General features: G+C 38.8%; 42 protein-coding genes, 21 tRNA genes, 3 rRNA genes and 3 riboswitches (2 of these 69 cut by a window edge). Of the genes, 20 read left to right on the top strand and 46 right to left on the bottom strand.

Features of this window, described 5'->3' with window-relative positions:
• Positions 1-207: the beginning of a TetR/AcrR family transcriptional regulator gene (locus tag FH508_RS01370; protein ID WP_228134346.1), read on the bottom strand. The gene continues 411 nt to the left of window position 1, outside the view; 207 of the gene's 618 nt are visible here — the first part of the coding sequence; the start codon lies at positions 205-207; its stop codon lies beyond the left edge, outside the window.
• Positions 208-330: 123 nt separating this feature from the next.
• Here FH508_RS01370 and FH508_RS01365 point away from each other — a divergent pair, with 123 nt between their 5' ends.
• Positions 331-2517, top strand: a complete 2187-nt coding sequence (locus FH508_RS01365) for an MMPL family transporter (RefSeq protein WP_173478811.1) — start codon at positions 331-333, stop codon at positions 2515-2517.
• 276 nt (positions 2518-2793) lie between these two features.
• Here the strand turns inward: FH508_RS01365 and FH508_RS01360 are convergent, their stop codons facing one another.
• A complete protein-coding gene (locus FH508_RS01360) occupies positions 2794-4308 on the bottom strand; it encodes an MDR family MFS transporter (RefSeq protein WP_173478812.1) in 1515 nt (504 codons plus the stop codon).
• A gap of 157 nt (positions 4309-4465) precedes the next feature.
• Between FH508_RS01360 and FH508_RS01355 the strand changes: the two genes are divergently transcribed.
• The 3 genes from FH508_RS01355 (at position 4466) to FH508_RS01345 (ending at position 6671) form a co-directional block, all read left to right on the top strand.
• Positions 4466-5371 carry a TetR/AcrR family transcriptional regulator gene (locus FH508_RS01355; RefSeq protein ID WP_173478813.1) on the top strand — a complete coding sequence of 302 codons (906 nt, stop codon included), beginning with the start codon at positions 4466-4468 and terminating at the stop codon, positions 5369-5371.
• Positions 5372-5667: 296 nt separating this feature from the next.
• Complete coding sequence (locus FH508_RS01350) at positions 5668-6228, top strand: SLOG family protein (protein WP_173478814.1); 561 nt, start codon at positions 5668-5670, stop codon at positions 6226-6228.
• A 128-nt stretch (positions 6229-6356) separates the two neighbouring features.
• Positions 6357-6671 (top strand): hypothetical protein, encoded by a 315-nt coding sequence (locus FH508_RS01345; RefSeq protein ID WP_173478815.1) that lies wholly within the window; start codon positions 6357-6359, stop codon positions 6669-6671.
• A 132-nt stretch (positions 6672-6803) separates the two neighbouring features.
• Here the strand turns inward: FH508_RS01345 and FH508_RS01340 are convergent, their stop codons facing one another.
• Positions 6804-8069 (bottom strand): MFS transporter, encoded by a 1266-nt coding sequence (locus FH508_RS01340; RefSeq protein ID WP_173478816.1) that lies wholly within the window; start codon positions 8067-8069, stop codon positions 6804-6806.
• Between the two features lie 726 nt (positions 8070-8795).
• Here FH508_RS01340 and FH508_RS01335 point away from each other — a divergent pair.
• Complete coding sequence (locus FH508_RS01335) at positions 8796-10265, top strand: methyl-accepting chemotaxis protein (protein WP_173478817.1); 1470 nt, start codon at positions 8796-8798, stop codon at positions 10263-10265.
• A gap of 291 nt (positions 10266-10556) precedes the next feature.
• On the opposite strand, the gene FH508_RS01330 is transcribed toward FH508_RS01335, so the two are convergent.
• Positions 10557-11951 (bottom strand): L-cystine transporter, encoded by a 1395-nt coding sequence (locus tag FH508_RS01330; protein ID WP_173478818.1) that lies wholly within the window; start codon positions 11949-11951, stop codon positions 10557-10559.
• 195 nt (positions 11952-12146) lie between these two features.
• Here FH508_RS01330 and FH508_RS01325 point away from each other — a divergent pair, with 195 nt between their 5' ends.
• A complete protein-coding gene (locus tag FH508_RS01325; protein ID WP_173478819.1) occupies positions 12147-12908 on the top strand; it encodes a glucose 1-dehydrogenase in 762 nt (253 codons plus the stop codon).
• A gap of 43 nt (positions 12909-12951) precedes the next feature.
• Here the strand turns inward: FH508_RS01325 and FH508_RS01320 are convergent, their stop codons facing one another.
• Together FH508_RS01320 and FH508_RS01315 are read right to left on the bottom strand one after the other, a co-directional pair.
• Positions 12952-13902: a GGDEF domain-containing protein gene (locus FH508_RS01320; RefSeq protein ID WP_139860536.1), complete on the bottom strand. Its 951-nt coding sequence runs from the start codon at positions 13900-13902 to the stop codon at positions 12952-12954.
• Entirely contained in the window at positions 13868-14761 is an 894-nt protein-coding gene (locus tag FH508_RS01315; RefSeq protein WP_139860534.1) for an EAL domain-containing protein, read from the bottom strand. Before FH508_RS01315 ends, FH508_RS01320 begins: the two co-directional genes overlap by 35 nt.
• Positions 14762-15204: 443 nt before the next feature.
• Here FH508_RS01315 and FH508_RS01310 point away from each other — a divergent pair, with 443 nt between their 5' ends.
• The 4 genes from FH508_RS01310 (at position 15205) to FH508_RS01295 (ending at position 19072) form a co-directional block, all read left to right on the top strand.
• The gene (locus FH508_RS01310) at positions 15205-15390 is read left to right on the top strand and encodes a hypothetical protein (RefSeq protein WP_139860532.1); all 186 of its coding nucleotides are present in this window, start codon (positions 15205-15207) and stop codon (positions 15388-15390) included.
• Entirely contained in the window at positions 15380-16798 is a 1419-nt protein-coding gene (locus FH508_RS01305; RefSeq protein WP_217270283.1) for an amidase, read from the top strand. Before FH508_RS01310 ends, FH508_RS01305 begins: the two co-directional genes overlap by 11 nt.
• Before the next feature lie 133 nt (positions 16799-16931).
• Positions 16932-18089 carry a PucR family transcriptional regulator gene (locus FH508_RS01300; RefSeq protein WP_173478821.1) on the top strand — a complete coding sequence of 386 codons (1158 nt, stop codon included), beginning with the start codon at positions 16932-16934 and terminating at the stop codon, positions 18087-18089.
• Between the two features lie 107 nt (positions 18090-18196).
• Positions 18197-19072 carry a DMT family transporter gene (locus FH508_RS01295; RefSeq protein ID WP_139859551.1) on the top strand — a complete coding sequence of 292 codons (876 nt, stop codon included), beginning with the start codon at positions 18197-18199 and terminating at the stop codon, positions 19070-19072.
• A 49-nt stretch (positions 19073-19121) separates the two neighbouring features.
• On the opposite strand, the gene FH508_RS01290 is transcribed toward FH508_RS01295, so the two are convergent.
• The 3 genes from FH508_RS01290 to FH508_RS01280 form a co-directional block, all read right to left on the bottom strand.
• Positions 19122-19694 carry a YitT family protein gene (locus FH508_RS01290; RefSeq protein ID WP_139859549.1) on the bottom strand — a complete coding sequence of 191 codons (573 nt, stop codon included), beginning with the start codon at positions 19692-19694 and terminating at the stop codon, positions 19122-19124.
• Between the two features lie 352 nt (positions 19695-20046).
• The gene (dat, locus tag FH508_RS01285) at positions 20047-20895 is read right to left on the bottom strand and encodes a D-amino-acid transaminase (RefSeq protein ID WP_139859547.1); all 849 of its coding nucleotides are present in this window, start codon (positions 20893-20895) and stop codon (positions 20047-20049) included.
• Between the two features lie 31 nt (positions 20896-20926).
• The gene (locus FH508_RS01280) at positions 20927-21826 is read right to left on the bottom strand and encodes a DMT family transporter (RefSeq protein ID WP_139859545.1); all 900 of its coding nucleotides are present in this window, start codon (positions 21824-21826) and stop codon (positions 20927-20929) included.
• Between the two features lie 125 nt (positions 21827-21951).
• Here FH508_RS01280 and FH508_RS01275 point away from each other — a divergent pair, with 125 nt between their 5' ends.
• From FH508_RS01275 to FH508_RS01255, 5 genes are all read left to right on the top strand, one after another.
• Positions 21952-23334: an aminotransferase-like domain-containing protein gene (locus FH508_RS01275; RefSeq protein WP_139859543.1), complete on the top strand. Its 1383-nt coding sequence runs from the start codon at positions 21952-21954 to the stop codon at positions 23332-23334.
• Between the two features lie 429 nt (positions 23335-23763).
• Positions 23764-24828: an iron-siderophore ABC transporter substrate-binding protein gene (locus tag FH508_RS01270; protein WP_173478822.1), complete on the top strand. Its 1065-nt coding sequence runs from the start codon at positions 23764-23766 to the stop codon at positions 24826-24828.
• Positions 24829-24865: 37 nt separating this feature from the next.
• Entirely contained in the window at positions 24866-25861 is a 996-nt protein-coding gene (locus FH508_RS01265) for a FecCD family ABC transporter permease (protein ID WP_370635733.1), read from the top strand.
• A complete protein-coding gene (locus FH508_RS01260; RefSeq protein ID WP_173478824.1) occupies positions 25858-26889 on the top strand; it encodes a FecCD family ABC transporter permease in 1032 nt (343 codons plus the stop codon). The genes FH508_RS01265 and FH508_RS01260 overlap by 4 nt, the downstream gene beginning before the upstream one ends.
• A gap of 1 nt (position 26890) precedes the next feature.
• Positions 26891-27709 carry an ABC transporter ATP-binding protein gene (locus FH508_RS01255; RefSeq protein WP_173478825.1) on the top strand — a complete coding sequence of 273 codons (819 nt, stop codon included), beginning with the start codon at positions 26891-26893 and terminating at the stop codon, positions 27707-27709.
• Positions 27710-27967: 258 nt separating this feature from the next.
• On the opposite strand, the gene FH508_RS01250 is transcribed toward FH508_RS01255, so the two are convergent.
• The 3 genes from FH508_RS01250 to FH508_RS01240 form a co-directional block, all read right to left on the bottom strand.
• A complete protein-coding gene (locus tag FH508_RS01250; RefSeq protein ID WP_173478826.1) occupies positions 27968-29260 on the bottom strand; it encodes a nucleobase:cation symporter-2 family protein in 1293 nt (430 codons plus the stop codon).
• A complete protein-coding gene (locus FH508_RS01245) occupies positions 29260-29844 on the bottom strand; it encodes a xanthine phosphoribosyltransferase (RefSeq protein ID WP_173478827.1) in 585 nt (194 codons plus the stop codon). Before FH508_RS01245 ends, FH508_RS01250 begins: the two co-directional genes overlap by 1 nt.
• Before the next feature lie 133 nt (positions 29845-29977).
• Positions 29978-30079, bottom strand: a riboswitch (purine riboswitch).
• A 217-nt stretch (positions 30080-30296) separates the two neighbouring features.
• Positions 30297-32120, bottom strand: coding sequence for an APC family permease (locus FH508_RS01240; protein WP_139859694.1), 1824 nt, complete (start codon positions 32118-32120; stop codon positions 30297-30299).
• Positions 32121-32299: 179 nt separating this feature from the next.
• Positions 32300-32446: riboswitch (cyclic di-AMP (ydaO/yuaA leader) on the bottom strand.
• Positions 32447-32769: 323 nt separating this feature from the next.
• Here FH508_RS01240 and FH508_RS01235 point away from each other — a divergent pair.
• On the top strand, positions 32770-34035 hold the full coding sequence (locus tag FH508_RS01235) for an Nramp family divalent metal transporter (protein WP_139859692.1): 1266 nt from the start codon (positions 32770-32772) through the stop codon (positions 34033-34035).
• A gap of 122 nt (positions 34036-34157) precedes the next feature.
• Here the strand turns inward: FH508_RS01235 and FH508_RS01230 are convergent, their stop codons facing one another.
• The 3 genes from FH508_RS01230 to FH508_RS01220 all read right to left on the bottom strand — a co-directional run bounded on the left by FH508_RS01230 (position 34158) and on the right by FH508_RS01220 (position 35620).
• Positions 34158-34472, bottom strand: a complete 315-nt coding sequence (locus FH508_RS01230; RefSeq protein ID WP_139859690.1) for a DMT family transporter — start codon at positions 34470-34472, stop codon at positions 34158-34160.
• A gap of 1 nt (position 34473) precedes the next feature.
• Complete coding sequence (locus tag FH508_RS01225) at positions 34474-34821, bottom strand: DMT family transporter (RefSeq protein ID WP_139859689.1); 348 nt, start codon at positions 34819-34821, stop codon at positions 34474-34476.
• Positions 34822-35032: 211 nt separating this feature from the next.
• Positions 35033-35620 (bottom strand): TetR/AcrR family transcriptional regulator, encoded by a 588-nt coding sequence (locus FH508_RS01220; RefSeq protein ID WP_173478828.1) that lies wholly within the window; start codon positions 35618-35620, stop codon positions 35033-35035.
• 325 nt (positions 35621-35945) lie between these two features.
• Between FH508_RS01220 and FH508_RS01215 the strand changes: the two genes are divergently transcribed.
• Both FH508_RS01215 and FH508_RS01210 read left to right on the top strand, forming a co-directional pair.
• Positions 35946-37064, top strand: coding sequence for a class II histone deacetylase (locus FH508_RS01215; RefSeq protein ID WP_337980079.1), 1119 nt, complete (start codon positions 35946-35948; stop codon positions 37062-37064).
• Between the two features lie 52 nt (positions 37065-37116).
• Entirely contained in the window at positions 37117-38496 is a 1380-nt protein-coding gene (locus FH508_RS01210) for a purine-cytosine permease family protein (RefSeq protein ID WP_173478829.1), read from the top strand.
• 80 nt (positions 38497-38576) lie between these two features.
• Here the strand turns inward: FH508_RS01210 and FH508_RS01205 are convergent, their stop codons facing one another.
• Together FH508_RS01205 and FH508_RS01200 are read right to left on the bottom strand one after the other, a co-directional pair.
• Positions 38577-38861, bottom strand: coding sequence for a hypothetical protein (locus FH508_RS01205; RefSeq protein ID WP_228134345.1), 285 nt, complete (start codon positions 38859-38861; stop codon positions 38577-38579).
• Positions 38862-38863: 2 nt separating this feature from the next.
• Positions 38864-40327 carry an amino acid permease gene (locus tag FH508_RS01200; RefSeq protein ID WP_173478830.1) on the bottom strand — a complete coding sequence of 488 codons (1464 nt, stop codon included), beginning with the start codon at positions 40325-40327 and terminating at the stop codon, positions 38864-38866.
• Positions 40328-40411: 84 nt separating this feature from the next.
• Positions 40412-40587, bottom strand: a riboswitch (Lysine riboswitch).
• 178 nt (positions 40588-40765) lie between these two features.
• On the opposite strand from FH508_RS01200, the gene FH508_RS01195 reads away from it, so the two are divergent.
• The gene (locus FH508_RS01195; RefSeq protein ID WP_173478831.1) at positions 40766-41971 is read left to right on the top strand and encodes a CynX/NimT family MFS transporter; all 1206 of its coding nucleotides are present in this window, start codon (positions 40766-40768) and stop codon (positions 41969-41971) included.
• A 41-nt stretch (positions 41972-42012) separates the two neighbouring features.
• Here the strand turns inward: FH508_RS01195 and FH508_RS01190 are convergent, their stop codons facing one another.
• The 29 genes from FH508_RS01190 to hutH all read right to left on the bottom strand — a co-directional run bounded on the left by FH508_RS01190 (position 42013) and on the right by hutH (position 57246).
• Positions 42013-43059, bottom strand: a complete 1047-nt coding sequence (locus FH508_RS01190; RefSeq protein ID WP_173478832.1) for a nitric oxide synthase oxygenase — start codon at positions 43057-43059, stop codon at positions 42013-42015.
• Positions 43060-43279: 220 nt separating this feature from the next.
• Positions 43280-43351: transfer RNA gene (locus FH508_RS01185), tRNA-Glu, on the bottom strand.
• 1 nt (position 43352) lies between these two features.
• Positions 43353-43429 (bottom strand) — tRNA-Asn (locus FH508_RS01180).
• 12 nt (positions 43430-43441) lie between these two features.
• Positions 43442-43515: transfer RNA gene (locus FH508_RS01175), tRNA-Ile, on the bottom strand.
• A 4-nt stretch (positions 43516-43519) separates the two neighbouring features.
• Positions 43520-43593: transfer RNA gene (locus tag FH508_RS01170), tRNA-Gly, on the bottom strand.
• A gap of 3 nt (positions 43594-43596) precedes the next feature.
• Positions 43597-43672, bottom strand: a tRNA-Phe gene (locus FH508_RS01165).
• 11 nt (positions 43673-43683) lie between these two features.
• Positions 43684-43776: transfer RNA gene (locus FH508_RS01160), tRNA-Ser, on the bottom strand.
• An 11-nt stretch (positions 43777-43787) separates the two neighbouring features.
• Positions 43788-43863 (bottom strand) — tRNA-Ala (locus tag FH508_RS01155).
• 13 nt (positions 43864-43876) lie between these two features.
• A tRNA-Pro gene (locus FH508_RS01150) sits at positions 43877-43953 on the bottom strand.
• Positions 43954-43976: 23 nt separating this feature from the next.
• Positions 43977-44053, bottom strand: a tRNA-Arg gene (locus FH508_RS01145).
• A gap of 14 nt (positions 44054-44067) precedes the next feature.
• Positions 44068-44156, bottom strand: a tRNA-Leu gene (locus FH508_RS01140).
• A gap of 5 nt (positions 44157-44161) precedes the next feature.
• A tRNA-Gly gene (locus FH508_RS01135) sits at positions 44162-44236 on the bottom strand.
• Positions 44237-44289: 53 nt separating this feature from the next.
• Positions 44290-44374: transfer RNA gene (locus FH508_RS01130), tRNA-Leu, on the bottom strand.
• 8 nt (positions 44375-44382) lie between these two features.
• Positions 44383-44455, bottom strand: a tRNA-Lys gene (locus tag FH508_RS01125).
• A gap of 21 nt (positions 44456-44476) precedes the next feature.
• Positions 44477-44551 (bottom strand) — tRNA-Gln (locus FH508_RS01120).
• A gap of 12 nt (positions 44552-44563) precedes the next feature.
• Positions 44564-44639: transfer RNA gene (locus FH508_RS01115), tRNA-His, on the bottom strand.
• 37 nt (positions 44640-44676) lie between these two features.
• Positions 44677-44750 (bottom strand) — tRNA-Trp (locus FH508_RS01110).
• A 12-nt stretch (positions 44751-44762) separates the two neighbouring features.
• Positions 44763-44846 (bottom strand) — tRNA-Tyr (locus FH508_RS01105).
• Positions 44847-44855: 9 nt separating this feature from the next.
• Positions 44856-44928: transfer RNA gene (locus FH508_RS01100), tRNA-Thr, on the bottom strand.
• A gap of 11 nt (positions 44929-44939) precedes the next feature.
• Positions 44940-45012 (bottom strand) — tRNA-Asp (locus FH508_RS01095).
• A 6-nt stretch (positions 45013-45018) separates the two neighbouring features.
• Positions 45019-45093: transfer RNA gene (locus FH508_RS01090), tRNA-Met, on the bottom strand.
• Between the two features lie 25 nt (positions 45094-45118).
• Positions 45119-45194 (bottom strand) — tRNA-Val (locus FH508_RS01085).
• A gap of 13 nt (positions 45195-45207) precedes the next feature.
• Positions 45208-45322, bottom strand: a 5S ribosomal RNA gene (gene rrf / locus FH508_RS01080).
• Between the two features lie 68 nt (positions 45323-45390).
• Positions 45391-48313, bottom strand: a 23S ribosomal RNA gene (locus FH508_RS01075).
• A 181-nt stretch (positions 48314-48494) separates the two neighbouring features.
• Positions 48495-50044, bottom strand: a 16S ribosomal RNA gene (locus FH508_RS01070).
• The 16S, 23S and 5S rRNA genes sit together here with 21 tRNA genes alongside, the layout of an rRNA operon.
• Positions 50045-50775: 731 nt before the next feature.
• Positions 50776-52632 (bottom strand): SLC13 family permease, encoded by a 1857-nt coding sequence (locus FH508_RS01065; RefSeq protein WP_139860098.1) that lies wholly within the window; start codon positions 52630-52632, stop codon positions 50776-50778.
• Positions 52633-52776: 144 nt separating this feature from the next.
• Positions 52777-54045, bottom strand: a complete 1269-nt coding sequence (gene hutI / locus FH508_RS01060; RefSeq protein ID WP_228134344.1) for an imidazolonepropionase — start codon at positions 54043-54045, stop codon at positions 52777-52779.
• Entirely contained in the window at positions 54042-55712 is a 1671-nt protein-coding gene (gene hutU, locus FH508_RS01055) for a urocanate hydratase (RefSeq protein WP_228134343.1), read from the bottom strand. Before hutU ends, hutI begins: the two co-directional genes overlap by 4 nt.
• 19 nt (positions 55713-55731) lie before the next feature.
• Positions 55732-57246, bottom strand: a complete 1515-nt coding sequence (hutH, locus tag FH508_RS01050) for a histidine ammonia-lyase (protein ID WP_228134342.1) — start codon at positions 57244-57246, stop codon at positions 55732-55734.
• A 206-nt stretch (positions 57247-57452) separates the two neighbouring features.
• Between hutH and FH508_RS01045 the strand changes: the two genes are divergently transcribed.
• Positions 57453-57671, top strand: partial view of a helix-turn-helix domain-containing protein gene (locus FH508_RS01045; protein WP_228134341.1) — the 5' end (the start) only. 1245 nt of this gene lie beyond the right edge of the window; only the first 219 of its 1464 coding nucleotides appear in the window; it begins with the start codon at positions 57453-57455; the stop codon falls past the right edge of the window.

Genomic DNA, 57671 nt, shown 5'->3' with positions numbered 1-57671 from the left:
CGATGTATATAAATCCCCTTTAGTTGGGTAATAGTAATAAATCGTAGCTTTCGTAACATTACAGGCTTTCGCAACATCATCCATGGATACGTTTTTGTATCCCTCTTTAATAAATAGCATCGTTGCTGTTTCTAAGACAATATCTTTTGTAGGTTTGGCCTTGTCATCATGGCGGGGTCTTCCTAGAACACGCGGTGATTGTTTCAACAAGATCGCCTCCTTATAATGTGTTCTTTTAAACATATTATAACATATCGAAACTTCTTTATTGATTAATTAACCTTCTAGTATATATAATTAATAATAATTACACGAAACGGAGGTTTTCTCATGAAAAAACACCCTCTTGAGCAATGGGGCTCAATGGTAGCAAGTAAAAAAGGAAGATTTATAGCTCTCGGTTGCTGGGTTTTACTTGTTGTTGTCCTCTCGTTTGCTTGGCCACAAATTAACAGTATTGAAAGTGAATCAGGTAAAAATTTACCAGATACTGAGATGTCTGAGCAAGCGGCAGCAATTATTGCTGAAGAATTCCCTAACGATGCAGGGACACCACTATTACTCGTTTGGCATAGAGAAAGCGGCCTAACAAGTGATGATTTTGCGTCTATCCAAAAGGTTTACGCAGAGCTTAAAGCAAATCCTTTAGGGCATCAAACACTAATTCCGCCTTATGATGAAATGCCACCACAGGCCTTTGCTGCATCTACATCTGACAATGGCTCCACTATTGTCACACCCGTGTTTTTTGAAAAAGGCGTTGCAACAGACATGTTACAAGAGAGTCTCGATTCCTTAACGAAAACTATGGACTCAAACAATGTGCAATTAGATAAAGACCTAACAAGTGATGCTCTCCATGTTCGCTATTCTGGTCCAGTTGGTATTGCAACGGATGCGGTTAGCTTATTTTCACAAGCTGATGTGAAATTAATGATAGCGACAGTGCTTCTTGTATTAGTATTATTAATTTTAATTTATCGTTCTCCATTACTTGCCATTATCCCACTAATTGTTGTAGGGCTCGCTTATGGTGTAATTAGCCCAACACTAGGTTTCTTCGCAGAGCAAGGATGGATTGATAAAGATTCACAAGCTGTCTCCATTATGACGGTATTACTATTTGGTGCAGGTACAGATTACTGCTTATTTTTAATTTCAAAATACCGTGAAATTTTATTTGAAGTTGAGGATAAAGCTACAGCGATGAAGCTCGCTGTTAAAGAGTCTGGTGGCGCTATTATGATGAGTGCCCTAACGGTTGTTATTGGTTTAGCTACCCTTAGTCTTGCCCATTATGGATCATTCCAACGCTTTGCAGTTCCATTTAGCTTTGGCGTGTTAATCATGGGAATTGCAGCACTAATAGTATTGCCAGCTATTCTCGTTGTTATAGGTCGTGTAGCCTTTTACCCATTCACTCCACGCACAGAGGAAATGGCAAAGAAAAAAGGCAAAAAACAGCATAAATCTTCACATAAAGTTAGTCATAAAATTGGTCGTTTCGTAACCCATAAGCCATGGATTGTTATTGCTATTACACTCCTACTTCTTGGTGGTTTAGCATCATTTGTACCACGCATTCAATATACATTTGATTTATTATCTTCATTCCCAGAAGATATGCCATCACGTGAAGGCTTCACTTTAATAGAAGAAAATTTTTCACCTGGTGAGCTAGCACCTGTTCAGTTAGTTATCGATACGCAAGGCGCCGATGTTAATTTACAAGATCAACTTGCAAATATTTCATATATTGATAGCGTGTCTGATGTGCAAATTGGTTCGAAAAATGACTCTATTCAATTATATGAATTATCATTGAATGCAAATCCTTATGCAAAAGAGTCTTTAGAACATATTCCAGAGTTGAAGGCTGAGGTTGTTCAGTTACTTGAAGACACTGGTATTAAAGACGCCGATACGCACATTTGGATTGGTGGAGAAACAGCAAGCCAATATGATACAAAACAAGTAACTGAGCGCGATGAATCTGTCATCATGCCAACAATGATTGCTTTAATAGCTTTATTATTATTTGTTTATTTACGTTCTGTAACAGCAACTATTTATTTGCTCGCTACAGTTATTATTTCTTATTTTGGTGCACTTGGCGCAGGCTGGCTTATTTTGCACTATGTCATGGGGGCAGAGGCGATTGCAGGCTCTATTCCGCTATATGCCTTTGTATTTTTAGTTGCACTTGGTGAGGATTATAATATCTTCATGATTTCAGAGATTTGGAAGAAACGAAAAACGAAAGATCATTTAACAGCAGTAGAAGAAGGCGTTGTGCATACAGGTAGTGTTATTACATCTGCAGGGCTTATTTTAGCTGGTACGTTCGCAGTGCTTGCTACACTACCAATCCAAGTACTTGTACAGTTTGGTGTAGTGACGGCAATTGGTATATTACTTGATACGTTTATCGTTCGACCATTGCTTGTACCAGCCATTACAACCGTGCTAGGAAAATATGCATTCTGGCCAGGATCATTATTTAAAAAAGGTAATTAAATTATTTAGTAAGTTACTAGCAAAGAGCAATAAAAAGTGCCACCGATACTTCGGTGGCATTAGAATATCGACAAAGGGTATTAAGAAGTTAACTTAATACCCTTTGTCTTTTTTTATCCGTATGAATAACATCCATGTTCAAAATGCTAAAACGTTAGCGTGGGTTGTAGCTTATACTGCGCTAGCAGAAATGGACTGCAGTCGCATGATTTTATAAATTTAGTTGTCTACAGCTAAAAATCCCACCGATACGTATCGGTGGGATTCTCTTTTATATTATTTTGTTGGTTTTTTTAAGTCCATTGTTGCAGCTGCACTTTCAACTTTTACACGTTTTAAGAAGAACGCAAGTATTAATGCGAGAACTGTAACGAATGCCGCGATTAAGAACGAATGTGTAATACCGTCTAATAGAGCTGTTTGCATAATTTGATCTTGCATTTGTTGCATTTGCTCTGCTGTAGGTGCAGCACCTGATTGCGCTGCTTGTGCCTTCGCATCTGCAATTAAGTCTGCAGCTGTTGATTTTGTACGGTTATTCATAAATGTAACTAATACAGCACTACCAATAGCTCCTGCTACTTGTTGTAATGTATTATTAATCGCTGTACCATGTGGATTCATCATTTGTGGTAATTGATTTAAACCATTTGTCATAATAGGCATCATAACCATCGACATACCAAACATACGAATTGTATACATCGATACGATGAATGTGTAGCTTGAATCAAGAGCTAATTTTGTTAATCCAAATGTTGCGATTGTTGTAATCGTTAAACCAATGATAGCCAAAATACGTGGTCCGAACTTATCGAAAAGTTTACCTGTAATAGGTGACATAATCCCCATTACAAGTGCCCCAGGAAGCATCATTAATCCAGCTTCAAATGGTTCAATACCGCGAATTGATTGCACATACGCAGGTGTTAAAATCATCCCAGAGAACATCGCCATTGAAATAATTACTGAGATAGCAGAACCTAATGCAAACATCGGATATTTGTAAATACGTAACTCTAGTAAAGGCTGATCCATACGTAATTGTTTAAAGATGAAAATAATTAAGGAAATAAACCCGATTGAAATTGTACCGTAAACCCAAGGACTAGACCATCCTTTGTCACCTGCAGTACTGAAACCGTATAAAATACCACCAAATGCTACTGTTGATAATAATACAGAAGGAACATCTAAGTGCACTTCACGTGTTTCCATAACGTTATCTAATTTCCAAATACCAAATAGCAGACTAATAATCGCAAATGGTATAATCATTTGGAACAGCATACGCCAATCATGATGTTCTACGATATAACCCGATAATGTTGGGCCAATCGCTGGGGCAGCAATCATAACTAAACCGAAAATCCCCATTGCTGCTCCACGTTTTTCTTTCGGGAAGCTAGTCAGCATTACGTTCATTAATAATGGTGACATACTAGCAGCCCCTGCCGCTTGCACCATACGTCCTGCAAGTAACATACCAAAGTTTGGAGCAAAGCCAGCCATAATTGTACCTATTGTAAAAATAGACATGGCAGTAATAAATAAATGTCTATTTTTAAAGCGTGTCACAAAGAATGCTGAAGCAGGTACTAAAATACCACTTACAAGCATATAACCAGTTGCAAGCCATTGTACCTTTGCATACGTAATACCAAAATCTTTCATGATTGTTGGCAACGCAACATTTAACAATGTGTTGTTAAGAAAAGCAACAAAAGCACCCACGAACAAAATAGCAATCATGCCATAAGGGGGCTTTTTCATTGTTAAGTCATTATTCATTTATATCCCTCTATTCTTTCTTGTTGTTTTGCGATAAAACTTATTTTATACTCGCAGTCTACTTTTTTCAAGAATTAAGATTAAAAAATTTTAAAACGTTGATATATAAGCGTTTACATTGTAGAATACGAGTATAATAATTTAAAAAGGTGAGGTCATGAACAAAAAAAAACGACAAATTATCACTTCAGCTCGGGAGCTTTTTATAGAAAAAGGATTTTTAGATACATCCATTAACGATATTATTAGTGCAGCTAAAGTTTCAAAAGGGACATTTTACAATCATTTCATTTCTAAAAATGACTGCTTAATTGCCATATTAGATGAGGGGCGTGAAGAAGCTAGCAATCGTCGACATGAGCTTCTTTATGGAAAAGACCCTACTGATTTAGAAATATTAACACAGCAGGTCGCTGTATTGATGCATGTTAACCGTGAGCACAACCTAGTACAAATTTTCGAATCAATTTTCCATTCACGAGACAGTGAACTTAAGAAAATTCTTTTGAATTATCACTTGCAAGAATTGGAATGGCTTGCAAATCGACTTGTACAGGTTTTTGGAGAAGAAATTAGACCGATGAGCTATGAATGTGCTGTACAAACGCTTGGGATGGTTAACCTTTCCTTACGTGCAGTTTTAATAGCTGACTATAAATATATAAACCGCGAAGCAATTGTACGGGTAGCATTACGCAATATAAGCCTAATTATACCTGCCATGCTTGAATCGAAAGAAGTCCTTATTACCGCCGAAATGTTTAACGCTATACAAAATGTAATAAATTATCAGCAAATAAGTAAAGATGTTGTGATTGAGCAATTGCTAGGCTTTACGAAGGGGTTAACAGAAGAAGAAACGGTGGAAGGTTTTGAATTCGCAACATTCCTTCTCGAAGAACTTCAAAAGCAGAAACCAAAACTTTTTATTATTGAATCTCTTCTTACACCTTTCAGAAAAGCCTTTGTCGGAACCGAACATGCCGCTGAAGCGCGCGATATTGCCAATAATCTATGGCGCTATGTGAAAATGGGTCAGCCATCAGAGCATTGTAAAAAATAAATAGCTATATAAGAACCCCGATTAGTATGCGACTAATCGGGGTTTTATATTAAGTATTTTCGTATTGATTCTACAAGCCAAAATAAACGAGTTGCTATAGAGCTACGACAACCTTTTTTGTACTCCAAAACAAACAGACATTATTTTTTTTATGCAATTTAGCAATCTGGTGGCCTTGTCCCCCGATACCATCCGCATTAGGTAAACCTATTCTGTGATTGACCCTATTCCATTCGTTTTCAATCTTTACCTGCTGTATACTAATGTTACATAAAAACTGCTTAGGAGGCATTTGAGTGCTACAGCGAATTATTATCACAGGCTATAAACCACACGAACTGGGTATTTTTAATGAAAAGCATCCTGGTATCCCCATTATTAAAAAAGCTTTAGAAAGCCGTTTAAGAACCTTAATAGATGAAGGTCTGGAATGGGTCATTATTAGTGGTCAGCAAGGCGTTGAAACATGGGGTGCGGAAGTTGTAATAGCGTTAAAAGAAGAATTTCCTAACTTAAAATATGCAATAATTACTCCATTTCTAGAACAAGAAAAGAACTGGCAAGAACTAAAACAAGAAAAATATCAGTCACTCGTTGCACAAGCAGACTTCGTAACAAGCGTGACAAAAAAACCGTACGAAGCTCCTTGGCAATTTACTGAAAAAGATAAATTTATTATTCAAAATACAGACGGCTTGCTACTAGTTTATGATGAAGAAAATGAGGGCTCCCCAAAGTATATGAAGCGTTTAGCCGAAAAATATATGGAAAATCACGATTATACTATTCTCACAATCAACTCCTACGATCTGCAAGTAATCGCAGAGGAAATACAACAGCAACAGCAGGATTGGTAGATAAACGAATATTTCCTCCTATAGTTGGGTATAGTAAAACCTTTCATATAGATAAATATTGATATAATTTTCTGACAATTTTATAATAGAAGGAATAGTACTTGTAACTTGAAAGGAGCTGTTAACATTTGAATAGAAAAATCGAAATGATTCTTGAGCCTACTCCTATAAATGTCTCACACGATACGTATCGTCGTGAATGTCAGTATACGCGAGGGATCCATATTGAGGAACAAGAATTTAAAGCCATTTTAAATGCAATGTGTCACGATTCACGCTTATATTTTGATTTCCATAATCCACGAAAAGAGATTAAAAAAGGAACTTATTTAAATGGACACTCCGGATTAGCACGCAATATTTATGACTACTATAAAACGCAGTACGATATTGAGTTGACGGACATTATAAATGGTAAAGATTTTTACGTAAAAATTATATAAGTGCCAGTCACTCAAACAATTCTGAATTCTGTCGGCAAAACAAGTTTCTAAAAACAAAAAACTACACCTCCCCTTGTCCAACAAGCGGGGTGTAGTTATTAGAACCTTTAATTCAATTAATGGTGTTATGACTTATTTCCACAAGCCGTCTTTCACCATTTTTTCTTTATTACGGAAAGCAACTAATACAGAAATAATATTAATTACTAACATAATAACAATAATGTATAACACAGGAGTGTAGCTTCCTGTAAAGTCAAAAATATAGCCATACGCTGGTAGTGCGATAATACCCGCTACTGCCAAGCCAATCGAAACTGTTGAATAGATTTGACTGTAATCTTTATTACCGAACAATGCAGCAGTAATTGCAGGAGCTAGCGTTCCGATACAAGCTGATACGAAACCAAATAGGCCAACAGCCACTACAATTGCAATTGTACTTTGTACAAAGAATAACAGTAACAACATCGAAACTAATCCGATTAACATTGCGATAATTGTTGTACTTTTAGCGCCAATTTTATCAATTAAATAACCAAATAGAATAGAACCTAAAAGTACGCCGACCATTAAAGCAGACATAATATTACCAGCAAATTTCACACTAAATCCTTGATTCACAAGGTATGTTGGAATGTGAATTGAAAAACTCGCAACAGACGTAATAATAAAGAAGAACAAAAGTAATAATGAAAATGATAATGATTTTTTCGCATCAGCAAATGAAATACCAGAATTGCTTGTATCTTTTTCTACTTTTTTCTCATTATTGTTAGTGTCTTCAGCACCATAAGGTAATAAACCTTTTTCTTGTGGTGATTTTCTTAATAAGAAAATAATTGTTGGAACAATAATTACGATAGCTGCAACACCTACCATAATATAAGCACTTCTCCACCCTTGGTTTGCAATTAAGTTACCAATTATAGGAGATGAGAAAGCTCCAATTAAACCGCCTGAAGCAGTAATAATACCTAAAGCTAATCCACTACGTTGTTTAAACCATTGATTGATTAATACTGGACCTGCTAAAACTGTGATTAATACACCACCAACAGCTAGAGGAATCGCAAGGATATACCAGCCCCAAACAGAGCTCATCATACCGAATAGAGCGAAAGAACCTGCTTGTAAAATAATCGCAACAACAAGTAAAATACGAGTATCATATTTAGCCATTAACTTCCCGCCGATTGGTAGGAATATCATTGTTACAATGGATGAAATACTTAGATATAACGTTAAATTCCCTAAACCTACACCAATGTCTTCCGATACTGATGGTAAGAATAGTCCAGCTGAACTGTTTAATCCAGATTTAGCTAAACCTACTGTAATACATAGACCTATTAAAACTAGCCATGCAAAGTGAAACTTTTTCTTATTAGCACTCATTTCCCTATTTCTCCTTTTATTTAAAAGACTTTATTTTACATAAAACAACAAATTTCGCCTTTTGGATGTAATTCGTCATTTTTGTAGTGATACGATAGATTTTTTGTTGTATATTTACATTACTTAACTTGTACCATTAGACTAAGCTATATGCACAACGTTGAAGTAAGATCTACTTTATAAAAAGAATTTACGGCTTCCTTTAATTTGATCAAATGAAGTGGAATCCTTGCGCACTGAATATCTCAAAATGCTCCTACACTCTTTTTATTTAGATCTGCGGTAGCTTACTTTTGACATTTCTGCAAGCAATTTCGCAGTTGATCATTCCACCTATAAAACCGCGCTACATTAGACTTTATCTTGCTTTCTTCCCACACAAACACCTCCAATAAATGTGAAACTTTTGTGACCTGTAATTTATTTTAACATTAAACTGTTTAATATTAAATTAATTAATTTCACAGAATATTTATTTATTCTTTGGAAATCTCTTGACAAATCCTTTTCTTGAATTTTCCGTATTTATTTTCCACACTTCTTTTATTATTTTTAACTAGGTAGTTCTAACTAACATCAGAAAAATTCGAAAATAAGTCTTTACTACTTCCTACTAAAATTAATATAATCAATCTTAATCATTAGTTTAACGGGAAATCTTTTCCTTTATTAGTGATTAATAACTATTTTGAAATAATAATTTAACTAGGAGGTATTCAGTGTAATATGATTGAGCAATTAAAATTAATAGACTTGAAAAATAAAAACAAACTTATGCTATTCACTTATTTAGCTTCCACTATTTTAGGTCTCATCGGTGCATTATCTTTAAAGCCTGATTTTTGGATCATCTTTTTCTATAGCGCGCAAATTATATTTTATCCATTGATATACATAATCACTAATCGTTATAAGAAAGAAATCGCCTTCCCATATATAATAGTCATCGTTATGAATGTATTTAATATATGTTTAGTAATGATACATGGCGGTCAATTATCCACAGCGCTATCAATATTTTTCTTTGCAGTGTTTGCTGCTGTTCAATTTAATAATAAGATTTTCGGTGTAGGATATATTTTAGGTTTAATAACACTTATTTTAGTTTATCTTTTCCCTTCACCTGAATTTGAGTACTATACTGGACAAATAAGTTCATTTATTATCATTTATCTCTTTACTGGTTTCTTATTAACAATATTAATTCGTATGAATCAAAACCAATTTAAAAAACTACAAGAGTATAGTGAAATCGCAGAAGCAGATGCGAAAACAAAAGAAGAGCATAAAATTCATTTGGAACGTGAAATTGGTGTGATAGCTGACAGTATTAGCAAAATTAACGATAAAGTTCAATTAAATTTAAGATCACAAGAAGAAATTCAAATAGCTATGAATGAAGTTTCAACAGGTAGCATGATACAAAGTGAACAAATTTCTAAAATAGCAGACAGTGCACAAAATAACTTAACAGCAATCCATTCTATGAATGAAATCACTGCCCTTTTAATAGATGACTCTGTTCAATCAAGCTCACTAGCAGATGAAGGCCAAAATAAAATTCATCATCTTACATCTGAAATGAATAGTCTTCAAAATGTTATTTCTAACTTAAGTGACAACTTCAAAACGTTAACTGAGAAAATTGAAGAAACTAATCAGTTTGCCAATGATATTCAACAAATAACGGAACAAACGAATTTATTAGCCTTAAACGCTTCTATCGAGGCAGCTCGTGCTGGGGATGCTGGAAAAGGTTTCTCAGTTGTAGCTCAAGAAATAAGAAATTTAGCTGATTTAACGAATAATATTACTGTTAAAATCACTGAGAATTTAACTGATGTCAATACAACGAATAAATTAGCACAAGTAAATATGAACAAAAGTAGTGATACATTACATCAAAGTGTAGAGTCTACAAAGTTAGTAAATACAAACTTTATTCAGTTAAGCGAAATTTTACATTCATTAAAAACTAAATTTAATGAATTTGAGCATTTATCAAACGAAGTAGCAGTTAACAGCCAAAATGTCGACACGTCGACAAATGACTTTGCTGCGATTATTGAGGAAGCAACTGCAACATTACAACAAATGAATGCATCGATTGAAAACATCACAGCTGACAATCATAGCATCGCAAAATACATTAATGATACAGCTATAAGCACTGAAAATATAAAAAATACTTATTAAAGTTTTAAAAAAAGAGAGTACGAGAACATATAAACGTTCCGTACTCTCTTTTCGCCCTTAGCGGGTTTCAAGTGCCAGTCACTCACACAATTTTATGTATGTCGTAACGCTAATAACGTCAGGCGCTTATATCGTGACTACAGAAAGCACAAGACGCTATTGAAGGCTTCATACTCTTTTAGAAGATGGGCCTATAGAAACCGCATAAACCCTTTCCTCCCCCCCTGAAATTCAATTTTACGCAAAAAAAGTATGCTAAGAATCAACTTAGCATACCTCTATTTTAAAAGCCTATAAATCAGCCACTTGTGCACTAACTGCTTTATTATTATACACTTCTGTATCTAACTCTTTGGTTACTCGCGCAGTAGTAACACCTGCTGTCATTGAACCACTTACATTTAGTGCAGTACGACCCATATCGATTAATGGCTCAACTGAAATTAAAATACCAGCCAGCGCAACTGGTAAGTGAAGCGCTGATAGCACAAGAATCGCTGCAAATGTCGCACCCCCACCAACACCTGCTACACCGAACGAGCTAATTGCTACTACTGCAATAACCGTAATGATGAAAACAGGATCTAGTGGATTAATGCCTACAGTCGGAGCAATCATTATAGCTAACATTGCTGGATAAACACCCGCACAACCATTTTGACCAATTGATAAACCAAATGAACCTGCGAAGTTCGCTATACCTTCTGGTACACCAAGTCTACCTGTTTGCGTTTTAATATTCATCGGTAAAGTACCCGCACTTGAACGTGAAGTGAAAGCAAATAATAATGTTTCAAGCGATTTTTTTAAATACGTAAATGGATTTAAACCACTTAATGAAAGAATTAGTAAATGCACAAGGAACATAATAATTAATGCAACATAAGAAGCAATAACAAATTTACCTAAGTTATAAATCGCTCCAAAATCAGAAGTTGCGACTGTACGTGCCATAATTGCTAAAATACCATATGGTGTTAAACGTAAAACAATAGTTACAACACCCATTATTAACGCATGTAAAGCATCTATACCTTTTTTAATCGTAGCTGCCATCTCTCCATCTTTACGTGCAACACGTAAATAGGCAAATCCTAAAAATGCTGCAAATATTACTACTGCAATTGTAGATGTTGAACGCGCACCAGTTAAATCAAGGAATGGATTCGCAGGGAATAATTCAATAATTTGTGTTGGTAAATCTGGTGCAGCCATGCCTGTAGTTTTTTCTTCTAGGTATGCTCCACGCTCTGTTTCCGCATCACCTTGCATAATTTGTGTAGCATCTAAATCAAATATTGTTGCTGAAAGAATTCCGACCGCCGCAGATACAGCTGTTGTACCAATTAAAATTGCTAAAATTAATGCAGCCATTTTCCCGAAATTTTTACCGATTGTCATTTTTGTAAAGGCAATCAAAATCGAAATAAACACTAATGGCATTGCCACCATTTGTAGCAGTTTTACATAACCAGTACCAATGATGTTGTACCATGGCGTTGTTTCGGCTAAAACTTCCGAATCAATACCATAAAATAATTGAAGTCCTAGACCAAGTGCAATCCCTAAACCTAGACCAGCAAAAACACGATTTGAAAATTTCACGTGTTTTTTGTTCATAATAACTAAAATCCCAACGAACACAAGTAACAGTGCCACGTTAAGAATAACCTGTAAAGTTGACAATAGAAGGCCTCCTAAGATGATTTATAATAATGTAAACCGAATTATATACCTATAATCCCTATTATTCAAGTATGTTTTATTAAGATTAATATTTTTATAAATGTAAGCGGTTTATTTTCTTTGATTAAACGGCTAAAAAGGAATACAATCAAACTAGTTTAAAAGTAAACTTGTATTTAGAAAAGGAGAATGTTCATGGGAAAATTACAAGATAAAGTAGCGATTATTACAGGTAGTGGAGCAGGAATCGGAAAAGAAATAGCACGTAAATATGCACAAGAAGGTGCAAAGGTTGTTATTGCTGACTTCAATGAGGACGCATTAAATGCAACCGTTACTGAATTTAATGATGCTGGTTATGAGACATTTGGTGTCAAAGTAAATGTCTCTATAGAAGAGGATATCCAAAAAATGATCGCTAATACCGTAGCTCATTTTGGTCGTATAGATATTTTAGTCAATAACGCTGGAGTTGGTGACAATATGCAAGCAGCAGCAAATGTTGAAGATGCAATTTGGCAACGTGTCATGGACATTAATGTGAACGGTGTAATGCGTGCAATTCGTCAAGTATTACCAATCTTTATTGAAAATGGTGGCGGAACGATTGTGAATATGGCTTCAATCGCCGGATTAACAGGCGGTCGTGGAGGTCTAGCATATACAACTGCTAAACATGCAGTTGTTGGGATGACAAAAAATATCGCATCTCACTATGGATCTCAAAACATCCGTTGCAACGCCATTGCACCCGCACATGTAGAAACAGGTTTCGCGGCAACAATGACGAATGTGGACCCATTTGGTATGCAACAATCTGTACGTGGCGTTCAACTTATGCCTAAGGCAGGTCAGGTTTCGGACATTGCAAATATCGCCCTATTTTTAGCTTCTGAAGAATCAGCTCTTATAAACGGTGTAGCTTTAGCTGCTGATGCTGGTTGGAGCGCTTATTAAAAATTCTTTTAACATTGTAAAGCATAATAAAAACCTACTACGTTTAGTGCACGAGGTAGGTTTTTTTATCGTTAATTAAAAAACAGCTTCCATAAATTTTTTTACATTCTTTTTTTAAACGTGTTACTGCATCTGACAAATGATCGACAGAAGTAAATTGTTGATATTCATTTGTAATAACAGCTATAGATAATGATGTACATGTAAAACGCTCTAATTTTCCCGCTCTATTCAAAACTTGTAATTGCACCAAATCTTCTAGCTCATAAAAATCAATTATTTGAGCATCAAACTCTTCAATAATCGTTTGGCAAATGCTTGCTACTTCATAATGCGGGAGAATTGCCACAAAATCATCGCCACCTATATGTCCTAAAAAATCTTCTATGCCAGTAATATTTCTATTGAGGATATCTGTTAAATAGAGCAAAATCTTATCTCCTCTATTAAAACCATAGGTGTCGTTATATGTTTTGAAATGATCTAAATCAAAATAAATAAGGCTATATTTTTCAAGTTGTAATGCCTTTTCTAGTTTTTCTTCTATTAATTTATTGCCAGGTAAGCTTGTAAGCGGATTTAAAAAGCTTGCAATAGCTACTTGTGTCTCTACGAGCTTTAACAGCAGTTCTCTAATACTAACCACACCCAAATATAGACCTTTTTTAATGACAATGACATCATCATATAGGTCCTCTACTCGTCGGTCCATTGCCTCCGTACTGACCTCAATAATAGGTGTACTACTCTCTACAATTAGAGGGTTGTCTTTCATGATAAGTTGATTTTGCCGACCCATAAATAAATTATAACCATAACGTGTACCAATTTTTTGATAGAAATGTGTGCGTGTAATATGTCCAATTGGTTTTCCATCTCTTACAACAACAACACTGCGCAATGATGGGTTGCTCGTAAAAAGTAAATCTACTTCTTTATTTTTTACAAATTCATCAATACTAAGAACGTTTTCTATGACTTCCCCTATCTGCATAGTCATCCACCCTTATTTCCCCAAAATGTATGTCTTTTGATGGCTTCCCTATCGCATATCCCTGTGCATAATGGATGCCAATGTCCTGTAAATAATTGAGCTCCTCTTGCCGTTCAATGCCTTCTGCAATAATTTTTGTTTCTGCTTGCTCAGCGTATGACATTAGTAAAGTAACTAGCTGCTGCTGCTCACTATTTTTATCGATAAATTGAATTAATGAGCGATCCAACTTAATAAATTCGGGCTTTAAATAGATAAGTGTTTTCAAGCTATTGTAGCCAGATCCCATATCATCCACCGCAATACGATAGCCCTGTGATCGATAATGTGATAATACTCTTTCAAACTCCACAAAATCTAACACTGCACTACGCTCAGTTAACTCAAATACTACTTGCTGCGGCTTAATGCCTAGCTCTTTTAACAGTTGTAATGTCTCACCACTATTATATTTCTTATCTAGTAATACGTTCGGATGGATATTAAGAAAGAGCATATAATCTTTATTCAATAATTCTCCATGGAGGCGCTCTTTGAAACGTTGCAATGAAAGGTTACGACAAAAGCATTCAAATAAAAACACGCAGTCTGTTTGCCCTACAAATTCATAAAATTGATCGACACTACTAAACAAATCGGAAGGTGTCGGCCGATTCAATGCCTCAAAACCCATTGTTTCTTTTGTTTGTAAGTTCATTATTGGTTGAAAAAAGGTATGTAAATCTTTAGTTTCTATAATTTTTTTCAATGTCTTTAAACGTTTTATATATAATGTATTGTTTTGATGCTGTTCATATAAATGATTTAAATATAAAAAGAAACTGTTTGTTTTTACGTTTTGTCTCACAGCAGACTCCATTTCGCACCTCTTAAATTGGTTATTAGTACTATTGTAAGCTTTCATTGTAAATGGGCTGTGAAGTCAGTGTAAAAAGAACAAAGTAATTTTGTCAGCCACCTTTAAAACTACTGCATACCTCCTAATTCGTAAAAATCCACTGCACTTTCCGCGGGCACGTCGTAAGCCGTAATCGTCGCTGTTGCGCCGCCTATTACGTCTTACGTTGCGTGCGTTCCCGCAGGAGTAACTGGGACTGTCAAGCTATCAAAATTCAGAATTGTTTGGGTGACTGGCACTCTCGTTTTAATTGACAAATATTTTTGATAATTTATGATTATATATAGTAGCTTTTATCTTTCTTTTCTGAAAATTATAGTTTACTAGTAGATGATTTATTTTTTCTTTGGTCTTTATAGGAAAACCTATTGAGATAAATTACTTTTCAAGGGAGGATCATGTTAATGAGTTTGTCTATTCAACAATTATTGGAGAACAAAGGAATTACAGCAAAATCTGAACACCTTGAACTACTAAAAACACGGTGGGAAAGTATGCAATCACTTCGCAGCAATTTAGAAGGCATTGCAATTGATGATGCAGATATTGCTATTCGCAATATACCTGGAGGTGACCACATTGAAAACTGATTTACATTTGAAATCTGTAGAAGAATTGGCGCCATTAATCGAAAACAAAACACTTTCTCCTGTCGAATTGACGAAAGAAATTTTGACATTTGCTGAAGAAAGCCAACCAAAAATTAATTCTTACATGGCCTTTTATAACGATGAGGCTATAGAAAATGCCAAATTGGCAGAGCAAGAGATTTTAAATGGCCATTACCGAGGAATGTACCACGGAATTCCGATGGCACTAAAAGATAATTTATACTTTAAAGATAAAATAACAACAATGTCTTCAAAGATTCATAAAGATTTTGTCTCAAATTATGATGCGACTGTTGTTGAAAAGCTTCGGGAAGCAGGTGTGATTTTCACAGGGAAATTAAGTATGCATGAATACGCATGGGGCATTACAAATAATAATCCTCATTATGGACCTGTACGCAACCCATGGGATCTTGATAAAATTCCAGGAGGCTCAAGCGGTGGTTCAGGAGCAGCAGTAGCAGCAGGCGCTAGTGTAGCCTCATTGGGAACAGATACAGCAGGCTCTATCCGCATTCCTTCTTCAGCGTGTGGTATTGTTGGCTTAAAACCAACACATGGTCGTGTAAGTAAATTTGGATGTTATCCGCTTGCTTGGAGTTTAGATCATATTGGTCCTATGACAAAAACGGTAAAAGACGCCGCAGCTATGCTTGAGATTATTTCAGGCTTCGATCACAGAGACCCTACATGTGTAGATGTACAAGTAGATAATTATGTAAATCAGCTTTCTGGCAATGTCAAAGATTTAGTCATTGGTGTGAATGAGGATTATTTCTTTAACCGCGTTGACTCAGATGTTGAACGTGCGGTTCGTGCGAGTATTCAAAATCTAGTAGATCAAGGGGCAAAGGTCGAAGTTGTTAAAATCCCATCCTTGCAATATGCAGAATGGGCAGAGCTTGTAACGTCCCTTTCGGAGGCGTCTGCTATCCATCACTCCGATTTACAAAAGAGACCACAAGATTTCGGTGATGATATTCGTCTGTTATTTGAGCTAGGTGAATTACCGTCGGCGGTTGATTATTTACAAGCTCAACAAGTACGTAGACAAATTAAACAAGAGTTTACACAAATATTTAATCAAGTAGATGTTTTAATTTCACCGACATTACCGATTGTTGCCAATACGATTGGCGATGACTTTGCAGACCTGAATGGGGAAAAAGTCGACTTAATCGACAATATTATTCGTTTCACGGGTCCAAGTAACTTAACTGGATTACCAGCCCTTTCTGTTCCATGTGGATTTAAAGGCAATTTACCAATCGGCTTACAAATTATTGGACCAGCATTTAAAGAAGGTCGTATTTTAAATGTAGGCTATGCGATTGAACAAACAAATCCATTAAAAAATAGAAAGCCTAATCTTTTTGCTAATATTTAAACATATATAGCCGTCCATTCGTGGGCGGTTATTTTTTTCATTGCAAATAAAAATCAACAACTATATTCATTTATCCTAAAATGATGGTACGATACTTAATAATAAATTACTGGAAAGGTTGCTAGATTCCCTAATGAACGTAAAAAACTTTTTGCAATTGCCTATTACAAAGGATTTTACAGTAGTTGCAGGTAGCAACGGTTTACATAAACCTGTCCAAAATGTTGAAATTCTAGATTTTGAATTTTCGCCTGATATAGAAACGGTTCGCGAAACGATATTCACACCAAATAGTGTAATTCTCAGCAGTTTATTATTTGCAAAACAACAACCCGAGTATCTTTTAAATGCTGTGGAAAGCCTTATTCAATTAAAAGCTAGTGCCTTGGCCTATAAGCCTGTTATTTATAATAATTTACCCGAGGAGGTGATCGCTTTAGCGAATGCACACCATTTCCCTATATTGCGCTTTGGGGGAGATGAATTTTTCGAAAAAATCATTTTAGAAACGATGGCATATGCAAAGACACAAGATTATACATTCTTTTTAGAAACGATTATGAAACGTCTTATTAATGAAGAAGTTTCTGATGAACAAATTACATCTTTTTTACAGCAATTAAACAAGCCGTTTGAAAAATATCTATTCGTAGCCAATCTACAAATGCAGTCATTAACAAATCCCCAGTGGATGCAACCATTTTTACAATTAGAGCCACTATTAAAATCAGGAGTTATTTGTAAATATAAAAATAGCATCTTCATTTTAGTGACAAATCAATCAGAGCAGTTTCAATTTGAGAACTTTCTTAATGAATGGCTCACATTATATAATATTTCAACAGACGAGCTGATTGTTGGTTATAGCCAAGTACATGCCACACAAACTGAGTTTCACCTTGCTGTGCGTGAAGCTTACTTCGCTCGTATAATGGCTGAAATGGATATGACCCCTACTTGTCACTACAAGCATCTTGGATCAGATATTCTACTATTAGAATTACATCGAAAAGACCCACAGTTCGCTAGGAACTATGTAAATGGCTATCTTGGACCATTACTTGATGAAAAAGCAGATGCAGATTTAATCAACACTGCCATCACGTATATCTCCAAAAAGGGTAACATTAAAGAAGTAGCAGTAGCCCACTTTTGCCATCCAAATACGATACGCTATCGCATGACAAAAATACGCCAATTAGTAGCACCGTTAGATAATGACTATGTATTTTATGAACGTTTATCAGCAGCCGTTAAATTGTACTTATTACATAGCAAAATAGCAGATTAAAGATTAGCTTTGGAATAAGTACAAAAAAACGCCTGAAATTTTAGAATCAAAGTCAAATTATTTCCTTTCTTCTCATGCTATTCTTAATGAAGCAAGGAGGAAGAAAGATGAAACAATACATAGCTGATGGCATGCTACTGACAACTGCTATCGTTTGGGGCAGTGGATTTGTTATAACAGCCATTGCACTAGAATATTTAACTGCTTATCAAGTGATGGCAGGAAGATTTTTATTAGCATCAATTATACTAACTGCCATTTTTGGATACAAATTAAAAAAAGCAACAAAATCAGTTATTTGGAAAGGCGTTGTACTAGGAACGATATTGTATATTGCTTTTGCACTTCAAACAGTTGGTTTACAATATACAACTCCCTCAAAAAATGCATTTTTAACTGCTGTCAATGTAATTGTCGTTCCGCTCATTGCCTACGCTGTCTATAAACGCCGTATCGATGGTTATGAAATTATCGGCTCAATTATAGCACTTGTCGGAATTGGCTGTTTATCGTTACAAGGTTCCTTCACGATGAATATAGGTGATGCACTTTCTCTAGCTTGTGCCGTTGCCTTTGCTTTTGATATTTTTTGTACAAACCTTTTTGTACAGAAAGAAGATGCAATCGCTTTAACTATTATTCAATTTATTACAGCATCCGTTATAGGTATTTTGGTCGTCGTAAGTCGAGGTGATATTCCCGCTTCCCTTGAAAAAGAAGCTATCTATTCACTCATTTATTTAGGTATTTTTTCAACTACTATTGCTTACCTATTTCAAAACGTGGCCAATCAATATACCTCTGCAACAAAAGCAGCCATTATCCTGTCTACAGAGTCCTTTTTCGGCATGGTGTTATCGGTAATATTTTTACATGAAGTACTAACAAGCCGAATGGTAATAGGGGCAGTATTAATTTTACTAGCTATTTTAATTGCTGAAGTGAAGCCCGCCTATCCAAAAAAACGAATAATGAATAGCTGACCATAAAGCTCCCGCATAAATAGTTTCAGTTGATACTGAAGCTATTTTTTTATTTTGAATAGCTGGTTATCATACTTGTAGTAATACCGACTACTAATACGGTAATAATGGAAAGAATTAATGTATTTGAAGACAAAAGAAATCCTCCTAATACAATAACGATTGAATCAATAAAAAAAATAAGAACCCCAACATTTATGCCTGTTTTATCACATAAAAATTGCGCTACAAGATCTGTCCCACCAGTGCTTGTCTGATACCGAAGCATTAAACCGATACCAAAACCAACTAATACTCCTCCTAATATCGCACTATAAATGGCATCGATTTGAATCAAATTTCTTAAAGGCTTCAAAAGGTCAATGATAAAAGACGAGGCAATTAACCCATGCACACTATTGTAAAAATAAGCTCTGTATTTAAACCAAGCGATGATAAATATCGGAATGCTTAATAATATAATCATTAGCCCAATTTTTAGTTTATATAAATAGTACAAAATGAGCGCTACCCCTACTACGCCCCCATCTAATATTTGATAGGGTGTTAAAAATAGGTTAATGCCTATAGAAATACAAATACTACCTATTATGATGACCAAGCCCTTCTTCAGAAAAAACATACAACCCCCCTCAAAAACGAAGCATGTCTTATAGTATGAAAAAATTGAATTGAACATGTTTTAGACTTTACTCTATGTGAAAATACTTTTATGTTCATATGGAGTTCCGAATTACACTGTAGTTGTTCTACAATGGACATTCAGAAGTTACTTATGTATGTAGACAGTTGCGAGAGCTGTTATAGAGCGTACTGCCCGCAGCTTCGAACGCTACAAAACAAACAGTAAGTTAGAGGGTGGCAGGCTTGTGACGTGCTATGCGGAAATTCTATATTTAACGTAAAAAGAGACAATATCCAAAATAACAGGATACTGTCTCTTTCTTGTCATTAGGTATTAAAATTTTTCATGTTTACGAACGAACAAGCACAGAAATTTTTGCATTAAATTGCTGTTGAAGCTTTCGTGTCCATTCCCCTGGCTTTCCTGTACCAACTACATGACCATCAATCTCAATAACAGGTGTAATTTCAGATGTTGTAGATGTAATAATAACTTCAGTCATTGTAGTTAACTGCTCTAAAGTAAACGCTTGTTCTTTTACTGGCAGACCAATTTCTTTAGCACACGCTAGCAAGACGTTGCGAGTAATACCATTTAAAATCATATTATCCACTTGGTGTGTATAGAGTACACCATCTAAAATGCCATGAACATTTGAAGAAGCCCCCTCTGTCACCACTCCATTGCGATGCAAAATAGCCTCATAACAGCCTTTTTCATATGCCTCTTGTTTTGCTAATACAGGGCCAAGTAAGTTCAATGTTTTAATATCGCAACGTAACCAACGAATATCTTCTAAAATCGTTGCCTTTACTCCATTTTCAAAATTTGCTAGCGGACGAGAATTTTCTTTAACATTCGCTACTAAAACAGGCTTAATAGTATGAGGGAAATGATGTTGGCGTGAACCACTCCCTCGTGTAATTTGAAGATAAATATGACCTGTGCCTAAATTATTTTTGTGCACAAGCTCTCGTAATAACATTAACAATTTATCTTTTTTATAAGGAATCATTAGCTTAATTTTTTCTGCACTTGTGTAAAAGCGTTCAAGATGTTCATTTAATGTAAACACAATGCCATCATAAACTTTAATTACTTCATATACGCCGTCACCAAATTGGTAACCACGATCCTCTCGATCAATAATAACTTCCTTATCTAATACAATTCGATTGTTCCATAAACTATAGCCCATTTATGTCTCTCCATTTCTTACACTCGTCATTTTAATTGTCTAACCTTTCGCCTCTTTTGGATACTGGCGCGTTTTTTCCTACTAAAACAGCAATAACAACAATTACCGCTATCATAAAAGTGAACCAAGTAATGGTTTCATCTAGAAATACAGTTGCAAATAATATCATTAAAAACGGCTGTAAATATTGAATTTGACTTACCCTTGCTATCCCGCCAATCGCCATTCCACTATACCAAGCTACATATGCAAGAAACTGACTAACAATCGCGAGATACATAAAGCTAAACCAAGCTTGTAATGGTGCATGAAGCATGTCAGCTGAAAAATTGAGTACAACTGGAATGATAAAAAATGGAGCACCCATCATTATTGCCCATGCAATCACTTGCCAGCTTCCTAATTCTTTTGCCAATAGGCCTCCTTCTGCGTAACTAAGTCCGAGTATAATAACCGCTGCCAGTAAAGCGAAGTCGGCAAATTGTAATTGTCCGAGTCCGAGATAAATGGCATATCCAATAACAGCTAATGAGCCAATTAAACTTGATATCCAAAATTTTAAAGATGGCTTTTCACCTGCTCTAAACATAGCAAATCCCGCTGTAGCTAAAGGTAATAAAGCTAATTCCACAGCTCCATGGGATACGGGCAAGGAATCCATTGCCCAAGATGTAAGTAGCGGAAAAGCAAAAACGACACCTATAGCAACAATTAGAAGACTTTTAAATTGGCGAAGAGTAGGAAGTTGTTGCTTTTTTAATATAAAAACAACAGCAACTACAATAGCAGCGATAACAGTCCTTCCTAGCCCTACGACAGTCGCTCCAAAATAAGCTACAGCAATACTTGTAAAAGGAAGTGTTAAGCTAAAGCAAATTACACCTACTAATCCTAAGAGCAAACCGAGCTTTCCTCTATTCTCCCCTTGCATGCAGCCACTCCCCTTTCTTCATCTGTACCAGCCTCTGGTATAATCAAATATTAATAGGTACACAGATAAGAAATAAATAGCTTTTTTATCCATCTGTCATGGTACAGATAAGGAGGGATGAATCGATGAGTTCAAAATATATGCAAATCATCGAGGAAGTAAAAGGGCAATTGGCAATAGGGAAACTCTACGCAGGCTGTAAGCTTCCTTCGGTTAGACATTTATCTGAGCAATTTTCTTGTAGTAAAAATACGGTTATTAGGGCTTATGCAGAATTAGAACAACAGCATGTGATTTATGCAATTCCTAAAAGTGGTTACTATGTAGTCAATGAATTTCAGCCCAACGAGCATGCGCAAAAATTTATTGATTTCTATTCTGCTGGTCCCGATATAAATGCACTGCCTTACGTTGACTTTCAACATTGCATGAATCAAGCTATCGAACATTATAAAGAAGAACTGTTTACTTACTCAGATCAGCAAGGGCTGTATTCATTACGCGTTCAACTAGCGAGCTATTTGCAAAGTTTACAGGTATTCACCCAACCAGAAAGATTAGTTGTCGTTTCAGGCTCACAGCAAGCGCTAAATTTATTTGTTACGATGCCCTTTCCAAATGGCAGAAGCAACATTCTAATCGAACAACCTAGCTATTTTGGGATAATTGAATCTATTGCTTTACATCAAGTTACTGCTTTCGGTATTGACTTAACGATGGAAGGCATTGATCTCGAACGTTTGGAGTATATTTTTCGCAATCATGACATAAAGTTCTTTTATGTTATACCAAGATTTCATAATCCGCTTGGTCACTGTTATACAAATAGCGAGAAGAAAAAAATTGTGGAATTAGCAGAAAAATACGATGTTTATATCGTAGAAGATGATTTTTTAGGCGACCTTGACCCAAACATGAAGGCCGATCCTATGTTTTCTTTTGCTCCGTCAGGAAGGGTAATTTATATTAAGAGCTTTTCAAAAGTCTTCCTTCCTGGCTTAAGAATTGCAACGGTCGTGCTGCCTGAACGAATGGTTAACGGTTTTTTACGTTATAAATTTAGTTCGGATTTTAATAGCCCTGCCTTATCTCAAGGTGCATTAGAAATCTATTTAAAAAATGGTATGTTTCATAGTCATCTCAAAAAAATTAAAGAACTATATCGTAATAAAATGCAAATACTGCAAGAAGCATGTGATTTATTACTTCCTGCTAATACTTATTTTTCGAAGCCGACTTCAGGTTTTTATCTCTCTATCTTTTTACCAAAAAATGTAACTGCTAAACAAATCGTTCATATGTTACACGAGCAACAAATCTATGTGGATGATGCCTCTAGAATGTTTTTACCTGAATATAAAAAGGATAATATTTTGCGATTATGTATTTCTCAAGTGCATGAAAGCCAAATAAAACACGGTATTGAACGATTGGCTCATTGCATCGATTCAATTAACAATAGAAAGCATCCCCAAGCACCAAAATCCTTTTTACATCAAAACGTATAACAAACGAACCTCCCTGTTTTTATATACAGGGAGGTTGACTATGCTCTTTCCCATACCAATATTCATTCCCTTCTGCTAGGTGCACCTGCATGAGCTTGAAGCGCTGCACGGTTCACCACACCACCCGTATTTTTTCGCAGTTTTTTTGCTTTTATTTTCTAATAAGAAAGCCTCTATTTTCAAGATTTTAACTGCTTCTTCTTACTGCATAATCACACTACAAACCGCTCATCGCCTATTTATCCAATCAATATTTAAGGCAACAGTTCACAAAGAATCTACTAAAATACAAGGATAAGAAAAATGCTTAGTATTCGAAATTTTGAATAAAAAAAATAAACTATTGAAATATGTAGGTATTGGTTATATACTACAAGCGATAGTGATAATCATTATCAATTATTTTCTTAATAGGAGTGTAATTCTAACATGAATTCAAAGCGATTTTATTCATTATTTGCAATGTTATTAATAGCAGTTTTTTCTTTTGCTTTAGCTGGATGTGCTGATAAAGAGTCTGGCACTGCGTCTACAGATTCAAAAGATTCAACAGAAAAATCAGACTCAGAGACTTCTGATACACAGTATCCTATCGTTATCAAACATGCATTTGGGGAAACTGTGATTGAAAAAAAACCTGAGCGTGTAGCAACGATTGCATGGGCAAACCATGATGTCGCATTAGCGCTTGATGTTGTTCCAGTGGGCTTTTCGGCCGCAAACTATGGCGTACAAGATGATAGTGGCATGTTACCATGGACAGCTGATAAGTTAAAAGAATTAGGAGAAACAAAACCAAATATATACCAAGATACTGATGGCTTAGATTTTGAGGCAATTTCTGACTCAAATCCAGATGTAATTTTAGCTGCTTATTCAGGAATTACACAAGAAGACTACGATACATTAAGTCAAATCGCACCCGTTGTGGCATACCCAGAAATTCCTTGGGTAATCTCATGGCGTGACCAAATCCTATACAATGCAAAAGGTATGGGCATGGAAAAAGAAGGTAAACAATTAATTACTGATACAGAAAAGTTAATTGCTACAAAGGCAAGTGAAAAACCAGAACTAAAAGGTAAAAAAGCTGCATTTGCTATGTTCAATGCAACAGACCTTTCTAAGTTTTATATTTGTACACCAGAAGATCCTCGTGGGGAGTTTTTAGAGGAATTAGGTATGGAATATCCACAAAGTATTCAAGATCAAATTACCGATAAATCTAGCTTCTATATTGAATTAAGTGCTGAAAATGCAGATGCTTTAAAGGATGCTGAAATTTTCATCACTTATGGTGACGATAAAACATTAGCTGCTTTACAAGCTGACCCAATTTTAGGAAAAGTGCCAGCAATCCAAAACGGTTCAGTAGTAGTAATCACTGATAATACACCATTAGCAGCAGCAGGTAACCCAAACCCTCTATCAATTCAATATACAATTGACGAGTATTTATCATTAATCTCTGATGTTGCGAAAAAGCTGAAATAATATGAATACATCCGTTTCAGAAAATAAGCATGTATTGATGCCACGTAACTTTGGTAAGCTTATCATTTTGCTTTCAATATTACTTTGCCTTAGTGTAATTGCATCGCTTGTATTTGGTTCTCGGATGATTACTTGGACGCAACTTCTGGATGGTTTATTCCATTCAGAAGTTGCTTCTCATGAGGCAAATGTTGTTCGACAAAGAATTGTTCGAACGATTTTTTGCTTTATGTGTGGTGCTGCTTTAGGTGTTTCAGGTGCCTTAATGCAGTCTGTAACGCGTAATCCTATTGCGGATCCAAGTATATTAGGCGTAAATACAGGGGCATCTTTATTCGTAGTATGCGGGATTGCCTTTTTCAATATTAGTTCTGCACATCAATATATTTGGCTGGCAATAGTGGGTGCAATGATTACCGCTATTTTTGTATTTACTGTTGGTTCCCTTGGTAGTGGAGGAGCGACACCAATCAAGCTCGTCTTAGCAGGAGCTGCTACAAGTGCCATATTATCATCGCTCGTAGTGGCTGTTATGATTCCACGCACAAATGTTATGGATCAATTTAGATTTTGGCAGGTTGGCAGTGTAGGTTCAGGCAGTTGGGATAATATCACCTTGTTTATTCCGTTTTTAATAATTGGTCTTGGTATAGCTATCTTCTCTGCACCTGCATTAAATGCGCTAGCACTAGGAGATGAAGTGGCGACTGGCTTAGGTGTAAAAACTGGGACAATCCGCCTTTTCGCTTCATTTGGTGGCGTTTTATTATGCGGTGTAGCAACCGCGTTAGCAGGACCAATCGGGTTTATCGGATTGTTGGCGACTCATTTAATTCGATTAATTATCGGTCCTGACGTGCGTTATGTTATTCCGCTTTCTGCACTAGCTGGGGCAATTATTTTAACGATTGCTGATGTATGCGGAAGACTATTAGGGAGTCCGAGTGAGCTTGAAGTAGGTATTGTTACGGCCTTCATTGGAGCTCCCCTACTAATTTTAATTACAATGAAAGCGAAAATGCGTGCATTATGATGAATGATACAGTAATTTCCATTTACAACTCTAGAATGAAACGAAAACGTCGTTTCCTACTGATGACGTGTTTGCTAACAGTTATTTCTCTTATACTTATGGGTTTGATGCTTATGCTTGGCAATACAATTTATCCATTAAAGGATGTTGTAGCCGTTCTATTAGGTGAGGATGTCAAAGGTGCGTCCTTTGCCGTAGGTACAATTAGATTACCACGAATGATTGTCGGACTATTTGCAGGCTTTGCATTTGGTGCTGGCGGATACGTTTTCCAAACGATGTTACGAAATCCTTTGGCTAATCCTAACGTCATTGGGATTACTGCTGGATCTAGCGCTGCTGCTGTCTTTTGCATTATCGTCCTGCATGCAAGCAATGCATTCGTATCCATTGCATCTGTCATTGGCGGACTTTTAACAGCTATCATTATTTTTCTATTGTCGAAAAGTAGCTCGTTCTCAATTGGTCGTTTAATTTTAATTGGTATCGGTATTCAGGCGATGTTAAATGCTTTTATTTCTTACTTAATGGTTATTGGTAATACGCACGATATCCCTTCAGCTATGCGTTGGTTAAGCGGCAGTTTAAATGGTGCAAAAATGGAGAACCTTTATCCGTTAATCATCACGGTTTGTATTTGTACACCGATTGTTATTTATTTTGCTAGTAGATTAGAAATATTAGAGCTAGGTGAACAAGCTGCGACATCACTTGGTGTTGATACGAACAAAACGAGATTGGTGCTTTTACTTAGCTCGGTTTTAATGATTGCGCTGGCTACAGCAGCTGCTGGTCCGATTGCATTCGTTGCATTTCTAGCAGGTCCAATTGCCAAGAAAATTGTTGGTGTAGGCTTTTCGAGTATCGTTCCTGCTGGCTTGGTTGGGGTTATTTTAGTATTAGCCGCAGATTTAATAGGTCAGTTCGCATTTGATACCAGATATCCTGTTGGCGTCATTACAGGGATTATCGGTGCACCGTATTTAATTTATTTATTAATTCGTATCAATCGAAAAGGAGATTTATAATATGAAGCCAACACATACATTTCGAGCGGAACAAATTACTGCTGGTTACGAAAATAAAACAATTTTACAAGATGTGAGTGTAACGATTCCTAGCAATAAAATTAGTATTATTATTGGTGCAAACGGTTGTGGTAAATCTACGCTATTAAAAACAATGGCACGATTAATTAAACCAACTTCAGGGCAAGTAACATTAGATGGGCAACCGATTCAAAAAATGCCTCCGAAAAAGCTTGCTAAAGTACTAGGTTTATTACCACAATCACCTATCGTTCCAGAGGGAATTACTGTTGCGGATTTAGTTGGCAGAGGTAGATTCCCTCATCATAGTTTTTTAAAAGGGTGGTCAAAAAAAGATTATGAGGCTGTAGCAGAAGCAATGGAAATGATGAACATTACGGAATTTGCTGACCGTCATATTGATGAATTATCAGGTGGTCAAAGACAGCGTGTATGGATTGCCATGGCATTAGCGCAGCAAACGGATATTTTATTTTTAGATGAGCCTACAACGTATTTAGACATAACGTACCAAGTAGAAATTTTAGATTTACTGACAGATTTAAATCGTAAGTATGGCACGACGATTGTCATGGTGCTACACGATATTAACTTATCAGCACGTTATGCAGATTATATTTTCGCCCTACATGAAGGGATGCTAGTAGCTGAAGGTACCCCATCTGACATTATTACAAATGCTTTAATTAAAGATATATTCGCACTAGACTGTATGGTTATCGAAGATCCTGTATCAAATTCGCCTTCAGTCGTGCCCATTGGACGACACCACAACCAAATGGATAAAATAGCTCTTTAAACAAGGCCAAGCTTACTGAACAGCAATTATACTAATTGCAATCAGTGAATTGAGCGGCTGTATACGCCATCAATTCTTCAAGACAAGGGAAATTGAACGGGAATAAGACTCCTGTTCAATTTCCCTTGTCTTGTCTCTAAAGGCTTGCTTGTGTATAACACCCCTTCCCCTTATAAAAAATGCCACCTTCTCAATCTAAGTTACTAGATAAAGAAGGTGGCATTGTGATGTCCATTTTCAATGGACGTTATTTAACTATTACCCATGCATCGGGTCATTTTTATGCTTTGGCCCAATCATGTTGAATAAAATATTTAAGATAATCGCTGTTACCGAACCACATACGATACCGTTAGACGTTAAGATTGCTACACCTGGAGGTAATGACGCGAAAATATCTGGAACAACTGATACACCTACACCAAGACCGACAGCAATCGCTGCAATCATCGCGTTTTCCGCTGATTCATTCATCACAGGTACAAGCATCCCCATACCTTGTGTTATAACCATACCGAACATTGCTAACATGGCCGCACCAAGTACTGGTGTTGGAATGATTGTTGTGAGTGCTGCGATTTTTGGTAAGAAGCCAAGTGCTACAAGGAAGGCACCTGTTAGGTAAATGACTTTGCGATCTTTGACACCAGACATACGTGTAAGCCCTACATTTTGCGAGAATGTTGTGTACGGGAAGGCATTGAAAATACCACCGATAACAGAAGCAAGCCCTTCTGAACGATAACCACGTGCTAAATCTTTTGAATCTAGTTTTTTATTGCAAATATCGCTAAGTGCAAAATAAACACCTGAAGATTCTACTAAAGAAACCATCGCTACAAGCGTCATTGTTAGAATCGCTGTTGCATCAAATGTCGGCATTCCAAAATAGAATGGCTGCACCATGTGGAAGACACCAGCATCTGAAACGGGCGTGAAATCCACCTTACCCATAAATCCACCTAATACCGTCCCTGCAACTAATCCAATTAAAATTGAAATTGCACGAGCAAAGCCTGTTGTAAAGCGATAAACGACTAAAATAATGACTAATGTAATAAAAGCTAAAGCAACATTTGAACCAGATGCGAAATCTGCTGCACCTTGGCCACCCGCCATATTATTTAATGCAACTGGTAATAAAGAAATACCAATAATTGATACGACAGAACCTGTTACAACTGGTGGGAAAAATTTCACAAGCTTTCCGAAGAAGCCTGCGATAACCATTACAATTAAACCTGATGCAATGATAGAACCATAAATATCTGTAATGCCTTGTTCAGGGTTTGTCCCAATTGCAATAATTGGACTAACTGCTGTAAAAGTACAGCCTAGAACTACTGGTAAACCGATACCGATAAATTTGCCTGAATACACTTGAAGTAATGTTGCGATACCACACATCATTATGTCAATTGCTACTAAATAAGTCATTTGCTTTGAATCAAAACCTAAAGCCCCACCGATAATAAGCGGTACTAAAATAGCACCTGCATACATCGCAAGTAAATGTTGAATAGCTAGCGTAGTTGACTTAAAGGCATTCATTATGCACGATCCTCCGTGGCAAACGTTACTTTACCGTCTTCTAAAGAATCCACAATTGCTAATGATTCTACACGAATACCTTGCTCACGTAATAATTTACCGCCATCTTGGAAGCCTTTCTCAATAACAATGCCGACACCAATGACATTTGCGCCTGCTTGTGCTGCAATATCAAGTAAGCCTTTTACCGCTTCACCATTTGCTAAGAAATCGTCAACGATTAAAATATTGTCATCTTTATTTAAGAAATTACAAGATACTGAAATTTCATTTGTTTCGTTTTTTGTGAAAGAATGTACTTTTGAAGAATACAGATTGTCTGATAATGTTAAAGATTTACGTTTACGTGCAAATACGACTGGTGCCCCGATTTCAAGTCCTAGAAATACAGATGGCGCAATGCCTGAAGACTCAATAGTTAATACTTTCGTAATAATGTCATCAGAGAAGCGATTTGCAAACTCATGTCCAATCTCTTTCATAAGTAGTGGATCAATTTGGTGGTTTAAAAAAGTGTCAACTTTTAATACAGACGAAGATAATACTTTACCTTCCTGCTTAATTTTGTCGTGTAATAACTTCATTGCTATTTTTCCTTCTTTCTTATAATAATAAAAAGAGCGCTAAATACTTTGATTCCATTCATCTACGAGTGGAGCAAGGCATTCAGCGCATAAACGTCGAAATAAATAGAAAACATCATCACAAGTATGAATTCTCTAAAACAATGCTACCCATAGTCGATTTATTTACGGTAAATCGGTAGAAACTTACGAGCCATATTCTCGCTATTATATGAGTGAAATAGTATTAAGCTGTACGAACTTCCTTATTATAAATATCCATTTTTATAATTTCAATATGAATATGCATAATAAGCTGGTGCTGCACTTCATTCGGCAGATGCTTATATCTACTACTGAACAAAGTTTGAATTTTCGGAATTTAATGGTATTTACGCATTTTTTTGGCGTAAACGTTCGTGTTTTCAATCAATGCTCTGATTATATCAGACTATTTTAGACCTTGCTAGTCATTATTTCGATAAATGGAAAGGTACAGTCATAATGACGACATTTTTGTGAAATAACAGCGATGTTCGAATTAATAGACTCGATTGATTGTGTAGCATATGCTGCCAACCTTTCTTCGGTAAAAACTGCGGAATAACAACTGTTACTTGGTAGTCAGTTTTCGCATATTGATGCTCCACCTTATCAATAAACTTTTTCAAAGGCTGCGTGATGCTACGATATGGCGAATAGTAAGTGACAAGTCGCACATCTGGCTGCCACGCCTTCCATTTGTCCTCAAAGGCTTTTGCATCTGCTTGATCGAATGCTACATAAAAGGCAATTATTTTATCAACATTTAAAGATTGTGCATAATGCAGTGAATTTTCCACCACTTTTGTGATTCCCGCAACAGGTACGACAAAGACATTTCCCTCTACTTTCGGTAATGCTTCACCATTAAGTCGTAATTGTTCCCCCACTGCATTGTAATGATGCTTAATGCGATGGAACATCCAAATAATAAGCGGTAAAAAGATAAATACAGGCCATACTTGGGGTAGCTTTGTGACAAAAAACATCATTGCCACTACAAAGGAAATAACTGCCCCTATTGTATTGATAACAAATTTCACTCCCCAGCCATTAGGTTTTTCACGCCACCATTTCCGCATCATGCCAGATTGCGCTAATGTAAATGGTATAAATACACCTACAGCATAGAGTGGAATTAACTGCTCTGTTGTACCATCAAACAAAATAATAAGCACAATAGCTGCTAGCCCGAGCATCATAATCCCATTGGAATAGCCAAGTCGATCGCCACGAATTTGAAATATTCTTGGAATAAAGCCGTCTTTCGATAAATTGACTGCCAGTAACGGAAAGGCAGAATAACCTGTATTCGCAGCGAGCACTAAAATCATCGCTGTTGTTCCTTGCACAATATAATAAAATACATTACGTCCAACACTCGCTTCAGCAATTTGAGAGACAACCGTTGCTTGGGCATTCGGAGCGACTCCGTAGTAATAAGCTAGACTGACAATCCCAATAAACAGTACTGCTAAAATACTCCCCATCGCTAATAGCGTTTTCGCTGCATTAACGGGTGCAGGACTTTTGAAATTTGGAATGGCATTTGATATTGCCTCTACACCTGTTAATGCTGAGCTTCCTGAGGCAAATGCCTTTAATAATAAAAACAAACTAATGCCCGCAACAGGCGTCCCAATTTTAGGGTGTAAATCTGCTGGCACTTGCCCCGTTGCTACATTATAGATCCCCATGCCGATAAGCAATAACATGACAACGACAAATAAATAAACTGGATACGCTAAAATAGAAGCTGATTCAGTAACCCCACGTAAATTTAATATCGTTAAACAAATAACAAAAAACACAGCAATTGGAACGTTATAGGCATGTAAACTTGGGAATGCTGAAGTAATAGCATCTGTCCCTGCCGATACACTAACTGCCACAGTTAAAATATAATCAACGAGTAATGAACCACCCGCTACAAGTCCTGCATTCACACCTAAATTTTCGCGGGACACGACATATGCCCCACCACCGTGTGGATAAGCGAAAATAACTTGTCGATACGATAAAGTGAGTGCCACAAGCAGCACCACTACCCCTGCTGCAATCGGTAACGAATACCAAAAGGCAACCGTACTAACAGTCATGAGTACAATTAAAATTTGCTCTGGACCGTATGCTACTGATGATAAAGCATCAGATGATAATATAGCCAATGCTTTTGTTTTACTTAGCTTTTGTTCCCCCAATGCATCGGATTTCAATGGTTTACCGATAACATAACGTTTGAATGAATTTTTCATCCTTTACACCTTCTAGATTCATAGAGTGTGTTTCGCATTTCTAAATCGATTACACCTTCGCATAATCGGTCTCTTTCTATTTACTGGGGCTTTTTTGTATAGAATGCCATCAAAAAAAACGTCTACAAGTCATCACTAAATACGACTTGTAGACGCTCTAACGTCTGACAAGCTCCAACTTTTCTGCTCTTAACGCTTACGAGGTTAGCTGTCGGATTCGGGCCTGAGTAGCCCTACTCTTCAAAAAGAGATTCACCCCAAGAATTGTTTACACAATCCATCAAAATTGGGTCCCCCGCGTTTAATTGCTTCAGCGATTTAGAAATTTGAAACTTTTATAATGATGTCATATTACGCCTGGAAATAAAAAAAGTAAAGAAGATATTGCCCACTTTTTCGTAAATTTTTTTATATCCTCATGGACAAGCTTATATCAGTGGTTTATCGGCGATTCGGCGTGGTTTATCGGCGATTTTCGCTGTTTTACAGGCGATTTCGCTGGCCTTATCGGCGATTTTCAAAATTCACAAAAAAAATAATGAGCAAACTTCTTCACATTTTTAAGTTCTAGCTATAGAATAGTAGTATTATTATTTTCCTATAGGAAACTTTATTTCATTTACGATACTTTTTGAAACGAGGGAACAAGATGGCCTATAAACAGATGACAAAACCAGCAGCAGAAGCTGTTTTAGATGGAGACATAAAAGGCTGGCGGCGTATTTTACCCTTTCTCGGTCCAGCATTTATTGCAGCGGTTGCCTATATAGATCCTGGCAACTTTGCCACAAATATTACAGCGGGCTCGCAGTATGGTTATTTACTACTTTGGGTTATTGCCTTTTCAAATTTAATGGCTGTGCTGATTCAGTCTTTATCAGCAAAACTTGGTATTGCTACTGGGAAAAACTTACCTGAAGTAGCAAGGGAGAATTTTTCTAAAAAAACTTCTATATTTTTATGGATACAGGCTGAACTTGTAATTATTGCTACAGACCTAGCAGAATTTATCGGGGCTGCCCTCGGTCTATACTTATTATTTGATATTCCGATGCTACCTGCCGCACTTATTACAGCAATTGGTTCATTTGCAATTTTAGAGCTACAGCGCAGAGGCTTTAGAGCATTTGAAGCAGGTATTTCAGGAATGGTGCTAATTGTTGTGTTAGCATTTGCGTTCCAGACATTTTTAGCTCAACCAAATTGGGGTGATGTAACAATAGGCATGCTGACACCACAATTTGACGGTGTCGATTCACTGTTACTTGCAACAGGTATTTTAGGGGCAACCGTTATGCCCCACGCAATCTATTTGCACTCTTCTTTAACACAAAGTCGTGTCGTTGGTCGCAATGATAATGAAAAACGACGTATTTTCCGCTTTGAGTTTATCGATATTGTGATTGCAATGATTATTGCTGGTGCGATTAACATGAGTATGCTAATCATTGCAGCAGCAGTGTTCCATACGCAAGGCCTAGTAGTTGAAGATTTAGATATCGCCTATAACGGATTACGAGAGGCTCTTGGACCGATGGCGGCAGTATCTTTCGGACTTGGATTACTCATTGCAGGGCTTGCAAGCTCTTCTGTTGGTACATTAGCAGGCGACGTTGTTATGCAAGGCTTCATACAACGAAAAATCCCTCTATATTTACGTAGAGCAATTACAATGATTCCACCTTTGGCTATTATTGCAGCGGGTGTCAATGCCACTTATGCGCTTGTTTTAAGTCAAGTAATCCTGTCATTCGGTATTGCTTTTGCGCTTATCCCGCTTGTGATGTTTACAAGTAAAAAGGACATTATGGGTAGCCTAGTCAATCACCGTATCACAACTATACTTGGGTGGTTTGTCGTTGTAATAGTAGTTACGTTAAATATTTACTTATTATGGGAAACACTATTTGCTTAGGATGGGTGCCAGGCACTCATACAATTACACTCACCGTAGCGAACATCCACGGCATAGCAAAAAAGTGATAGATTGACGGCAGTCAATCTATCACTTTTTCTCTTTGTCTTAGACTCTCGCTTTTAAGAAAGTGCCTTTAACCCTACGACACCAATGATGATACAGCATACACTTGCTAAGCGGCCTTTACTTTTTGACTCACCAAAAAACATCATATTGATTAAGACCGCCCCTGCCGTTCCAATGCCTATCCATACCGCATAAGCCGTACTCGTTTGTAAAAATTCAAATGATTTATATAAAAATGTAAGTGACGCAGCAAATCCTCCTACATAGAGCACCATGCTGATAAATCCCTTTTTTGTACTATATTTTTTCAGTCCAATAACAGATACAAGCTCACTCGATGCAGCTAAAAAAACAAAAAGCCATCCCATACTATATCACCTCTTTTGCACGTTTATGTTCTTCAACAGAGTCAGCAACTTTTAAACCAATAACACCTACAATTAATATAAAAATAAAGAGAAGCTTACCGATACTGACTACTTGATTGAATATTAATACATCCATCAAGGTCGTTCCCATTGTGCCAATTGCTGCAAATATTGCATACACTGTTCCAGTTGGTAATTTCTCGCATGCCTTTGATAAAAAGTGCAAATCAAGCCCAATAAATATAACGATTAATAGCCACTCCCACCAATGAGCAGCCACATTGAAGCCATAAATCCAAATTAATTCAAAAAAACTAGTTAACCCTACATACAGCCAAGCTTTTCCCATAAAAAAACCTCCAAAATAATAATGACTGAACTTCATTCATTTTTACTGCAACAAGAACCACCTAGAAAATTTAGTAAAAATCCGCTTTTTAATTCGGATCTAAAGACATGTATTTCCCTTTTTATAGCAACGTAATACTACAAATAAGAGCATATATGGTTTACCACTTATATATCAAAAATTCACTGTAATATGTTTCATCTCTGTTTGCTTATTTTATAACAGCTTTGTTTACGACTAACGCATTACAAATAAATTCTAATAAATCTTTTTTATCCTCATCGATTAGCACTTCTTCTTTTGAATCAAATAAATAAGCTCGCTCTGCAGCAGCCTCTATTAATCCAAATACCATCTTTGACGTAGCATAAGAATCAATGGCTATTAAAATTTCACCTTTCGTCTTTGCTTTGTCCAACTCATTTCTTAGCCAATTATAGTAAGGTGTATACGCATTTACCCAGTCCTTTAAATAATCAGAAGCTGACAATCCAGCATAAATAATGGCTACAAGTTCCTTATGCTCTCTCGTCATCATAAATATTGTATCTATTAATTGATTAAATTTTTCAATTAGTGGTGCTTGCTCATCCACGTTTTTTTGAATTGCCTCAAATATATTGTCGACCATTACTTTAGCTATGGCGGGCATTAAGGACATTTTTGAAGGGAAATACAAATAAAAAGTTCCTTGTGCGATACCAGCCCTTTTTACAATATCAGCAATTTTTATTTTGTCGATACCTTGTTCTTTAAACAATTGAATAGCAGAGGTTACGATACGTTTTTCCTTATCCATTATGCGCCCCCTAAAAAATCATGAATTTTTAAAAATTGTAATCTAAACAAAAATAGAATTCAACCTCTTTCTTTTAACGAAAAGGAATCATTTCCTATAATGGGCCTGAAAAATTTATTTAATTTTGGTAATTTTAAAAAATTAGTTTGACAAATGAACGAGATTCATTTAAATTTTATCCCAAGGAAGATGACTGAAATTCATTTTAAGAAAAAATCTCCCTCAGCTAGTATTTTCATAACGGTAAGTACCATTTTCCACCTTGACAAGGGGTGTGTTACAAGGTGCAAATCGGTATTATTTTTTAATCAAAGGGGCGGAATTGATGATGAAAACAGGTTATATTTTTGACGAAAGTTATTTCTGGCACGACAACGGTAGCGGAACATTATATTTACCTTCGGGTGGTTACTTAGAAACAGATGTGTTTGTCGAACATCCTTCAACAAAGAGACGTATTAATAATTTACTTAACCGGTGTGGTCTAATGAAAAAATTAGAACAAATTGAGCCACGTCCTGCTACACGTGAGGAAATTGAAATGTTCCATACAAAAGAATATGTAGATAAAGTGAAACATTTAAGCGATACAACTGGCGGAGACGCAGGAGATCACGCCATTGTTGGTAGAGGTTCTTATGAAATTGCTTTACTGTCAACTGGTGGTGCTTTAAAAGCGGTTGATGTTGTGATGAATGGTGAAGTCGATAATGTTTATGCATTAACTCGCCCACCTGGCCATCATGCAGAGGCTGCAAAAGGCATCGGCTTCTGTATTTTCAATAACGTTGCGATTGCTGCCAAATACGCAAAGCAAAAATACAATTTAGAACGAGTTATGGTGTTAGATTGGGATGTTCACCATGGTAATGGAACAGAAAGTGCTTTCTATGATACAGATGGTGTTTTATTCTTCTCAGTACATCAGCATTTAAGTTTCCCGAATAATACGGGTTATGCAGAGAACGTAGGTGAAGCTGACGGAAAAGGATTTAACGTCAACATTCCACTTCCTCCAGGCACAGGAAATGCAGGCTATATTGAAGCATTTAAGTCCATTGTGGAACCTATTGTCAACGATTATAAACCTGAGCTTATTATTATTTCTGCTGGTCAAGATCCAGGCATGTTTGATCCACTTGGACGCATGAACATGACTGCTGAAGGCTTTGCAGAGTTAACAAAAATTATGATGAACTTAGCTAATAAGCATACGGATGGAAAAATCGTCTTCTGTCATGAAGGTGGTTACAGTAACGCTTACGTTCCATTTTGTACATTGCGCATTATTGAAGAATTATGTGGCGTGAAAAGTGATGTAGAGGATCCATTCCAAGATTCACAAGGATATCCCGATTTTGTAAACGAAGTAGAAAAGAAAGCAATCAATGAGGTTATTTCAATCCAATCAGCTTATTGGCCATCATTAAAAGTTACTGTTTAAATTGTAAACACTATTATTATATTAAAAATAATTATTAAGAGGGAGGGTATCTATGAGCAATTCTATCGAGGAAATTAGTTATGAACATATTCCTTTAGAACAGCGTAATGGCACTGCCAAAGAGCTATTTTTTACATGGTTTGCCGCAAGTACCGTTTCAACAACACTTGTAACAGGATCTCTAGCTATCGTATTAGGGTTGAATTTTTGGTGGTCACTTGTTGCTATCCTATTAGGACACGGCATAGGAGCTGCAATTATGGCACTCCATTCTGCCACTGGTCCTAAAGCAGGTTTACCGCAAGTAGTACAAAGTAGAGCACAATTTGGCTACTTCGGAGCTATATTGCCAATGTTAATCATTCTAATCATGTATTTAGGCTACGGAGCTACAAATACCGTTCTAGTTGGACAAGGAATGCAGGAAACACTTGGCCTTAATATGAACGTAACGGTTATTGTAAGTCTAATCCCAATGGTATTACTAGCTATTTTTGGACAAGGCTTACTTCAAAAGTCGATGAAAATCTATACAATTGGCTTTACAGTAGTATTTATTATTTTGTCGATTATGATTTTAACGAATGTTTCAATGGAGCTTTTAAATGCTGGTAATTTTTCTTTCAGCCAGTTTTTATTAATGACTTCCATTTGTGTAACATGGCAGATTACATATGGTCCATATGTATCTGACCATTCAAGATTTATCCATCCTTCACAATCTAAAAAGGTATTTACTTATAGTTACCTTGGAAGCTTTGCTAGTTCAGTTTGGTTAATGGTTTTAGGTGCAGCCATTGCCACTATGGTTGTGAATGGTAACGTTATGGCGCAAATTAAAGATATGGGCTCATTAGGTTTCATTATTGCACTATTATTATCTCTTGGTGTCCTCGTTATTAACTCCTTAAATATTTATGGAGCAGGCATTATTATATTATCGATTGCAAGTAACTTTTTAACGTTTAAAACATCTGCGAGACTACGGACAATTACTTCCATCGCAATTGGTATTATTATTGCCATTATTGCAACTTGGAGCTCAAGCAATTTTATGGCTAATTTCCAATTATACTTAGGGTTTATTTTATTCTTTATTATCCCTTGGAGTATGATTACATTAACTGATTTTTATATTTTAAAGAGAGTACATTACCCTCCAGATGAGTTCAACAAGAAGGATGGCATTTTCGGAAAAATTAATATACCTACAATGATTATTTACTTGTTAACTATCTTTATTCAAATTCCGTTTATTAATACGGAGTTATATGTAGGTCCTATTGCAAAAATGCTAAATGGATTGGATATTGCATGGCTTGTCGGTGGTGCGGTTTCTTTCCTATTATATATTAGCTTTTCTAAATTAACGGCACCTGCCAAGCTTTCTGTTGATGTTTATCCAACGGCTAGTGTGCCTGAGAATAATTAATAAATATGGTTCGCCAGGCTTCCCCAGGCCTTTTTAAAGCCCCTGTATAGTAATTTCATACAGGGGCTTTACTTATGTTATTAAACATCTACCTTTTCGATGTTGCGGATTGCTAAATAGGCAATGACTATCCCTATAATTGCTAATGTTATCGGGATTACGATAATATCATTCAATGAAAATGCACCCGTATTTGTAGAAACAACCATCACAATCAACAGAGAGGACAGTATTGTTGTTGGTACGGAGTATTTTTTCATACCAAAATACAATGGAATTAGTGCCATACTGGATGCCGCTACAGCATTCATTAATACGGAAGGAATGCGAAAAAGCTGCCCTCTAATTAATAGGACAGCTTTCATTTCTATTTCTCTACTTTTAAATCACACTGTTGCAGTGGAATCATTTTCGTTTTATGTTTTATTTTATAGCCCAACCACAAGGCGATAAACAGTGGTATCCCGATATAAGAAACAAGGACACCATACCAGTCAACCGAATCACCTGTGAAAGCTGTATAATTTTGACCAATTACAACAATCATACACAATGTAAATGCAAAGAGTGGTCCGAATGGATACAGCTTTGCTTTATATGGTAGTAATTTTAGGTCTAAGCCTTGCGCTTCATACGCTCTACGGAAGCGATAATGACTAAATGCAATACCAAGCCATGCAATGAAGCCTGACATCCCCGAAGCGTTTAAAAGCCACATATAGACAACGCCATCACCAAAGAATGATGCTAAAAATGCTAGGCAACCGACTGCTAATGTTAGCAGTAATGCGTAAATCGGAATTCCGCGACGGCTAAGCTTTGCGAAAATTTTAGGTGCGTGTCCATCTACTGCTAATTGCCATAACATACGTGATGATGCATATAACCCCGAATTACCTGCAGACAACATCGCTGTTAATATAATGGCATTCATTAATGATGCAGCAAAGGCAATACCTAAGCGGTCAAACACTAGTGTGAATGGTGAAACAGCAATATCTTCAGATAATAAACGAGCATCTGTAAATGGAATTAACATCCCAATTGCTGCAATGGCTAAAATGTAAAATAAAATAATTCGCCAAAAGACTGACTTAACCGCTTTCGGAATATTTTTACCAGGATCATCAGTTTCCCCAGCAGTGATTCCTAATAGCTCTGTCCCTTGGAACGAGAAGCCTGCTGCTAGAAATATGCCGAATGTAGCAAGGAAGCCACCATGGAATGGACCATCACTTATAAAGAAATTCGTAAAGCCGACTGGTGCTTGTCCTCCTAAAATACCAAAAATCATCAATAGACTGACGATAATGAAAACAATAACAGTCGCAACTTTTATCATGGCAAACCAATATTCACTTTCACCATAGCTTTTTACAGAAAGTAAATTGAATGTTAGTACGATCGCAATAAATATGACTGTCCATAGTGCCGAAGAGCTGTCTGGGAACCAGTACTTCATTATAAGAGAAACTGCTGCAATTTCAGCGGCAATTGTAATCGCCCAGTTATACCAGTAGTTCCAGCCAAGTGCAAAGCCAAGCGCTGGATCTACAAATTTTGTTGCATACGTACTAAATGAACCTGATGACGGCATATAAGCTGCCATTTCACCCAAGCTTGTCATTAAAAAGTACACCATAATGCCGATTAATGCATAAGCAAGAAGTGCACCACCTGGTCCAGCCTGTGCTATAGCACCACCACTGGCTAGAAATAGCCCAGTTCCGATAGTACCACCTAACGAAATCATTGTTATATGGCGGCTTTTTAATTCTTTTTTCAACTCTGGTGCTTTATGACCGAGCTGATTAACTTTTATTTCACTCACGTTAAAGCTTCCTTCCTTTTATAAGAGGCAATAAAAATGCCATCACATGAACGTTGTGATGGCTAAGTAAATCCTCTGTTTCTTCAAAATGATAGCACAACACGTTGTCCAACGTGACAGTTCTGTTCCTTTCGGAGACAGCCCCAGCATGAGGTTTTCAAGTCCCCTCACACTTCGGCAATATTTCCTTTCAGCTAACATCTTCAATGCTTGTCATCTCCACTAGCTTACTAATAAATACCGCGACCTCTACCTCAATACAAACATGAGGCATATAATTATTAAATTTATGATGTGTCTTAGTTTAACATACGACCTAAGACATTTCAATAAAACGATTAATGTTCTGTATTTTATGAATATTCTACTATTTTTATTAATGTGATAAAGTGTTATAGTGGTTCGAATTATAACTGTTCTATCAGGGAGGTACTTATTTTGACAACTAACGAAGAATCTACTTATCCTAGCAGAAAGATTAACTGGAAGGGCACAACGCTCTTATTAGTTATCGGTGTAATTTTTCTTGCTTCGACATTACGTATGCCATTAACGGTTGTAGGACCAATTATTTCCTTCATTCGTGAGGATCTCGGTATATCTAACGTACTTGCAGGCTTTCTAACAACAATTCCATTGCTTGCATTCGCACTAGTGTCACCTATTGCCCCAATCGTTGCAAGAAAACTAGGACTAGAACTAACTCTTTTTCTATCAACCATTTTATTAGCACTTGGGATTGTACTGCGCTCACTTGGAACAACAGGGTTACTCGTATTCGGTACAATGATAATAGGTGTAGCTATTTCATTTGGTAACGTCCTCATCCCAGGGTTACTTAAATTAAAATTCCCTTATCATGTTGGTTTACTAATGGCATTCTTCACAATGTCCATGAACTTAACGGCTGGTATTGGCGCTGGTATTAGTTATCCTATAGCCAATGCATCTCTTGGCTGGCAAGGTGCACTTGCCATCGCTATAGCTCTTGTCGTCGTGACTATCTTAATTTGGATTCCTCAATTAAAATTTAATAAGCCTGAACCAACTGTAGCTACTACGAAAACTCGTATACCACTGTGGAAATCACCAGTTACTTGGGCAGTCACTGGCGCAATGGGTTTACAATCGTTATTATTTTATACAACTGCAGCTTGGATTCCTGAAATCTATATTGCCCAAGGAATAGCAGCAGATCGTGCAGGTTGGATGTTTTCAATCATGCAAATTTCCCAAGTACCTATGGCTCTAGCTGTACCGATTATCGCTAGTAAAATGACATCACAACGACCTCTCGTTTTGATGTTTACTGCTTTTTATGTTGTCGGCTTTACTGGCCTTGTCATGGAATGGACTAATCTCGCTGTATTGTGGATGATATTGCTAGGATTAGCAGGTGGCGCTTCATTTTCACTTGCAATGATGTTCTTTACTCTTCGTACTCGTACGGCATTTGAAGCAGCTGATTTATCGGGCTTTGCACAATCATTAGGCTATTTATTAGCCGCAGTTGGCCCTATTTTATTTGGTTACCTACATGATTTATTTGGCGGTTGGAACATCGCTGGCTGGCTATTCGTTGTCGTTGCAGTATTACTATTCTTCTGCTCATTTAGAGCTTCTAGAAACGAATATATAAATTAAAAAAAGCAGCTCATCCTACTATGAGCTGCTTTTTTACATTTTTAATAAGGCGGTTTTTGATAAAAGAAATTCGGTGTATTATAAACATTGACATAAGGCTTATGGAAAATATGCGTTGTTGCAGGTGATAATGGGGGAATCAACCAAGTCCAATTGCCTGTTAAGTCGCGACCTGCCTTCTGCTCAGCTTCTTCAAATAACTTAAATTGCTGTGCAGCAGTATGATGATCGACTATACTTACACCATCTTCTTTAAAGGAAAACAGTACAGCAATATTTAATTCAACTAATGAGCGATCACGCCAAAGCGATGCTTGCTTAGTCGTATCGAGCCCAAAAATTTCAGCGATTTTCGGCAACATATTATAACGATCAGTATCAGCTAAATTACGTGCCCCAATTTCTGTCCCCATATACCAACCATTGAAAGGAGCCGCTTGAAAGTCGATTCCAGCCATTTGAAAACGCATGCTTGAAATAATCGGCACCGCATACCATTTCAACGCTAGTTCCTCCACTTGTGGGTGCTCAGGATGGCGAATTACAACTTCTAGTACATCTTCACGTGGTATTGAAAACAATTGTGGTTGACGGTCATCCACCTGGATAACGAGTGGTAATACATCAAATGCTGTGCCCTCGCCCTGCCAGCCTAGCGATTCACATACTTTTGTAAATGGTACAGAATGTGGGTCACCAACAATGCCAGCTTCCGTCTCATAGCCTGCATAACGGATCAACTGATGATTCCAAATCTTTACTCTACCAGATGCAAATACCGTTATTGTTGGCCGAATTTTACCACCATTTGTCGCATATTGAATATGACATAACAACTTCTCAAATATCCCTTGCTCATCTAAAACATCACGGGCATCCTCAACATGAAGTGACTGCCAAAATAATCTCCCGATACATTTATTACTATTACGCCAAGCTACTCGTGCACCAAAAGTAAGCTCCTCTGTTGAAGGAATATATTGTCCTTCATTTTCAACTTGCTGTAATCTATTTGTTAGCCATTGTGCAGACTCATTTTGCTCCATTTGATAAAGTGTTAAAAAACGTTGTATCTCTTGTAGTTTCATGTCGTTTTCCTCCATCTACCCTCATATTAGATGAATAGAAATAAATTCTCCATGAAAAAATTCATTAGAAAACATACATCTTTTATATATGAAATACTTTGTTCAAATTTAAATCAATAGTCAAAAATTCTCCATCAAAATTTTATAAAAACTAAATGAATAGCTTAAAAAATTACAAAGAAAAAGCATGTAGCAACAATATGCTACATGCTTTACTAGATGACCCCTACGGGATTCGAACCCGTGTTACCGCCGTGAAAGGGCGGTGTCTTAACCGCTTGACCAAGGGGCCATGGCTCCGAAGGCAGGACTCGAACCTGCGACAACCTGATTAACAGTCAGGTGCTACTACCAACTGAGCTACTTCGGAATAATTTTTTAATGGGCCTAAATGGACTCGAACCATCGACCTCACGCTTATCAGGCGTGCGCTCTAACCAGCTGAGCTATAGGCCCTCTTTGGAGCGGGTGATGAGAATCGAACTCACGACATCAGCTTGGAAGGCTGAGGTTTTACCATTAAACTACACCCGCATATGGTGGGTCAGGACGGAATCGAACCGCCGACACTTAGAGCTTCAATCTAATGCTCTACCAACTGAGCTACTGACCCGAAAAAGAAAATGGAGGAGGTAGAGGGATTCGAACCCCCGCGCGGTGTTACCCGCCTGTCGGTTTTCAAGACCGATCCCTTCAGCCAGACTTGGGTATACCTCCGGAAATAAATATGGTGGAGCCTAGCGGGATCGAACCGCTGACCTCCTGCGTGCAAGGCAGGCGCTCTCCCAGCTGAGCTAAGGCCCCAAATTTTAAAAGATGGTCGGAATGACAGGATTCGAACCTACGACCCCTTGGTCCCAAACCAAGTGCTCTACCAAGCTGAGCTACATTCCGTTACTGTCTATCTTATCTTTTTATGGCGCGCCCGGCAGGAGTCGAACCCACAACCTTCTGATCCGTAGTCAGACGCTCTATCCAATTGAGCTACGGGCGCTTAATATTAAAAAATGGTGCCGAGGGCCGGAATCGAACCGGCACGGTAGTCACCTACCGCAGGATTTTAAGTCCTGTGCGTCTGCCAGTTCCGCCACCCCGGCACATTTGGAGCGGAAGACGAGGTTCGAACTCGCGACCCCCACCTTGGCAAGGTGGTGTTCTACCACTGAACTACTTCCGCATGTGCATAAGATTATTTATCCTGGCAATTATGTAATTTGTAAATAAAATAAATGGTGCGGGTGAAGGGAGTCGAACCCCCACGCCTTGCGGCGCTAGATCCTAAGTCTAGTGCGTCTGCCAATTCCGCCACACCCGCAAATATGATGAGCCATGAAGGACTCGAACCTTCGACCCTCTGATTAAAAGTCAGATGCTCTACCAACTGAGCTAATGGCTCATATTATTAATAAATGAAAAATGGCTGGGGTACTAGGATTCGAACCTAGGCATGACGGAATCAAAATCCGTTGCCTTACCGCTTGGCTATACCCCAATATTAATTATATGGGGCGACTGATGGGAATCGAACCCACGAATGTCGGAACCACAATCCGATGCGTTAACCACTTCGCCACAACCGCCATATGAACTATAACAGTAGTTTAATCTAAAAAAGTTTGGCAGGGGCAGTAGGAATCGAACCCACACCAAAGGTTTTGGAGACCTCTATTCTACCGTTGAACTATGCCCCTAAAATAAAAAACTGGTGGAGGGGGACGGATTCGAACCGCCGAACCCTAAGGAGCGGATTTACAGTCCGCCGCGTTTAGCCACTTCGCTACCCCTCCAAGGGCTGATGCCGGCGATAGGAGTCGAACCCACGACCTACTGATTACAAGTCAGTTGCTCTACCAACTGAGCTACACCGGCAAATAAAAAGACGGTCCCGACCGGGATCGAACCGGCGATCTCCTGCGTGACAGGCAGGCATGTTAACCGCTACACCACGGGACCATAATTTGGTTGCGGAGACAGGATTTGAACCTGTGACCTTCGGGTTATGAGCCCGACGAGCTACCACTGCTCCACCCCGCGACAATATAATACTTTGATATTAAAATGGTGGAGGATGACGGGCTCGAACCGCCGACCCTCTGCTTGTAAGGCAGATGCTCTCCCAGCTGAGCTAATCCTCCACATAAAAAACAAGCGAAGCGACGTCCTACTCTCACAGGGGAAGCCCCCAACTACCATCGGCGCTAAAGAGCTTAACTTCCGTGTTCGGTATGGGAACGGGTGTGACCTCTTTGCCATCATCACTTCACTTATTCAGTTGAAAGAACTTATTCTCTCAAAACTGGATAAACGTTTCATTGAATGTTTCAAACTTTTTTGGTTAAGTCCTCGATCGATTAGTATTCGTCAGCTCCATGTGTCACCACACTTCCACCTCGAACCTATCTACCTCATCGTCTTTGAGGGATCTTACTTACTTGCGTAATGGGAAATCTCATCTTGAGGGGGCTTCATGCTTAGATGCTTTCAGCACTTATCCCGTCCACACATAGCTACCCAGCGATGCCTTTGGCAAGACAACTGGTACACCAGCGGTGTGTCCATCCCGGTCCTCTCGTACTAAGGACAGCTCCTCTCAAATTTCCGCCCCCCGACGGATAGGGACCGAACTGTCTCACGACGTTCTGAACCCAGCTCGCGTACCGCTTTAATGGGCGAACAGCCCAACCCTTGGGACCGACTACAGCCCCAGGATGCGATGAGCCGACATCGAGGTGCCAAACCTCCCCGTCGATGTGGACTCTTGGGGAGATAAGCCTGTTATCCCCGGGGTAGCTTTTATCCGTTGAGCGATGGCCCTTCCATGCGGAACCACCGGATCACTAAGCCCGTCTTTCGACCCTGCTCGACTTGTAGGTCTCGCAGTCAAGCTCCCTTGTGCCTTTACACTCTACGAATGATTTCCAACCATTCTGAGGGAACCTTTGGGCGCCTCCGTTACCTTTTAGGAGGCGACCGCCCCAGTCAAACTGTCCGCCTGACACTGTCTCCTGCCCCGCTAAGGGGCATGGGTTAGAATTTCAATACAACCAGGGTAGTATCCCACCGACGCCTCCTTCGAAGCTGGCGCTCCGAGATCTCTGGCTCCTACCTATCCTGTACAAGTTGTACCAAAATTCAATATCAGGCTACAGTAAAGCTCCACGGGGTCTTTCCGTCCTGTCGCGGGTAACCTGCATCTTCACAGGTACTATAATTTCACCGAGTCTCTCGTTGAGACAGTGCCCAGATCGTTACGCCTTTCGTGCGGGTCGGAACTTACCCGACAAGGAATTTCGCTACCTTAGGACCGTTATAGTTACGGCCGCCGTTTACTGGGGCTTCAATTCGCAGCTTCGCTTGCGCTAACCACTCCTCTTAACCTTCCAGCACCGGGCAGGCGTCAGCCCCTATACGTCACCTTACGGTTTTGCAGAGACCTGTGTTTTTGCTAAACAGTCGCCTGGGCCTATTCACTGCGGCTCTCGTGCGCTTGCACGCTCAAGAGCACCCCTTCTCCCGAAGTTACGGGGTCATTTTGCCGAGTTCCTTAACGAGAGTTCTCTCGCACACCTTAGGATTCTCTCCTCGACTACCTGTGTCGGTTTGCGGTACGGGCACCTCTCACCTCGATAGAGGCTTTTCTTCTTGGCAGTGTGAAATCAGGAACTTCGTCCATACGGACTCGCCATCACAGCTCAACGTTACAGTGTGCGGATTTGCCTACACACACGCCTTACTGCTTGGACGCGCACAACCAACGGCGCGCTTACCCTATCCTACTGCGTCCCCCATTTCTCAAACGGTGAGGAGGTGGTACAGGAATATCAACCTGTTGTCCATCGCCTACGCCTATCGGCCTCGGCTTAGGTCCCGACTAACCCTGAGCGGACGAGCCTTCCTCAGGAAACCTTAGTCATACGGTGGACGGGATTCTCACCCGTCTTTCGCTACTCATACCGGCATTCTCACTTCTAAGCGCTCCACCAGTCCTTCCGGTCTGACTTCAACGCACTTAGAACGCTCTCCTACCACTGACATCGTAGATGTCAATCCACAGCTTCGGTGAATCGTTTAGCCCCGATACATTTTCGGCGCAGCGTCACTCGACCAGTGAGCTATTACGCACTCTTTAAATGATGGCTGCTTCTAAGCCAACATCCTGGTTGTCTGTGCAACGCCACATCCTTTTCCACTTAACGATTACTTTGGGACCTTAGCTGGTGGTCTGGGCTGTTTCCCTTTTGACTACGGATCTTATCACTCGCAGTCTGACTCCCGTGTATAAATATCTGGCATTCGGAGTTTGTCTGAATTCGGTAAACCGGGATGGCCCCTAGTCCAAACAGTGCTCTACCTCCAGTATTCTCATCACGAGGCTAGCCCTAAAGCTATTTCGAGAGAACCAGCTATCTCCAAGTTCGATTGGAATTTCTCCGCTACCCACACCTCATCCCCGCACTTTTCAACGTGCGTGGGTTCGGGCCTCCAGTAAGTGTTACCTCACCTTCACCCTGGACATGGGTAGATCACCTGGTTTCGGGTCTACGACCACGTACTAATTCGCCCTATTCAGACTCGCTTTCGCTGCGGCTCCGCCTTCTAAAGCTTAACCTCGCACGTAATCGTAACTCGCCGGTTCATTCTACAAAGGCACGCTATCACCCATTAACGGGCTCTAACTACTTGTAGGCACACGGTTTCAGGATCTCTTTCACTCCCCTTCCGGGGTGCTTTTCACCTTTCCCTCACGGTACTGGTTCACTATCGGTCACTAGGTAGTATTTAGCCTTGGGAGATGGTCCTCCCGGATTCCGACGGAATTTCACGTGTTCCGCCGTACTCAGGATCCACTCTGGAGGGAATAAACTTTCGACTACAGGGCTTTTACCTGCTCTGGCGGACCTTTCCAAGTCGCTTCATCTAACTCATTCCTTTGTAACTCCGTATAGAGTGTCCTACAACCCCAAGAGGCAAGCCTCTTGGTTTGGGCTCTTCCCGTTTCGCTCGCCGCTACTCAGGGAATCGATTTTTCTTTCTCTTCCTCCAGGTACTTAGATGTTTCAGTTCCCTGGGTCTGCCTTCAAGACGCTATGTATTCACGTCAAGATACTACGCGATTAAACGTAGTGGGTTCCCCCATTCGGAAATCTCCGGATCAAAGCTCACTTACAGCTCCCCGAAGCATATCGGTGTTAGTGCCGTCCTTCTTCGGCTCCTAGTGCCAAGGCATTCGCCGTGCGCCCTTAATAACTTAACCTAGTTATTAAGCCTAAAAAACTTAATTTAAAAAATAAATGTGTTTGTTACAATTTCAATGTCGTTTTATCCAGTTTTCAAAGAACAAATTTTGAAGTATTTCATCTAATGATGAACCTTCAAAACTGAACGCAAAACGTAATCTTACAAACCCAAGGTTTGTATTCCGAAAATATCCTTAGAAAGGAGGTGATCCAGCCGCACCTTCCGATACGGCTACCTTGTTACGACTTCACCCCAATCATCTATCCCACCTTCGGCGGCTGGCTCCAAAGGTTACCTCACCGACTTCGGGTGTTACAAACTCTCGTGGTGTGACGGGCGGTGTGTACAAGGCCCGGGAACGTATTCACCGCGGCATGCTGATCCGCGATTACTAGCGATTCCGGCTTCATGTAGGCGAGTTGCAGCCTACAATCCGAACTGAGAACGACTTTATCGGATTAGCTCCCTCTCGCGAGTTGGCAACCGTTTGTATCGTCCATTGTAGCACGTGTGTAGCCCAGGTCATAAGGGGCATGATGATTTGACGTCATCCCCACCTTCCTCCGGTTTGTCACCGGCAGTCACCTTAGAGTGCCCAACTAAATGATGGCAACTAAGATCAAGGGTTGCGCTCGTTGCGGGACTTAACCCAACATCTCACGACACGAGCTGACGACAACCATGCACCACCTGTCACCGTTGTCCCCGAAGGGAAAACCATATCTCTACAGTGGTCAACGGGATGTCAAGACCTGGTAAGGTTCTTCGCGTTGCTTCGAATTAAACCACATGCTCCACCGCTTGTGCGGGCCCCCGTCAATTCCTTTGAGTTTCAGTCTTGCGACCGTACTCCCCAGGCGGAGTGCTTAATGCGTTAGCTGCAGCACTAAGGGGCGGAAACCCCTAACACTTAGCACTCATCGTTTACGGCGTGGACTACCAGGGTATCTAATCCTGTTTGCTCCCCACGCTTTCGCGCCTCAGTGTCAGTTACAGACCAGATAGTCGCCTTCGCCACTGGTGTTCCTCCAAATCTCTACGCATTTCACCGCTACACTTGGAATTCCACTATCCTCTTCTGCACTCAAGTCTCCCAGTTTCCAATGACCCTCCACGGTTGAGCCGTGGGCTTTCACATCAGACTTAAGAAACCACCTGCGCGCGCTTTACGCCCAATAATTCCGGACAACGCTTGCCACCTACGTATTACCGCGGCTGCTGGCACGTAGTTAGCCGTGGCTTTCTAATAAGGTACCGTCAAGGTACAGCCAGTTACTACTGTACTTGTTCTTCCCTTACAACAGAGTTTTACGAACCGAAATCCTTCTTCACTCACGCGGCGTTGCTCCATCAGGCTTTCGCCCATTGTGGAAGATTCCCTACTGCTGCCTCCCGTAGGAGTCTGGGCCGTGTCTCAGTCCCAGTGTGGCCGATCACCCTCTCAGGTCGGCTACGCATCGTTGCCTTGGTGAGCCGTTACCTCACCAACTAGCTAATGCGCCGCGGGCCCATCCTATAGCGACAGCCGAAACCGTCTTTCAGAATTGTCTCATGAGAGACAAAAGATTATTCGGTATTAGCCCCGGTTTCCCGGAGTTATCCCAAACTATAGGGTAGGTTGCCCACGTGTTACTCACCCGTCCGCCGCTAACGTCAAAGGAGCAAGCTCCTTATCTGTCCGCTCGACTTGCATGTATTAGGCACGCCGCCAGCGTTCGTCCTGAGCCAGGATCAAACTCTCCATAAAAGAAATTTGATTAGCTCAAATTGTTTTGCTGGCATCAATTTTGATGTCCAAAATTTTGTTTCGTTCACTAACGAAGTTAGCTACTAAAAACTATATTGATTACGTTTTGCTTGTTCAGTTTTCAAGGTTCATTTCGTTGCTTTTTAATTTCAGCAACTTTTATATAATAACATTTCTGATTTTCATTGTCAACAACTTTTTTATATTTGTTTTTCTCTTTCGAGAAGCGACAACTTTTATATCTTATCACTTCAGAATGTTGATGTCAACACCTTTTTGTGATGCTATTATAAGTTTGTAGTACTTAATGTTGTGTCGTCTTAGCGACAAGTAATAATTTATCACGATTCTGCATTCTGTGCAAGTGTTTTTCTACAAAAAATATCAATTTATAATAAGAACTTTATTAGCAAGCTATTACCAGTCCATTTTTATATGAGAACTTTCCTATTTAAATGTTTTCATATTTTCATATTGCTAATCTATATGAAAGCATGCATTTACCACATAGGTTAATGAGGCATCTTACACAATATATATAAGATTTTCACATAAAAATCATCTCTAGTTATACATAACAGGTTTTGAATATCCTTTTTGTTAAGTTTATTTTCACATTTATTTTTTCAAACATACTCTAGTTACTTTCCACCGCGGCTTGTGCAAGCCACGGCAGAAAGCAACCATTCAAATATTATTTAACATCTACAACTCAGCAAAATATAAAACTTCTAAAATGGAAAAAAGAATGGAACTGCTAGCATCATCACAATAAACATAACAACTTGCAACGGCACGCCAATCTTTACGAAATCCATAAATTTATAGCCACCCGCCGTCATTACAAGCGCATTTGTTGGGGAGGCAATTGGCGTGGCAAACGCCATACTCGCTGCTACGGCTACACCAATCATAAATGTTGTAGGATTTGCATCCATTGCAATCGCTGCATTCATAGCAATTGGCGCGAATAACACAGCCGTTGCCGTATTACTAATAAATTGGCCAAAAATTACTGTTAATATATATATCCCTATCAGCACCCCATAAGGACCGTAGCTACCAAGAGCATCGATAATACCATCTGATAAAATAACCATTCCGCCTGTTTTCTCTAATGCGGTTGCCATTGGAAGCATCGCTGCGACAAGCACAATACTTTCAAAATTCATATTGCTATATGCATCCTCCATATTCCGCAAACAGCCCGTTATAATCATCAAAACCGCTCCAATCATAACAGAGATAACGGCTGGGAATACTTCAAAAGCCATCAATCCAATCATTATCAACATAATTGCGCCCGCAATACCCGCCTTACCAGTAGCTGCTGCAACACTCGCGTGCTCCTTCGGTTGACCAACAACAACAACATCCTGTGTCTCTCTAGCAAGTACTAATATTTCGTCCCATGCACCTTGTACTAAAATGGCGTCTCCGAATTTCAACTTATGCGTAACCATATCTTGTAGCTTATAGCCACCTCTATGGTTAATACCAATAATATTGAGATTGTACTTTTCGCGAAACCCAAGTGAACTGACTGTTTCGTTAATAAAACTAGAATTAGGTGTTAAGAGTACCTCCGCAATACCTAAATGCTTCGTTACTAATTCATCCGCCTCATTCTCTGTCAATTCCTGCATCACTAAGCCATAATCTGCCGCCAAGCTAGCAATATCATTTTCCTCACCTTGTACATAAAGTTCATCTAGGGCATGGATAACACTTGTTGGTCCCGCCATTTCCTGATAAGTCATAGGGAGTAAATTAATACCGTCCTGTGATTTACGATGAATTTTCATCATACAGAGCGCGTATTTTGCAGGAAGCTTTAACTCTGCTAATGATATGCCAATAATAGGAGAATCTTCAGGCACAAACATTTTAAACAGTCGATTGTTTAAATCATATTGTTTAACAATTTTCTTAGGCGAAAGCTTATAGCCTGTAGAAGTTTGTGTTTTATTTTTGTCATGCGGCAACAATATATTGCGCACGAGCACTAAATAAATAATACCCGCTATCATCCCAACGATGCCAATAGGTGTCACCTCAAAAAAACCTAGCTTCTGATAGCCTCGATCAACCAAGAGTTGGCTGACAATTAAATTTGGCGGTGATGCAATTAACGTCATCAACCCTGAGAGACTGGCTACATACGAAAGAGGCAGTAAAAACTTCGACGGACTTTCTTTCATACTAATTGCAATACTAACTACTATAGGCATCATCAATGCAACTGTCCCTGTATTGCTCATAAAGGCACCTACAGAACCAACAATAATGAGCAACAATACAAATAACTTTAACTCACTATTCCCCGACCATTTCATTAATAATTGTCCAGCCATTGCTGCAAGGCCTGTACGCAATATACCCGCGCCAACAACAAAAAGCCCCGCAATCATAAGAACAACTGAATTCGAAAAACCCGCTAAAGCTTCTGCAGGTGTTAAAATATCAGCGATAACAAATGCGAGGAGTGACACAATAGCAACAAAATCTGCACGCACTCGATTCGTCATAAATGCAAAAATCGTCATTCCTAAAATAAGAAATGTTAATGTAAGTTGCACGTTAAACATTCCCTTCTATCTATAGTAACAACTATATTCTATACGAAAAAAAGCATAAATAACGGATTTCACCCTATTTATGCTTTTTCTGTAATATTTAATTTTCAAATGTATACAAATTAACGCTAATTAAGCATCTAATTCTTCTAACTTTTATAATAAAATGCCATCACGTACAACGACTTGCCCTTTTTTAATAACGGTGTGTGTATGATTCATGCCATAAAAATATTGTAATTGCTTATAATTAGCAACGTCTAATATAATAACGTCACCTTGTTTCCCCGCTTCAAGTGAACCAATTTCATGCCCTCTATTAAGTGCATACGCAGCATTAATTGTCGTAGCAGTTAACACTTCCTCTAGTGTCAAACCCATATGCATACAAGCTAAATTCATAATAAACGGCAAACTCATGGTCGGTGATGAGCCTGGATTAAAGTCTGTTGATATTGCTACAGGTACCCCTTCATCAATCATTAGACGCCCTCTCGCAAATGGCGCACGTAAGAAAAAGGCTGTTCCAGGCAGCAACACCGCAATCGTACCAGCTTCAGCCATACTTTGTATTCCTTCATCAGAGGCTACTAGTAAATGCTCAGCCGAGATAGCTCCCACTTCTGCAGCTAGTTCCGCTCCATTATAAGGCTCTATTTCATCCGCATGAATTTTCGGTGTCAGTCCAAGCGCTTTGCCCGCCTCTAAAATACGTCGGGATTGTGCTGGAGTAAATACGCCTTTTTCACAAAATACATCGTTAAATTCCGCGAGCTTTAGTTGTGCTACTTTCGGCAACATATCATGAATAACAACATCGACAAATTCATCTTCACGACCTTTAAAATCGCGTGGCACCGCATGCGCACCCATAAAGGTACTGATTACGTCTACAGCATGTGTGTCTTGTAGCTTTTTCGCTACCTCCAATTGCTTCTTTTCTGTTTCCCAATCCAGACCGTAGCCCGATTTTGCCTCAACAGTTGTCACTCCATGCTTTAAAAATACATCTAAATGCTGCTTTGTCTTTTCATATAAAGCTTCAAAACTGGTTTCTCGCGTTCGCTTAGTCGTAGCATGAATGCCACCTCCAGCATTCATAATCTCCATATATGTGGAACCGTTAAGTCGCATATTAAATTCCTGCTCACGTGTACCACCATGTACTAAATGTGTATGACAATCCACTAAACCAGGCATCACAATCTTTCCAGTTGCATCAATAACATCAGCTTCCTCCACTAAATGTGGGAAATCGATTGCTAACTGCTCATATGACCCAACAGCGACTATACGATTTTCTTGTAACAATACACTACCATCTTCTATTACAGCGATTGCTCTCATTTGTTCTTTTATTCGAGGACCTTGGACCTCACTTTTTAACGTAATGACTTCATCCGCATTTTTAATCAAAATGGTCATTTCACATCATCCTTTAACATTGGCATACGGACACCTTTGTTCTTTGCCGTATCAATAGCAATTTTATAGCCTGCATCAGCATGACGCACAATACCCATTCCAGGGTCGGAAATTAACACGCGTGCAATTTTCTCAGCTGCTAGTGCGGAGCCATCCGCCACAAGTACTTGACCTGCGTGCTGAGAATACCCCATTCCTACACCTCCGCCATGATGGACACTTACCCAGCTCGCCCCACTCGCCGTATTGACAAGTGCGTTTAATATCGGCCAATCGGATACAGCGTCTGAGCCATCAAGCATTCCTTCTGTTTCACGATTTGGCGATGCCACAGAGCCAGAATCTAAATGGTCTCGACCAAAAACAATTGGAGCAGACAACTCACCATTTGCCACCATTTCATTAACCTTCAATGCAAAGCGATGACGATCACCATAGCCTAACCAGCAAATACGCGCAGGAAGCCCTTGCCATTTCACCATTTTTTGCGCCATATCAATCCAATTGACAAGCCCTTCATCTTCTGCAAACATTTCTTTTGCTAAAGCATCTGTTTTATAAATATCTTCTGGATTTCCAGAAAGGGCTGCCCAACGGAATGGCCCTTTACCCTCACAGAACAAAGGACGAATATATGCTGGCACAAAGCCTGGGAAGTCAAAGGCATTTGTGACACCCATCTCTTTCGCATAAGCTCGAATGTTATTACCATAATCAAACACTTCCGCACCCGCCTGTTGAAATTCAAGCATCGTACGAACATGCTCTGCCATCGTTTCCTTCGCCTTTCGCTCATATGTTTTCACATCATTTTTACGTAATTCCAGCGCTTCTTCAAAAGTCATCCCATTCGGTACATAACCATTAATCGGATCATGTGCAGATGTTTGGTCTGTCACAAAGTCTGGAATTATCCCTCGATTTAGTAGCTCTCGATTAATATCCGCACAATTGCCGACAAGACCAATAGACGCTGGCTCTTGTTGACTGCGCAATTTATTGACTAATACAATTGCCTCATCTACTGTCTCAACAAGATAATCACAGTAGCCCTCTTTCATTTTGCGTTCAATACGTGCACGCTCCACCTCTACTACTAAAATGACTGCACCAGCCATTTTTCCAGCTAAAGGCTGCGCACCACTCATGCCACCCATACCGCCAGTTAAAATGAATTTACCGCGTAAATCTGCGGTACCAAACACTTTCTTCCCAGCCTCTACAAAAGATAAATATGTTCCTTGTAAAATCCCTTGAGCACCAATATAAATCCAGCTACCAGCCGTCATCTGACCATACATCATTAAATCGCGGTCCTCTAACTCGTAGAAGTGTTCCCAATTCGACCATGCTGGTACTAAGTTAGAGTTGGCTATTAAGACACGTGGTGCATGTTCATGTGTACGGAAGACAGCTACTGGCTTTCCTGATTGAATAAGAAGTGTTTCATCATTCTCTAATTCTTTTAAAGAGGCGATGATTTGCTCGTAGCTTTGCCAGTTCCGAGCCGCTTTTCCAATACCTCCATATACGATAAGCTCGTCAGGATTTTCCGCAACTTCAGGGTCGAGATTATTCATCAGCATGCGCATTGCCGCCTCTTGTGTCCAGCCCTTACAAGAGAGCGTTGTTCCTCTCGGTGCACGAATCGTTGTTGGTGTTTTCATACTGTCATCCCCTTTGCTTCTATTTTGCTAACACAACTAAATCATCACTTGCCAATAAGTACTTCGCTAACGCTTCAATCTCATCGCCGATAGGTTGATCTGCTAATAAAGGCGGACAGAATTGACGCACTTTTTCTAAATACGCTCTTGTTGTTGGTGATAATTGCTCTTCTGCCTTGTCTAAATGAATAGCTTGTGAAGCACAAATCATTTCTATTGCAATCACCCGTGCAGCATTGTGAACAATTTGTCGCACTTGTCGAGCGGATGTCGTTCCCATACTGACATGATCTTCCTGATTCCCCGAAGTTGGAATAGAATCCACGCTTGAAGGATGAGCTAGCACCTTATTTTCAGATACAATAGAGGCCGCTGTATATTGTGCAATCATAAGTCCACATTCAATGCCAGGATTCGTTGCTAAAAACGGTGGTAAACCATCATTAAGTTGCGGATTAACCATACGCTCTGTGCGTCGTTCTGAAATATTAGCCCATTCACTAACCCCAACTTTTAAAAAGTCCATCGCTAACGCTATTGGCTGGCCATGGAAATGACCTCCCGATACAACTTCTCCATTTTCTAAAACGATAGGATTGTCTGTTGTAGCATTCATTTCTGTTTGTACGCGCTGCTCAGCATAGAAAAACGATTGCCAAGAAGCACCATGTACTTGAGGAATACATCGAAGTGAATACGCATCCTGCATCCGAACTTCTCCCTGCTTCGTCACTCGTTTACTACCATCAAGCCATTTCCGAATACGCCCACCTACAAGCTCTAATTCTGGGTGTGGTCTTACAGCTAAAAGCGCAGGATCAAATGCATTCGTAATACCTTTTAATGCCTCTAACGACAGACTCGCTGCCATATCTGCCGCAAGCCCAATACGCTCTGCTTCATTCAATGTCAAGGCACCAATTCCTGTCATTGCTTGCGTACCATTTACAAGTGCTAAACCTTCCTTCGCTTGTAGTCTTACAGCTGTTAAACCAGCATTTTGTAACGCGACACCACCCGCCATCAGCTCCCCGTTGAACTCGGCTTTTCCTTCACCTACAAGCACTAGTGCTAAATGTGATAGCGGCGCTAAATCTCCACTTGCTCCAACCGAGCCTTGTGACGGCACGATAGGGTGTACGCCTTTATTGATGCAGTCTAGTAATAGCTGTAGCGTTTCTTGGCGAATACCTGAAAAACCACGCGCTAATGCATTTGCACGTAAAACCATCATGGCACGCACAACCTCAGTCGGAAGTGGTTCTCCAACACCCGTTGCATCTGAGCGCAATAAATTCAACTGTAATAACTCAATATCTGATTCTTCAATTTGTATATTACTTAGTTTGCCAAACCCCGTATTGACGCCATAGATTACTTGCCCTTCAGCTAAACGCTTTTCAATCCGTTCCCTGCTTAATTGAACACGTTTCGTACTTTCAGCACATAACGCAACCATTGCCTGGCCTCTCACGATTTCCTCAACTTGTTGCCTCGTTAACGTATTGCCATCAAGTTCGATGATTTTTTGCATACGATATCCCCCTATTCTTAACAGCATATGTAAATTAAAGTGTGAAAAAAATTGAAATTCTCTATATCCATTGTACAAACTACTTTTTTCAGAAAATATAGAATTTTAAAAGAGAAAACAGGAATTATTTCAGATTTTTATGTTATTTTTATTAATATAATCGTAATAAATTACGAAACTAGAATATTTTAAGAAAGGCTGATTCCATGCGACTGTTATTAATTGATCGAGATCTAACTGAACTGTCAGGTATACGATGGTTTTTACATACATACTTACCTGGAGATTTATCAATTGAGATGTGCAGTACTATTTCTGAGGCCACTCAAAGCATTCAACAATTTGCACCAGAGGTCATTTTATTAAATATTGATTTACTTCCTAATAATCGTTTAACAGCACTTTATGGACTTTTACAAAAGCAT

It is taken from the genome of Lysinibacillus sp. CD3-6, from assembly GCF_006351725.2.
In the GTDB taxonomy this organism is placed as follows: domain Bacteria; phylum Bacillota; class Bacilli; order Bacillales_A; family Planococcaceae; genus Lysinibacillus.
Note: the sequence above shows the minus strand (reverse complement) of the source record. Positions and strands in the feature narration are given on the sequence as shown.

Coding starts and splice junctions, on each gene's coding strand:
- FH508_RS01365 (WP_173478811.1), top strand. CDS start 331: ATGAAAAAACACCCTCTTGAGCAATGGGGCTCAATGGTAGCAAGTAAA.
- FH508_RS01360 (WP_173478812.1), bottom strand. CDS start 4,308: ATGAATAATGACTTAACAATGAAAAAGCCCCCTTATGGCATGATTGCT.
- FH508_RS01355 (WP_173478813.1), top strand. CDS start 4,466: ATGAACAAAAAAAAACGACAAATTATCACTTCAGCTCGGGAGCTTTTT.
- FH508_RS01340 (WP_173478816.1), bottom strand. CDS start 8,069: ATGAGTGCTAATAAGAAAAAGTTTCACTTTGCATGGCTAGTTTTAATA.
- FH508_RS01335 (WP_173478817.1), top strand. CDS start 8,796: ATGATTGAGCAATTAAAATTAATAGACTTGAAAAATAAAAACAAACTT.
- FH508_RS01325 (WP_173478819.1), top strand. CDS start 12,147: ATGGGAAAATTACAAGATAAAGTAGCGATTATTACAGGTAGTGGAGCA.
- FH508_RS01320 (WP_139860536.1), bottom strand. CDS start 13,902: ATGCAGATAGGGGAAGTCATAGAAAACGTTCTTAGTATTGATGAATTT.
- FH508_RS01315 (WP_139860534.1), bottom strand. CDS start 14,761: ATGGAGTCTGCTGTGAGACAAAACGTAAAAACAAACAGTTTCTTTTTA.
- FH508_RS01310 (WP_139860532.1), top strand. CDS start 15,205: ATGAGTTTGTCTATTCAACAATTATTGGAGAACAAAGGAATTACAGCA.
- FH508_RS01300 (WP_173478821.1), top strand. CDS start 16,932: ATGAACGTAAAAAACTTTTTGCAATTGCCTATTACAAAGGATTTTACA.
- FH508_RS01295 (WP_139859551.1), top strand. CDS start 18,197: ATGAAACAATACATAGCTGATGGCATGCTACTGACAACTGCTATCGTT.
- FH508_RS01290 (WP_139859549.1), bottom strand. CDS start 19,694: ATGTTTTTTCTGAAGAAGGGCTTGGTCATCATAATAGGTAGTATTTGT.
- dat (WP_139859547.1), bottom strand. CDS start 20,895: ATGGGCTATAGTTTATGGAACAATCGAATTGTATTAGATAAGGAAGTT.
- FH508_RS01280 (WP_139859545.1), bottom strand. CDS start 21,826: ATGCAAGGGGAGAATAGAGGAAAGCTCGGTTTGCTCTTAGGATTAGTA.
- FH508_RS01275 (WP_139859543.1), top strand. CDS start 21,952: ATGAGTTCAAAATATATGCAAATCATCGAGGAAGTAAAAGGGCAATTG.
- FH508_RS01270 (WP_173478822.1), top strand. CDS start 23,764: ATGAATTCAAAGCGATTTTATTCATTATTTGCAATGTTATTAATAGCA.
- FH508_RS01265 (WP_370635733.1), top strand. CDS start 24,866: ATGCCACGTAACTTTGGTAAGCTTATCATTTTGCTTTCAATATTACTT.
- FH508_RS01260 (WP_173478824.1), top strand. CDS start 25,858: ATGATGAATGATACAGTAATTTCCATTTACAACTCTAGAATGAAACGA.
- FH508_RS01255 (WP_173478825.1), top strand. CDS start 26,891: ATGAAGCCAACACATACATTTCGAGCGGAACAAATTACTGCTGGTTAC.
- FH508_RS01250 (WP_173478826.1), bottom strand. CDS start 29,260: ATGAATGCCTTTAAGTCAACTACGCTAGCTATTCAACATTTACTTGCG.
- FH508_RS01245 (WP_173478827.1), bottom strand. CDS start 29,844: ATGAAGTTATTACACGACAAAATTAAGCAGGAAGGTAAAGTATTATCT.
- FH508_RS01240 (WP_139859694.1), bottom strand. CDS start 32,120: ATGAAAAATTCATTCAAACGTTATGTTATCGGTAAACCATTGAAATCC.
- FH508_RS01235 (WP_139859692.1), top strand. CDS start 32,770: ATGGCCTATAAACAGATGACAAAACCAGCAGCAGAAGCTGTTTTAGAT.
- FH508_RS01230 (WP_139859690.1), bottom strand. CDS start 34,472: ATGGGATGGCTTTTTGTTTTTTTAGCTGCATCGAGTGAGCTTGTATCT.
- FH508_RS01225 (WP_139859689.1), bottom strand. CDS start 34,821: ATGGGAAAAGCTTGGCTGTATGTAGGGTTAACTAGTTTTTTTGAATTA.
- FH508_RS01220 (WP_173478828.1), bottom strand. CDS start 35,620: ATGGATAAGGAAAAACGTATCGTAACCTCTGCTATTCAATTGTTTAAA.
- FH508_RS01215 (WP_337980079.1), top strand. CDS start 35,946: ATGATGAAAACAGGTTATATTTTTGACGAAAGTTATTTCTGGCACGAC.
- FH508_RS01210 (WP_173478829.1), top strand. CDS start 37,117: ATGAGCAATTCTATCGAGGAAATTAGTTATGAACATATTCCTTTAGAA.
- FH508_RS01205 (WP_228134345.1), bottom strand. CDS start 38,861: ATGAAAGCTGTCCTATTAATTAGAGGGCAGCTTTTTCGCATTCCTTCC.
- FH508_RS01190 (WP_173478832.1), bottom strand. CDS start 43,059: ATGAAACTACAAGAGATACAACGTTTTTTAACACTTTATCAAATGGAG.
- FH508_RS01065 (WP_139860098.1), bottom strand. CDS start 52,632: ATGTTTAACGTGCAACTTACATTAACATTTCTTATTTTAGGAATGACG.
- hutI (WP_228134344.1), bottom strand. CDS start 54,045: ATGACCATTTTGATTAAAAATGCGGATGAAGTCATTACGTTAAAAAGT.
- hutU (WP_228134343.1), bottom strand. CDS start 55,712: ATGAAAACACCAACAACGATTCGTGCACCGAGAGGAACAACGCTCTCT.
- hutH (WP_228134342.1), bottom strand. CDS start 57,246: ATGCAAAAAATCATCGAACTTGATGGCAATACGTTAACGAGGCAACAA.